This window comes from Hymenobacter sp. M1-2 (genome assembly GCF_057808495.1).
The window spans coordinates 227,542-285,212 of the sequence record NZ_JBTYZO010000001.1; the positions used below are offsets into that span (position 1 = coordinate 227,542).

General features: G+C 59.9%; 40 protein-coding genes and 1 riboswitch (2 of these 41 only partly in view). Of the genes, 12 read left to right on the plus strand and 28 right to left on the minus strand.

The annotated features are described in order from the left end of the window. Positions 1-3,177, minus strand: partial view of a hybrid sensor histidine kinase/response regulator transcription factor gene (locus ACYSMN_RS01015; RefSeq protein ID WP_488921967.1) — the 5' portion only. 756 nt of this gene lie to the left of the window's left edge; 3,177 of the gene's 3,933 nt are visible here — the first part of the coding sequence; its start codon is at positions 3,175-3,177; the stop codon falls past the left edge of the window. 404 nt (positions 3,178-3,581) lie between these two features. Then, a riboswitch (Fluoride riboswitch) is annotated at positions 3,582-3,656 on the plus strand. A gap of 54 nt (positions 3,657-3,710) precedes the next feature. Between ACYSMN_RS01015 and ACYSMN_RS01020 the strand changes: the two genes are divergently transcribed. Further along, positions 3,711-5,048 carry a chloride channel protein gene (locus ACYSMN_RS01020; protein ID WP_488921968.1) on the plus strand — a complete coding sequence of 446 codons (1,338 nt, stop codon included), beginning with the start codon at positions 3,711-3,713 and terminating at the stop codon, positions 5,046-5,048. Between the two features lie 334 nt (positions 5,049-5,382). On the opposite strand, the gene ACYSMN_RS01025 is transcribed toward ACYSMN_RS01020, so the two are convergent. The 8 genes from ACYSMN_RS01025 to ACYSMN_RS01060 form a co-directional block, all read right to left on the minus strand. Further along, a complete protein-coding gene (locus tag ACYSMN_RS01025; protein WP_488921969.1) occupies positions 5,383-6,822 on the minus strand; it encodes a TolC family protein in 1,440 nt (479 codons plus the stop codon). Continuing rightward, positions 6,815-10,006, minus strand: coding sequence for an efflux RND transporter permease subunit (locus ACYSMN_RS01030; protein ID WP_488921970.1), 3,192 nt, complete (start codon positions 10,004-10,006; stop codon positions 6,815-6,817). The genes ACYSMN_RS01025 and ACYSMN_RS01030 overlap by 8 nt, the downstream gene beginning before the upstream one ends. Positions 10,007-10,033: 27 nt before the next feature. After that, entirely contained in the window at positions 10,034-11,122 is a 1,089-nt protein-coding gene (locus ACYSMN_RS01035) for an efflux RND transporter periplasmic adaptor subunit (protein ID WP_488921971.1), read from the minus strand. Between the two features lie 352 nt (positions 11,123-11,474). After that, a complete protein-coding gene (locus ACYSMN_RS01040; RefSeq protein ID WP_488921972.1) occupies positions 11,475-14,636 on the minus strand; it encodes an efflux RND transporter permease subunit in 3,162 nt (1,053 codons plus the stop codon). A 114-nt stretch (positions 14,637-14,750) separates the two neighbouring features. Further along, positions 14,751-15,806 carry an efflux RND transporter periplasmic adaptor subunit gene (locus ACYSMN_RS01045; RefSeq protein WP_488921973.1) on the minus strand — a complete coding sequence of 352 codons (1,056 nt, stop codon included), beginning with the start codon at positions 15,804-15,806 and terminating at the stop codon, positions 14,751-14,753. A gap of 73 nt (positions 15,807-15,879) precedes the next feature. Then, positions 15,880-17,175, minus strand: a complete 1,296-nt coding sequence (locus ACYSMN_RS01050) for a TolC family protein (protein ID WP_488921974.1) — start codon at positions 17,173-17,175, stop codon at positions 15,880-15,882. A gap of 189 nt (positions 17,176-17,364) precedes the next feature. Beyond that, the gene (locus ACYSMN_RS01055) at positions 17,365-18,714 is read right to left on the minus strand and encodes a sensor histidine kinase (RefSeq protein ID WP_488921975.1); all 1,350 of its coding nucleotides are present in this window, start codon (positions 18,712-18,714) and stop codon (positions 17,365-17,367) included. 102 nt (positions 18,715-18,816) lie between these two features. Next, complete coding sequence (locus ACYSMN_RS01060; protein ID WP_488921976.1) at positions 18,817-19,494, minus strand: response regulator; 678 nt, start codon at positions 19,492-19,494, stop codon at positions 18,817-18,819. A gap of 586 nt (positions 19,495-20,080) precedes the next feature. On the opposite strand from ACYSMN_RS01060, the gene ACYSMN_RS01065 reads away from it, so the two are divergent. Continuing rightward, positions 20,081-22,573, plus strand: coding sequence for a TonB-dependent receptor (locus ACYSMN_RS01065; RefSeq protein WP_488921977.1), 2,493 nt, complete (start codon positions 20,081-20,083; stop codon positions 22,571-22,573). Positions 22,574-22,646: 73 nt separating this feature from the next. On the opposite strand, the gene ACYSMN_RS01070 is transcribed toward ACYSMN_RS01065, so the two are convergent. Continuing rightward, on the minus strand, positions 22,647-23,024 hold the full coding sequence (locus tag ACYSMN_RS01070; protein WP_488921978.1) for a LytR/AlgR family response regulator transcription factor: 378 nt from the start codon (positions 23,022-23,024) through the stop codon (positions 22,647-22,649). Positions 23,025-23,570: 546 nt separating this feature from the next. On the opposite strand from ACYSMN_RS01070, the gene ACYSMN_RS01075 reads away from it, so the two are divergent. The 3 genes from ACYSMN_RS01075 (at position 23,571) to ACYSMN_RS01085 (ending at position 28,752) form a co-directional block, all read left to right on the plus strand. Continuing rightward, complete coding sequence (locus ACYSMN_RS01075) at positions 23,571-24,473, plus strand: ABC transporter ATP-binding protein (protein ID WP_488921979.1); 903 nt, start codon at positions 23,571-23,573, stop codon at positions 24,471-24,473. A 189-nt stretch (positions 24,474-24,662) separates the two neighbouring features. Further along, positions 24,663-28,385 (plus strand): ABC transporter permease/M1 family aminopeptidase, encoded by a 3,723-nt coding sequence (locus ACYSMN_RS01080; protein ID WP_488921980.1) that lies wholly within the window; start codon positions 24,663-24,665, stop codon positions 28,383-28,385. Between the two features lie 100 nt (positions 28,386-28,485). Then, positions 28,486-28,752: a hypothetical protein gene (locus ACYSMN_RS01085; RefSeq protein ID WP_488921981.1), complete on the plus strand. Its 267-nt coding sequence runs from the start codon at positions 28,486-28,488 to the stop codon at positions 28,750-28,752. A 160-nt stretch (positions 28,753-28,912) separates the two neighbouring features. Here ACYSMN_RS01085 and ACYSMN_RS01090 read toward each other — a convergent pair whose 3' ends face one another. Further along, a complete protein-coding gene (locus ACYSMN_RS01090) occupies positions 28,913-29,545 on the minus strand; it encodes a hypothetical protein (protein ID WP_488921982.1) in 633 nt (210 codons plus the stop codon). Between the two features lie 81 nt (positions 29,546-29,626). Further along, entirely contained in the window at positions 29,627-30,235 is a 609-nt protein-coding gene (locus tag ACYSMN_RS01095) for a Crp/Fnr family transcriptional regulator (RefSeq protein ID WP_488921983.1), read from the minus strand. A 224-nt stretch (positions 30,236-30,459) separates the two neighbouring features. On the opposite strand from ACYSMN_RS01095, the gene ACYSMN_RS01100 reads away from it, so the two are divergent. Beyond that, complete coding sequence (locus ACYSMN_RS01100; RefSeq protein WP_488921984.1) at positions 30,460-31,083, plus strand: hypothetical protein; 624 nt, start codon at positions 30,460-30,462, stop codon at positions 31,081-31,083. Positions 31,084-31,509: 426 nt separating this feature from the next. On the opposite strand, the gene ACYSMN_RS01105 is transcribed toward ACYSMN_RS01100, so the two are convergent. The 10 genes from ACYSMN_RS01105 to ACYSMN_RS01150 form a co-directional block, all read right to left on the minus strand. Continuing rightward, positions 31,510-33,108: a Na+/H+ antiporter gene (locus ACYSMN_RS01105; protein WP_488921985.1), complete on the minus strand. Its 1,599-nt coding sequence runs from the start codon at positions 33,106-33,108 to the stop codon at positions 31,510-31,512. A 269-nt stretch (positions 33,109-33,377) separates the two neighbouring features. After that, entirely contained in the window at positions 33,378-34,007 is a 630-nt protein-coding gene (locus ACYSMN_RS01110) for a hypothetical protein (protein ID WP_488921986.1), read from the minus strand. Between the two features lie 2 nt (positions 34,008-34,009). After that, positions 34,010-34,294, minus strand: coding sequence for an acyl carrier protein (locus ACYSMN_RS01115; protein WP_488921987.1), 285 nt, complete (start codon positions 34,292-34,294; stop codon positions 34,010-34,012). Between the two features lie 54 nt (positions 34,295-34,348). Further along, positions 34,349-34,675 (minus strand): DMT family transporter, encoded by a 327-nt coding sequence (locus tag ACYSMN_RS01120; protein ID WP_488921988.1) that lies wholly within the window; start codon positions 34,673-34,675, stop codon positions 34,349-34,351. A gap of 90 nt (positions 34,676-34,765) precedes the next feature. Next, complete coding sequence (locus tag ACYSMN_RS01125) at positions 34,766-36,019, minus strand: adenylate/guanylate cyclase domain-containing protein (protein ID WP_488921989.1); 1,254 nt, start codon at positions 36,017-36,019, stop codon at positions 34,766-34,768. Between the two features lie 26 nt (positions 36,020-36,045). Further along, on the minus strand, positions 36,046-36,723 hold the full coding sequence (locus ACYSMN_RS01130; protein ID WP_488921990.1) for a hypothetical protein: 678 nt from the start codon (positions 36,721-36,723) through the stop codon (positions 36,046-36,048). 37 nt (positions 36,724-36,760) lie between these two features. After that, positions 36,761-37,171 carry a DUF2147 domain-containing protein gene (locus ACYSMN_RS01135; RefSeq protein WP_488921991.1) on the minus strand — a complete coding sequence of 137 codons (411 nt, stop codon included), beginning with the start codon at positions 37,169-37,171 and terminating at the stop codon, positions 36,761-36,763. A 45-nt stretch (positions 37,172-37,216) separates the two neighbouring features. Then, positions 37,217-37,603, minus strand: a complete 387-nt coding sequence (locus ACYSMN_RS01140) for a DUF2147 domain-containing protein (protein ID WP_488921992.1) — start codon at positions 37,601-37,603, stop codon at positions 37,217-37,219. Then, on the minus strand, positions 37,600-42,078 hold the full coding sequence (locus tag ACYSMN_RS01145; protein ID WP_488921993.1) for an efflux RND transporter permease subunit: 4,479 nt from the start codon (positions 42,076-42,078) through the stop codon (positions 37,600-37,602). Before ACYSMN_RS01145 ends, ACYSMN_RS01140 begins: the two co-directional genes overlap by 4 nt. Before the next feature lie 258 nt (positions 42,079-42,336). Beyond that, the gene (locus ACYSMN_RS01150; protein WP_488921994.1) at positions 42,337-43,392 is read right to left on the minus strand and encodes an efflux RND transporter periplasmic adaptor subunit; all 1,056 of its coding nucleotides are present in this window, start codon (positions 43,390-43,392) and stop codon (positions 42,337-42,339) included. 938 nt (positions 43,393-44,330) lie between these two features. Here ACYSMN_RS01150 and ACYSMN_RS01155 point away from each other — a divergent pair. The 4 genes from ACYSMN_RS01155 to tssD all read left to right on the plus strand — a co-directional run bounded on the left by ACYSMN_RS01155 (position 44,331) and on the right by tssD (position 49,421). Beyond that, positions 44,331-45,263 carry a carboxypeptidase-like regulatory domain-containing protein gene (locus tag ACYSMN_RS01155; RefSeq protein ID WP_488921995.1) on the plus strand — a complete coding sequence of 311 codons (933 nt, stop codon included), beginning with the start codon at positions 44,331-44,333 and terminating at the stop codon, positions 45,261-45,263. Positions 45,264-45,410: 147 nt separating this feature from the next. Continuing rightward, positions 45,411-46,910 (plus strand): GmrSD restriction endonuclease domain-containing protein, encoded by a 1,500-nt coding sequence (locus ACYSMN_RS01160; RefSeq protein WP_488921996.1) that lies wholly within the window; start codon positions 45,411-45,413, stop codon positions 46,908-46,910. Positions 46,911-47,211: 301 nt separating this feature from the next. Then, entirely contained in the window at positions 47,212-48,069 is an 858-nt protein-coding gene (locus tag ACYSMN_RS01165) for a DUF5694 domain-containing protein (protein ID WP_488921997.1), read from the plus strand. Between the two features lie 212 nt (positions 48,070-48,281). Then, complete coding sequence (gene tssD / locus ACYSMN_RS01170) at positions 48,282-49,421, plus strand: type VI secretion system tube protein TssD (RefSeq protein WP_488921998.1); 1,140 nt, start codon at positions 48,282-48,284, stop codon at positions 49,419-49,421. Between the two features lie 606 nt (positions 49,422-50,027). Here the strand turns inward: tssD and ACYSMN_RS01175 are convergent. From ACYSMN_RS01175 to ACYSMN_RS01185, 3 genes are all read right to left on the minus strand, one after another. Next, a complete protein-coding gene (locus ACYSMN_RS01175; protein WP_488921999.1) occupies positions 50,028-50,783 on the minus strand; it encodes an SDR family oxidoreductase in 756 nt (251 codons plus the stop codon). Between the two features lie 107 nt (positions 50,784-50,890). Continuing rightward, positions 50,891-51,808 carry a helix-turn-helix domain-containing protein gene (locus ACYSMN_RS01180; protein ID WP_488922000.1) on the minus strand — a complete coding sequence of 306 codons (918 nt, stop codon included), beginning with the start codon at positions 51,806-51,808 and terminating at the stop codon, positions 50,891-50,893. Positions 51,809-51,987: 179 nt separating this feature from the next. Further along, the gene (locus ACYSMN_RS01185; RefSeq protein ID WP_488922001.1) at positions 51,988-52,665 is read right to left on the minus strand and encodes a dienelactone hydrolase family protein; all 678 of its coding nucleotides are present in this window, start codon (positions 52,663-52,665) and stop codon (positions 51,988-51,990) included. Positions 52,666-53,469: 804 nt separating this feature from the next. Between ACYSMN_RS01185 and ACYSMN_RS01190 the strand changes: the two genes are divergently transcribed. Together ACYSMN_RS01190 and ACYSMN_RS01195 are read left to right on the plus strand one after the other, a co-directional pair. Continuing rightward, complete coding sequence (locus tag ACYSMN_RS01190) at positions 53,470-55,263, plus strand: hypothetical protein (protein ID WP_488922002.1); 1,794 nt, start codon at positions 53,470-53,472, stop codon at positions 55,261-55,263. Positions 55,264-55,347: 84 nt separating this feature from the next. After that, positions 55,348-55,551 carry a hypothetical protein gene (locus ACYSMN_RS01195; RefSeq protein ID WP_488922003.1) on the plus strand — a complete coding sequence of 68 codons (204 nt, stop codon included), beginning with the start codon at positions 55,348-55,350 and terminating at the stop codon, positions 55,549-55,551. Positions 55,552-55,629: 78 nt separating this feature from the next. On the opposite strand, the gene ACYSMN_RS01200 is transcribed toward ACYSMN_RS01195, so the two are convergent. The 3 genes in view from ACYSMN_RS01200 to ACYSMN_RS01210 are tightly spaced (at most 43 nt apart) and all read right to left on the minus strand, a layout consistent with a single transcriptional unit that may run on beyond the window. Next, a complete protein-coding gene (locus ACYSMN_RS01200; protein WP_488922004.1) occupies positions 55,630-56,376 on the minus strand; it encodes a LytR/AlgR family response regulator transcription factor in 747 nt (248 codons plus the stop codon). A 16-nt stretch (positions 56,377-56,392) separates the two neighbouring features. Further along, a complete protein-coding gene (locus ACYSMN_RS01205) occupies positions 56,393-57,442 on the minus strand; it encodes a sensor histidine kinase (protein WP_488922005.1) in 1,050 nt (349 codons plus the stop codon). Positions 57,443-57,485: 43 nt separating this feature from the next. Continuing rightward, positions 57,486-57,671, minus strand: the 3' portion of a protein-coding gene (locus ACYSMN_RS01210) for a hypothetical protein (protein WP_488922006.1). Its footprint extends 435 nt past the window's final position; 186 of the gene's 621 nt are visible here — the last part of the coding sequence; its start codon lies beyond the right edge, outside the window; its stop codon occupies positions 57,486-57,488.

The following is a 57,671-nucleotide window of genomic DNA, read 5'->3' on the forward strand; positions in this document are numbered from 1 at the left end:
GCGCACATCGGCATTGTCTTCTATCACCAGCACCACATCGGCATCAGCAGCAAAATCGTCGGTTCCGGCTGGTTCCAGCTGTCCGTCCTCGACAGCCACCCGCTGCTCTCCAAAGGGCCAAGCGGCGGGCAGGCTGGCCGGGTTAGCTGCTTCGGTTGTTTCCGTGATGGGGCGCTGGGGTAGCTGCACCGTGAAGGTTGTGCCCACACCCAGCTGGCTGCTTACCCGTACCTGGCCGCCGTGCAGCTCCGTCAGTTCTTTCACCAGGGCCAGGCCAATACCCGTCCCCGACCGGGCGCCGCTGGCTTCGGAGGGAGTAGCTTGGTAGAATCGGTCGAAGAGGTGGGCCAGATGGGTCGGCGCGATGCCAATTCCGGTGTCGCGCACGGTCAGCTCCACGTAGGGCAGTTCCACGGGTGAGTTGCTTTGGGTGATTTCCAGCGTCACGGAACCTTGCGGGGGCGTGAAACGAAGCGCGTTGGCAAGCAGATTGGTTAGAATTTCCTCTAGCTTACCGGCATCAAATACCAGCATCAGCCGTGGCATTTCGGCTTCCAACCGCAGGTCAATGTGCTGCGTTTCGGCCAGCGCCGCAAACGATTCCAGCACTTGACGGGCAAAGCTTACGACGTCTCCCGGACTAGCTTGCAGCCGGAGCGCGCCAGCTTCGAGCTTGCTCAACTCCAGTAACTGGTTGATGAGCCGCAGCAGCTTGCGGGCATTGCGCAGCACCAACTGGCCTTGCTGCCGCACGTGCGTGTCGGTGGGGGTGGTGGCAAGCTGCTCGGCCGGCCCTAGAATGAGGGTGAGCGGCGTGCGAAACTCGTGGCTGATGTTGGTGAAAAAATTGGTCTTGACCTGGTCCAGCGCCTGTAAGTGTTCCAGGGCCAGGCGCTCTAGCTTCAGGTCGCTCTTGAGCCGCTCGCGGGCCTGCGTGTAGGCGCGTACACCGTAGAGCACGGCCGCAAAGGCCCCCGCGTAGAGCAAGTAAGCCCACCACGTGCGCCACCAGGGCGGCCGAATGGCGAAGGCAAACGTGGTCGGCTCCGCGTTCCAAAAGCCATCGTTGTTAGCTGCTTTCACCTGGAAGCTGTAGTCGCCGGGGGGCAGGTTGGTATAGGTGGCCGACGTAGCCGCCAGTGGGCCGGTCCACTGCCGGTCGAAACCAGCCAGGCGGTACCGGTAGCGCACTTTACCAGGGTTGGTCAGGCTCACGCCCACAAAGTCGAAGGTGAGCTGGTTGAGGTCGTGGGGCAGGGTGAGGCCGGGGCTGGCCACGGTGTCGCGCATGAACACCTGCAAGCCGGTGAGGTGGGTGCGGGGCGCGGCGGTGTTGGACTGGGCCTGTTCCGGGTTGTAGCGCATCAGGCCCCCGACGGTGCCCACCCACAGTCGGCCGCCCTGGTCGAGCAGCACGGCATTCTGATTGGTTTCCTGACCCAGAAAGCCTTCTTCTTTGCCGTAGCTCACGGCCCGTTTAGTACGCGGGTCGAAGCAGTCGACGCCAAGGTTGGTGCCCACCCAAACCCGCCCTTGCTGGTCGCACTGCACGAAATAGGGGTTGTTGGACTGCAAGCCGGTTTCGAGGCCGAAGCCGTGCAGGCGGCGGCCGTCGTAGCGGAGCAGTCCGTCGTTGCCGATGCTGCCGAGCCAGAGGTTGCCCTGGGCATCTTCGGTGATGGAGCTGATATTGAGCCGCCCTTTCCCATCGCTGCCCACCCGCCGGAATTGGTCGTGGTCGGAGTCCACCTGAATTAGTCCGTTGGTATCGGTGCCGAGCCAAAGACTACCCATGTGGTCCTTGAATACCTTCCAGACCCGCGCCGAGCCTACTCCAGTGCCCAACCCGTAGAACTTGGTAGCGCCGGTGGCCGGGTCCAGGATGCCCACGCCCGCGTCCAGGGTGCCCAGCCAGAGGCGGCCGTGCCGGTCTTCGTTGATGTGGACCACCCGCTGGGTGGCCAGTTCGGCATTGCGGGGCTTGTGCCAGCGGCTGGTGGCGGGGTCGTAGGCTAGCACTCCTTCGCCGAGAGTACCGACCCAGAGCGTGCCGCGACTGTCCTTGAACAGCGAGTGAACGAAGGTGTCGGGGTGGGAGCCGGGCAGGGGCAGGCGGCGGAAGCGCTGGCCGGTGGCAGCTCCGGGCCGGAATTCGGCCAGACCCGTGCGAGTGCCCACCCAGTAACGGCCGGGAGCCACTTCCAAAATACTGTACACTTCGGGGTTGACGAGGCCGTCGGCGGTGGAAAACTGCGTGAATCGCTCGTCGGCCAGGTGCTGGGCCAAGCCCCCGTTATGCGCGAGCCAGAGGTTGCCCTCCCGGTCTTCCAGCACGTCGTTGATGCCGTCGATGAGGGTGGGGGTGGCACTGGCGGCAAAGCAAGTGAGGGTGGAATCGAGGCGGCTTACTCCACCCACGGTCACAACCCATACCCGCCCGCGCCGATCCTTGTGCACGGCCCGCACCCGATTGTCGCAGAGGCCGTCGGCGGTGGTATAGCGGCGCAGCTGCCACGGCTGGCCTTGTCCGCCCGAGAGTCGCAGCAAGCCTTGGTTGGTAGCGCACCAGTACCGGCCCTGGCCGCCGTCGGCTATCTTGCAAACGGGCTGCCGGCTGAGGGCGGCGGGCAGGCTGGGAATCGGCAGCGCGCGGTTATTGGCCGCATCAATAGCCACGAGGCCCACCGAGGTAGCGGCCCAGTACGTGCCATTGGGCCCGCGCAGCAGCTGATTGACAGAGTCCGAAGGCAGACCCTGCTGGCGGGTGATGCGAATTATACGGCGCTGCGGACCCTGCCCGGTTACCCGGAAAAGGCCCGAGCCATCGGTGGCCACCCACAGCGTCTGCGAGCCATCAGGGACGATCTGGCGCACCTGGCCGCTGGCCGTAAGCCCCGGTAGCCGTTGCGCCCGGCCATTCCGGTAGTATGACACGCCCGCGTAGCGGTGCCCAAGCCACAGCGTGCCATCGGGGCTTTCGGCTACGGCGGTTACGTGGTTGTCCGGGAGGCCGTGGCGGGAATCGAGGGTGGTGAATTTCCGACCATCAAACCAGCACACGCCGCTTTGGGTGCCGGCCCAGAGTTGGCCTCGTTGGTCTTGGCACAAACCGTACAAGGTGCTTTGGGGCAGGCCATCAGCGAGGGTATAATGCCGCAGAGCCAGCGTTTGGGCCATGCCTGGCAGCCAAACTGTCAACAGCAGTAACAGTGAGCAAGCCGCTTTCATAGCTCGAGCAGGAAAATACCACATCATCGACCCATGCATACCGTTGACATCAAAGTAGATACAAGGCAAAATAAGGTAAATCCTGGGATTATAAGGTGACAGGTTTGGGGGTGACAGGTGAGGCGGTTATTATTGCGGCCTCACGACCCTTCGTATCTGCCGCTCCTTCGCCCAGGGTTTTAACCCTGAGCCACGAAGGCAAAGGCGCTACGGATGAAGTAATGAGTTTCAGGTAAACGTCCCTGCTTTTATCCATAAGATTCCCAGGACTATATACCTGTCACCTACTCCCCTAATCACCTACTCACCTAATTACCCAAGCACCTCTTATGAGGCAAAGGGCCTATATTCGCCGCTAGTTCGGTGATGGGGTGCCACCATGAACCGCCAGAGCCTAGCGGCTTTGTGCTGATGACTCCTGGGTTTGCCACGGCCTCGCGTTGGTGAGGCGTGGTATGGTATCGGCTTTTACCCTGTTGCTCGTGGCTCCTCGTCCTTCTCGTTTCTTGCGGCCCCTGCTGGCCCTCAAACAAGCGCCGCAGCTGTTGTTTCTGGTCCGCTGGCTGCTGATTTGCGCCGTGGTGGCGGGGCTGGCTGGTTCGGCGTCGGCCTTCTTCCTTGTCGCGCTTGACTGGGTTACTGCCTGGCGAGAAATGCACCCTTGGATAATCTGGCTGCTGCCAGTGAGCGGCTTCGTGGTGGGGGGCAGCTACCATTACCTGGGGCAAAGCGTAGTGAAAGGCAGCAACCTCATCCTCGACGAGATTCACAATCCGCGCCAAGTCATTCCGTTGCGCATGGCCCCGCTGGTGCTGTTTGGCACCTTGGCCACGCACTTATTTGGCGGCTCGGCTGGCCGCGAAGGCACCGCCGTACAAATGGGCGGCGCCCTCGCCGACCAACTCACCCGCCTGCTCGGCCTGCGCCCCCGCGACCGAAAAATCCTGCTCATCGCCGGCATTAGCGCCGGTTTCGCCTCCGTGTTCGGGACGCCGCTGGCCGGGGCCGTTTTCGGGCTCGAAGTGTTCCTGCTAGGCTCCATCCGCTACGACGCCATCTTGCCCAGCTTCCTGGCCGCCATCGGCGCCGACCTCGTGACGCGAGCCTGGGGCGTGGGCCATACGGACTACCCACTGCTCGACGTGCCGCCCATTACGCCCGGTACGCTGCTGCTCACGCTGGGCTGCGGCATTCTGTTTGGACTTACCGCCCGCGGCTTCGTCGGCCTCACACACGGTATCACGCGGCTGTTTCAGGGCATTGCCTATCCGCCGCTGCGCCCGGTGGTAGGCGGCGCGCTGGTGGCGCTGGCCGTGGCGGCGCTAGGTACCACCAAGTACATTGGGCTGGGTATTCCGACCATCGTGGCCGCGTTTGAGGCGCCGCTGCCGCCCCAGGATTTTCTGTTGAAGCTCTTGCTAACGGCCCTCACGCTGGGCTGCGGCTTCAAGGGCGGCGAAGTGACGCCGCTGTTCTTTATTGGCGCAACGCTGGGCTCGGCTTTGGCGTTGGTGCTGCCATTGCCGGTGGCGTTGCTGGCAGCGCTGGGCTTCGTGGCCGTGTTTGCCGGAGCGGCCAATACGCCGCTGGCCTGCACCCTGATGGGGCTGGAACTGTTCGGGACGCCAGCTGGCGGATATTTAGCGCTGGCCTGCGTGGCGGCCTACCTGTTCTCGGGCCATACCGGCATCTACTCCGCTCAGGTTGTCGGGCGGGCCAAACACCTGCGCTTCGGCCGGGAGCAGGGCCAGCCACTCGGCAACATCCCAGCGCACCGCCAAACCCGGCCAACAGCAACAGGCCCGGAGAGCCGCGACTGAAACGTCACGGGCTTCCGAACCTGGTTAGATTACTAGAGCGGTTTCGAAGTCAGTGTACGGCGGAAGAGGTAGGGGCTGGTGCCGCCTCGGCGTATCCTCCTTCCTCAACTGCTCTAACTAGGTACGGCGCGGACTGATTCCGCCGCTGTGTACACGCATGCCGAAACTGCTCTAAGATGTACTTGCAGACCCCACCCCCGTCCCCTCCCCTCCGGGAGAGGGGTGCGTTCTGAATAAACAACGACAGCGTTGCGGACGTCTGGCACCCCTCTCCCGGAGGGGAGGGGACGGGGGTGGGGTTAAACGACGGCGCTTCTTACTACCTACTACCAACTTACTTCCAGCCACCTCCCAATGCCCGGTACACGTTGACCGTGGCATTCATTTGCTGCATCTTGGTTTCGATCAGGTCAAACTTCGATTCGAGGGCGTCGCGCTGGGTGAACAGCACTTCCGTGTAGTCGGCTCGGGCGGAGCGGAAGAGGCTGTTCGAAATCGTGTTGGACTGATTAAGCGCCTGCACGGCTTTGGCTTTCTCTTCGTAGCTTTTTTGCAGGTTGCCGATGCTGGCCAGCTGGTTGGCTACCTCCACGTACGCGTTTAGAACGGTCCGCTCGTACTGATAAATCGCCTGGGTTTGCACGGCATTGGCCGTGCCGTACACCGCTTTGATGCCGTTACGGTTAACCAAAGGAGCAACCAAGTCACCCGCCAACGAATACATCATGGATTCGGGCGTCGAGAGCAACATACCGGGCTTGAACGCCTCAAAACCCGCGGTGCCCGTGATGCGCAACGCCGGGTAGAAGTTGGCCCGCGCCACTTTCACGTCCAGCTTAGCTGCCGCCAAATTCTGTTCGGCCTGCCGGATATCCGGCCGGTTCAGCAGCAACTGCGAGGGCACTCCCGCCTGAATGGAAGTAGGTACTAAGTCGTTGAACGAGGCGTCGTCGCGGACGATGGGGCGGGGGTAGCGGCCGACCAGGAAGTTAATCCGGTTTTCGGTTTCCGTGATGCGCTGCTGAATGTTGAATTGCAGGCTGCGGGTGTTGTGCACCTGCGCCTCGAAGCGTTGCACCGCCAGCTCCGTCACCCGGGCCGATTCTTTCTGGAGCTTCACCAGTTCCAGCGCGTTGGTTTGCAGCTCGATGTTCTGCTTGGTAAGGGCCAGTTGGTTGTCGAGAGCCAGCAATTCGTAGTACGAGTTGGCAATCTCGGCAATGAGGTTCGTCACCGTGAAATTCCGGCCTTCCACGCTGGCCAGGTAGCGCATGGCCGCCGCGTTTCGGGCATTGCGCAGCTTGTGCCAGATGTCCACTTCCCAGCTGGCGAAGGCGCCTAGCTGGTAGTTGGCCAGCGGGTCGGGCGTTGGCTTGTCGGGCTTGATATTGATGGCTTCCTCCGTAGCGCCCCGGAGCGTATACCGGCCTGGGCGCTCCGCCTCGGCCTTGGCCCCCAGACCCACGAAGGGTAGATACTCGCCTTTTCGGATTTGCACTTCGTTGCGGGCAATCTGGATTTCCTGCAACGCGATGTTCAGCTCCTGGTTGTTGCGCAGCGCGGTATCAATGAGGGCCGTCAGGTTGGGGTCGGTGAAGAACTGCTTCCACTGCGTGCGGGCCGTGCTGGCCGTATCCTGGGCGGTGGCGCTGGTATAGCTGGCCGGAACACTGCGGTTCACTTTTCTCTCCACCAACTGCGGCGTTTTACAAGCCCCAACCGCTAAGGCCAGGCAGGCGGCGCTAAAACCTTGGTAGATGCGTCTCTTAAGCATAAGGCTCCGTTTCTTCAATTAGTACCCGCGGCTCAACGCCCTCGGTTACCGGGTATTCGTTTTCGTCCCGAATCAACTTGCGGCCTGCTGCCAATGTCCCGAAGATGTAGTACAAGCCGGGAATGATGATGACCCCGAAAATGGTACCGAACAGCATCCCGCCCAGGGCCGAAGTGCCAATAGTGCGGTTGCCAATAGCCCCGGCCCCCGTGGCCAGCACCAGCGGAATCAGACCCGCGATGAAGGCGAAGGAAGTCATCAGGATGGGGCGGAAACGGGCCTTGGACCCTTCAATGGCCGCTTCCAGCACCGACATGCCTTGCTCGTGCTTCTGCACGGCAAATTCCACAATCAATACGGCATTCTTACCAAGCAAGCCCACCAGCATCACCAGCCCTACTTGGGCGTAAATGTCGTTGGCCAGGCCCAGCAGTTTGAGCAGCAAAAACGACCCGAACACGCCCGTCGGCAGCGACAGTATCACCACCAGCGGGAGCAGGAAGCTCTCGTACTGCGCGGCGAGCACCAGGTACACGAACACCAGCACGATGGCGAAGATGACCACGGCTTCGTTGCCGCGCGACACCTCGTCTTTCGACAGGCCGCCCCAATCAATATCGTAGCCCCGGGGGAGGGTTTTGCTGGCTACTTCTTGCACTGCTTTGAGGGCTTCGCCGCTGCTGTAGCCCTCGGCCGGACCCCCGCGAATGGAGCCGGTGGTATACATGTTGTAGCGGTTAATCTCGTTGGCGCCCTGGGTCTTCACGATGCGCATGAAGGCCGAAAAAGGCACCATCTCGTCGCGGTTGTTTTTCACGTACAGCTGCATGATGTCCTGCGGCAGCTTGCGGTACTCCGGCGAAGCCTGCACGAACACCTTGAAGAAGCGCTGGTACTTGATAAAGCCCAGCTCGTAGGTACTACCCACCAGAATCGAGAGCGTGTTCATGGCGTTGCCGATGCTCACGCCTTTCTGCATCGCCCGCTGGTTGTCGATCTGCAACTCGTACTGCGGATACTTCGCGCTGTAGAAGGTAAACAGGCCCGTTAGCTCCTTGCGCTTTCTGAGTTGGGCCATGAAGTCCTCGTTCACCTTTTCGAGGGCCTTGTAGTCGCCGGTGTTGGTTTTATCCAGCAGTTGCAGCTGGAAGCCGCCCGCCGCGCCGTAGCCGGGTACTGCCGGTGGCTCGAAAAACTCGATGGTGGCTCCCGGAATTTCGTGCGCCTTTTTCTCCAGTTCTTCAATGATTTCCGTGACGGACTGCTTGCGCTCCGACCACGGTTTGAGGTTAATCAGGCAAGTACCGGCGTTGGAACCCCGGCCTTCCGTGAGTACCTCATAGCCCGCGATGGTCGAAATGTTTTCGATGCCGGGCACTCCCTTCGATAGCTGCTGCAAACGCCGGGCAATGTCGTTGGTGCGCTCCAGGGTGGAGCCAGGCGGCGTCTGCACGATGGCGTAAATCAAGCCCTGGTCTTCGCTCGGAATAAAGCCGGAAGGCAGCTTAGAGCTGATGCCGAATATGCCCAGACTGAACGCCAGGAACATTCCAAACGTGACCAGCCGCCGGTTTACGATGAGCTCCAATAGGCCCGTATAGCGGCCCGTAAGCCGCTCGAAGCCCCGGTTGAACCAGTCGAGGAACCGGTTGATGGGCGTTTTCTTGCGGGGCTGTCCGTGCGTGTTTTTCAGCAGCATGGCGCACAGCACCGGCGTCAGCGTCAGGGCCACGACCCCGGAAATCACGATGGACGAGGCCATCGTAATGGAGAACTGCCGGTAGAAAATGCCGACCGGGCCGCTCATGAAGGCCACCGGAATAAATACGGCCGTCATCAGGATGGTGATGGCGATAATAGCTCCGCCAATCTCGCCCACCACTTTTCGCACCGCGTTGTACGGCGACAGGTGTTCTTCCTCCATTTTCACGTGCACGGCTTCCACCACCACAATGGCGTTGTCGACCACGATACCAATCGAGAGTACCAGTGCAAACAGCGTAATCATGTTGATAGTCAGCCCAAACGCCTGCATGGCCACGAAGGCCCCGATGAGCGATACCGGTACGGCCAGGATGGGAATCAGGGTTGAGCGCCAGTCGCCGAGGAAGATGAACACCACCAGCGCCACCAGAATAAAGGCGTCCCGGAGCGTGTGAATCACGTTTTCGGTGGATGCATCCAGGAAGTTGGAAACGTCATAGCTGATTTTATAGTCCATGCCCGGCGGCATGGTCTTCTTCAGCTCGTCGAGCTTGGATTTTACGCTGGCAATAACGTCGCTGGCGTTGCTGCCGTAGGTTTGCTTGAGCACGATGGCCGCCGACGGGTAGTCGTCGAGGTTGGAGTAGATGTCGTAATACTCGCTGCCCAGCTCCACGTTGGCTACGTCTTTGAGGCGCAGCACTTCGCCGTTCGGGTTAGCCCGGACAATGACGTTTTTGTACTGCTCCACGTCGTTGAAGCGGCCCTGGTAGGTTAGCACGTATTCCAACGCTTCGGCTCGCTTGCCGTCGCTGCGGCCGATACGACCCGGCGAGCCAATAACGCTCTGGTCGTTGAGGGCTTCCATTACTTCGTCGGCCGAAACGTTGTAGGCGCGCATCCGGTCGGGCTTCAACCACACCCGCATGGCGTACTGCCGGCTCCCCAGAATGCTGGCCTGCCCGATGCCGTTGATGCGCTGGATTTCGGGCAGCATGTTCACGCCGGCGAAGTTGAAGAGGAACTTCATGTCGGTGTTCTTGTCCTTGCTGTACAAGTTCACGTACATGAGCATGTTGGGCACGATGCGGTTCACGATAACCCCTTCGCGCTGCACAATCACCGGTAAGCGGTTCAGCACCTGGGCAATCCGGGTATTCACGTTCACGACGGCCTGGTCGGGATTGGTGCCGAGGTTGAACACCACCTGGATGTTGGCTTCCCCGGCGCTGGTGGCGTCGGAGGTCATGTATTTCATGCCTGGCACCCCGTTCACGGCCTGTTCCAGCGGAATCAGCACCGATTCGGTGAGCACCTTGGCGCTGGCCCCCGGATAAGACGCCCGCACGATAACCATGGGCGGCGAAATCTCCGGGAACTGGGAGATGGGCAGCGTCTTGATGGCAATGAAGCCCATGAACATGATTACCACCGAAATAACGATGGCAAACACGGGTCGACGAATGAATTTAGCAAACATATGTCTTGCTGTTGTGGCGTGCCGACTCTACTCGGAGTACACCTTGAGGTGAGGAATTACCGTTTTCGGATCTTCGTAGGTGTAGCTTATCTTATCACCATCCTTCACCTTGCGCAGCCCTTCCAGCAAAATCTTGTCGGTGCCCGACAAGCCCTGCTGAATGGCGTACAGGTCCGGCATTTCGGCCCCAATGGTGATTTCCCGCTGGTGCACCACGCTGTTTTTGTCTACCACGTACACGTATTTTTTCTCCAGGACTTCGAACGTGGCCTTTTGCGGGATGATGAGGGCTTTTTTGAGCGGCACGGTCATGAGAATGTTGCCGGTTTCGCCGTTGCGCAACAGCCCTTTGGGGTTGGGAAAAGTGGCCCGGAAGGGAATGTTGCCGGTTTCGTTGTTGAAGTCGGCCTCAATGGTTTGCACCACGCCCGGATACTGAAACACCTCGTTGTTGGCCATCAGCAGCTTCACGTTCTGCGCGTCGCTGGATGGGGCGTGGGTTTTGTAAGACAGGTACTCGGCTTCCGGCACGTTGAAATACACCCACATTTTGCTGTTGTCCGACAGCGTCGTCAGCAAATCACCCTCATCGACCAAGCTGCCCAACCGGCCCTGGAAATGGTCCATGATGCCATCGAACGGCGCCTTAATGGCCGTAAACGCCAGGTGCGTCTGGGCCAGGGCTACCTCCGCGTTGGCCTTGTCATATTTGGCTTGGGCCAGGGCCAACTCGCTCTTGGATACTACGTTGTTGTCGGCTAGCTTTTTGGTGTTCTGGTATTCCAGCCCCACGAACTTGGCTTCGGCCTGCGATTTTTGCAGTTCGGCCTGATAGATCAGGGGCATGATCTGAAACATGAGCTGGCCCTTCTTCACCGACTGCCCTTCGTCGACGTAAATCTTTTGCAGATAGCCTTTCTCTAGTGCCCGGAGCTCAATGTGCTGTATGGAATGGATCTGGGCCACGTATTCTTTGGTAACCGTGGTGTCCTTCTTCAGAGGGCTGGTAACCAGAAGCTTGATTTGCTCTTCCTTTGCCTCTTGTTTGTGCGTGCAGCTCGTACCGCAGTACAAGACACCGACGCTCATGAGCATGAGCAGGGACCTTCTTTTCATAAGAACTGTGCTGGTGATCCTAGGAGATGTTGTGTAAGAGAAGTGCGCGGGATGGGGTGCGTTAAGCGCCGGCATCAAGCACTGTAGCTGGCTGTTTTTCTGAGGGTTGGCCCGTTGATCGTGCGCAAACGGTAGGGGCGAAGCCTAGAGAAATACCAGCGTTGCAGTGCTTGTAATGGCTGCAGGAGCGACACAAAACACTCACCTGCACATGAAGACGGTATGAAGCAAGCAGCCCAACCATTCAAAAATTCTTTTTTGTTGAACGAGGCTCACCTGGCGTAGAAAACCGCGCAGAAAAATAGCAGAAGCACTGTTTGCAGGCGGGCTCCCGACCACGCTCCAATACCAATCAGGCCGTTACCAGCTGCGGCTTTTCGGTGTAGATTTCGCCGGGTTCGGCGTGGTCGTCCTGGTGCAGGCTGCGGTAGGCCCGCTCGAAAATCAGCGGGAAGATGAACAGCGTCAGTACCGTGCCGGTAATCAGGCCGCCGATAACTACAATGGCCAGCGGCTTCGACGTTTCGGAGCCGATGCCGGTGCTGATGGCGGCCGGCATCAGGCCGATGGTAGCCATTAGGGCCGTCATCACCACCGGCCGCACGCGGGTTTTCACGCCGTCGAAGATGCTCTCATCGAGGCTCATTTTCCTTAATAGGTTCTGCTTGAAAACCGAGATGAGAATCACCCCGTTCTGAATGCAGATACCAAAGAGCGCAATGAAGCCGATACCGGCTGAAATCGAGAAGTTGGTGTGCGTGATGAGCAGCGAGGCAATGCCGCCGATGATGGCGAAAGGCACGTTCAGCAGCACCAGCCCAGCGTCTTTGAGGTTGCCGAACAGAATGAACAAAATGAAGAAAATCAGCCCCAGCGAAATAGGCACCACCTGGGTGAGGCGCTGGGTAGCGCGGCGCTGATTCTCGAAGTCGCCGGTCCACTTCATGGAGTAGCCCTTGGGCAGCTGCACCCGTTGCCGCACTTTCTTCTGCGCCTCTTCGATGGTGGAACCCATGTCGCGGCCGCGGATGCTGAACTTCACGGCCGAGAAGCGCTTGTTGTCGTCGCGGTAGATGAGCGAAGGGCCGGTGACGGGCACGATGCGCGAGATTTCCGATATCGGAATCATCTTGCCCGCCTGCGTAGGCACCATCAGCTGGCCGATCTGGGCTGGTGTCTGGCGATACTGCGCCTCGTAGCGCACCCGCACCGGAAACTTCCGCTCGCCTTCGTAGAGCTGGGTGGCCTGCTTGCCGCCCACGGCCATTTCCAGCACCGCGTTGGCGTCGGCCTTGCTCACGCCGTAGCTGGCCATCAGCTGCTCGTTCAGCTCCACGTGCAATTCGGGCTGGCCGATGTTGTGCAGCAGGCCCAGGTCGTCGATGCCCTTCACCTCCTTCAGCACGTTGTACACCTCGCTGGCCTTGCCCTCCATCAGCCCCAAATCGGTGCCGTAAATCTTCACCGCAATGGAGCCCTTTACGCCCGAGGCAGCTTCCTCCACGTTGTCCATGATGGGCTGCGAGAAGTTGAACACCACGCCGGGGAAGCGAGCCAGCTGGCCTTTCATGTTCTCGATGAGCGCCTCGCGGTAAGCGGCGTGCTTCATTTTGTCCTGCACTTCCTTGGTGTGCTTGATCTGCACCAGAAACTCGTTGTTATAAAAGCCTGTGGGGTCGGTGCCGTCGTTGGGGCGGCCGGTCTGGCTCACCACGTCCGACACTTCGGGGTAGGCCAGAAACACCCGGCGCATCTCGTTGCAAAGCTTGTTCGACTCGTCCAGGCCGATGCTCAGCGGCAGCTGCGCCCGCACGTAAATGGAACCCTCGTTCAGCTCGGGCAAGAATTCCGAACCCAGGAACTTGAAGGCGCCCAGACCAAGGGCTACGGCGGCCGTGGCAACAAGCAAACTCAGGGTCTTACGACTGTACGTGAGGCGAAAGAAGCGCGCCGCCCCGCGGTTGATAGCGCGCACGAAAAAGTTGTCTTTCTCCCGCACGTTCTGGTTGAGCAGCATGGAAGCCAGCACCGGCACCAGCGTGAGCGTGAAGACGAGCGCGCCAAGCAGGGCGAAGCCCAGCGTCCAGGCCAGCGGCGAGAACATCTTGCCTTCCACTTTTTCGAACGAGAAAATTGGCAGCAGGGCGGTGATGATGATGGCCTTGGAGAAGAAAATAGCCTTGCCCATGTCGCGGCCCGTTTTCTTGATCAGGCCCAGCTTGGCCAGGTGGTTGAACCGCTCCATGCCCACCTTGTGCGCCTTGTGGTCCAGGGCCACAAAGAGCCCTTCCACCATCACCACGGCCCCGTCGATGATGATGCCGAAGTCGATGGCGCCCATCGAAAGCAAGTTGGCCGACATGCCCTTCAGGCGCAAACAGATGAAGGCAAACAGCAGCGCCAGCGGGATAATCACCGACACAATAATGGTGGTGCGCCAATCGGCCATGAACAGGAACACAATCACGGTCACGAGCACGATGCCTTCGAGCAGGTTGTGAATCACGGTTTCGGTGGAGAAGTCGATGAGTTGCTGCCGGTCGTAGAAGGTCCTGATCTGCACGTTGTGGGGCAGAATCTTCTCGTTCAGCTCGTGCACTTTCTCTTGCAGGCGGGCAATTACCTCCGAGGGGTTTTCGCCTTTGCGCATCACCACAATGCCTTCCACTTTGTCGTCTTCGAGCCCGCGGCCCACCTTGCCCAGGCGCGGCAAGGCCGATTCCTGCACGACGGCCACGTTCTTGATCAGAATCGGGGCGCCGTTGATGTTCTTGATGACGGTGTTGTTGATGTCGCCGATGTCGTTCAAGAGCCCAATGCCGCGCACCACGAAATTCTGCTGGCCGGCATTGATGACGTCGCCGCCCACGTTGATGTTGGAGCGCTGAATGGCCTCGTACACGTCGAGCGGAGTGATGCCGAAGGTTTGCAGCTTGGTGGGGTCCACGCTGATTTCGTAGCCCTTCACCTCGCCGCCGAAGCTGTTCACGTCGGCCACACCGGGCACGGCCTTCAGGTTGCGCTCAATCACCCAGTCCTGAATGGTTTTCAGCTCGCGCGCCGTTTTGCCTTTGCCATCCAGAGTGTAGCGGTAGATTTCGCCGGTGGGGCCGTAGGGTGGCTGCACCTCGGGGTTGATTTGGTCGGGCAAATCCACGCCGGCCAGTAGATTATTCACCTGTTGGCGGGCGAAAAAATCCTCCACGCCGTCGTCGAAAATCACCTTCACCACCGACAGGCCGAAGAGCGACGTGCTGCGCACCGAAGTCTTCTTCTGCACCGGGTTCAGCGCAATTTCGATGGGCGCCGTTACAAACTTCTCAATCTCCTCGGCCGAACGGCCCGGCCACTGCGTGATGATGGTGATTTCCGTGTTCGTAACGTCCGGAAAGGCCTCGATGGGAGTGTTGCGGTAGCTTACCACCCCGGCCACGATGACCACCACGGTCATCAGAAACACGAAGCCACGGTTTTTGAGCGAAAAGGCGATGATGCCTTGGATGAACTTGTTCATTTTCAATGAATCAATGAGGAATGAACAATGAGCAATTGGCGGACAATGAAGGCAATAGCCAACCGGAGCAAGGTCTTTGAGACCTTGCTCATTGTCAATTGATCATTGACTAATCTAGTCGTTCAGCTGGTTGTACAAGAGCAGCTGGTTTTTAGCGATAATTACGTCGCCGGACCGCACGCCCGACTCCACGTAGCTCACGTCGCCGACGGTCTTGAGCACGTTTACCTCGCGGGTATCCACGTGCTGCCGGTCGCGGTACACCATCAGGAAGTTGCGGTCTTTGTCGAAGATGACGGCCTTGGCGGGCACGGCCAGCAGTTGGCGGTTTTCCGTGTTGGACACCTTGATCTGAGCGTACATCTGCGGCTTGAGCAGGAAGTCGGGGTTCTTCAGCCGCACTCGCACTTTCATCACCTTGGCATCGGGGTCGAGCACGTTGAACACTTTGTCGATGCGACCCTGGAAGTGTTTATCGGGGTAGGCGAGGGTGGTCACGTCGGCGGCGTAGCCTTCTTTCACCTTCGAGATGTCCGACTCGAACACGTTGGCCATAATCCACACATCGTCCAGGTTGGCAATAGTGAAAAAATGGTCCACGTTGTCGTTGGTGTACTGCATGCTCTCGGTCACGTTCTTCTCCGTGATAAAACCCGAAATAGGCGCCCGCACGGCGTATTTACCGTCGGCCGTCACGCCGTACACGCCCAGCTGCTTACGCGACTTGCCCACGTTGCTCTGCGCTTTTTGCAGCTCTTTGCGAGCCAGCACCACGTCGCGCTCCGAGGCCAGCCCGGCCTGAAATTGATCTTCGGCTACGGCCAGGTTCTTGCGGGCAATATCGAGGTCGGTGCCGGCGGTGCTGCTCTGGTTCTGGAGGTCGGCAATCTCACCAGACCGCACGATGGCCAGCACCTGGCCCTTCTGCACGTAGTCGCCGAGTTCTACGCGCAGGTCTTCCACCACGCCGCCCACTAGCGGAAACACCTTAGCCGTCCGGTCGCCGTTGCTGGCAATCTGGCCGGAGAGAGTCAATTCGTCGCGTACGGGCTCCTCTCGCACGGTATCGAGCTTGATTTCGCGCATCATGGTGTCGGAGAGCGAGAAGCCAGCCTCGGCTTTGGGCGGAGTGGCGTCGGATTGGGTGCAGCCGCTGAAGCCGGCGAGCATGCTCACAAGGATCACAGAAGAAAGCAAAGAAGCAAAGCGGTTCATAGTCAGACGGAGAGTTGAAAGAAGCGGATTATTGGGCCGGCGCGAGCACCGGGCGGCCCACGGCGTAGTTGAGCTGCTCGTAAGCACGGATGCGGTTGTTGGTGCGCTGATTGCGCTGCAACAGGTTCTCCTTATAGGATTCGTAGAAGTCCAGAAACTCCACGATAGTGATGTTGCGGCGGGCATAGCTCTGCTCGATGCCGTCGATGAGCCGGTCGAAGTCGGCGGCGCCGCGGTCGGAGCCCTCGGCCAGCTGTTCGGCTTGGCGGGCCAGTTCATACGCCTGGTGCACATCGGTGCGCACTTGCAATTGCTGCTGCTGCACTTGCAGTTTGCCCCCCTCGGCCTGGGCGCGGGCCGTGCGGATGTTGCCTTGGTTGCGGTTGAAGATGGGCACGGCCACACCCAGCGTTACGGCGTTGTAGTTCGGGATGTAGGAGCCGGCGCGGTCGTACACGTAGCCCACCGCCAAGTCGGGCGTGGCCAGGGCGCGCTGTAGGCGCAGGTTTTCCTGCTGCTGCTGGGCCAGGGCCTGGCGGGCGCGTACATCGGCGCGGTAGGTCTGGGCCGAGTCGGCCAAGGTAGCCTCGGCGGGGGCTTGGCCGAGCGTTAGGGCCCGGATGGCCGCCACCGATACCTGCGGTTGGTAATACGCAGTGGCGTTGTCGGCGCGCAGCAGCACGTGCAAGTCGCTCTGATCCTGCGCAATGTCGATGAGCAGGTTTTGCCGCTCCGTTTGCAGATCAAACAGGAAAGCCTTGAGGCGCACCACATCTTTCAGGGCCACGTTGCCCTTGTTGAACTGGCTTTCGTAGAGGCCGATAGTGTGCTGAAACTCCGTAATCTGCCGGTCATAGACCCGCAACGACTGCTGCTTGAAGTACAAGTCGTAGTAGGTGGTGCGCAGCTGGAAGCGGAGCGTGCGGAGCAGGTCCTGGAAGTTGTACTGCTCGGCCAGCGCGCCTTGCTGCGCTACTTTAGTGGCCGCTTTGCGCCGGCCTGCCAGGGCAAACAGCTGCTGCACCTGCACTATGCTCTGCCCGGTCTTGCTGACGTCGAAGCTTTTGCGCGTCTGGGGGTTGTACGTGTTCTGCTCCACCGAAATGGTGGGATTGTCCCAGAGGCGGGCCTGCACTATCTGCGCCTCCGCGGCCGATACGCTGTACCGCTGAGCAAGCAGGTCGAGGTTGCCGCTGAGGAACTGGTTCTCGGCTTGGGGCAGGGTAAGACTTAGGGTATCGGCCGGCGCGGCGGCGTGGGCAGTGGCCGCCGTCAGCAGGAGGCTGGCGGCCAGGAACAAGAAGCGGAGAGGAGCGAAGCGCATGTGTCTGAATGATTGACCATGCAAGAGTACGCCCCCCGTATTAGGACTGAATTAGAGGAGGATTAGAAACGGATTAGAGACGATACTTTTATGAAAAATGCGCCTCTATCCGCTAAAAAAGCCCTTTTTTCAAAGCGAGAGGTTGCAAAAAAATGACGCCTTCTACCATCGAGCAATGGCCATCACGGTTTAGAACACCACTTCCACCACTGTTCCCTCGCCTAAGCGGGAGGTAATCAGCAGCTGGCCGCCGTGCAGCTCCACGATGCGGCGGGCCAGGGGCAGTCCTACGCCGTGGCCGCTCACGTGGCGGGCATTATTGGCCCGGAAGAAGGGCTGAAAAATCTGCGGCAGCGCCTTTTCTTCGATGCCAATCCCGTGGTCCTGCACTTGAATTCGGCTGTGCCCCTCCTGGTAATCGAAGCGCACCGATACCGCCTGCTCCGAGTACTTCAGCGCGTTGTCGAGTAGGTTGGTGAGGGCATGGCTGAGCAGGCGGCGGCTACCCCGGATTTCGAGGTGGTCTTGCTCGGCCGGCAGCTCGCCCAGCGTGATGTGCACGCGCTGGCGTTGGTCGGGCGCTACGGCTTCCCGCGCTTCCCACAGCAGCTCATCCAGCCGGATATCGTCGGCTTCGAGGGCGGCCGGGTCAGTTTGGCTGAGTTCGAGCAGGTTGTTGATGAGCAATTTGAGTTGTTGCAGCTCGTGCAAGACTGACGCCACGGCTTGCTGGTAACTCGCCACGTCCCGCTCGCGCGTCAGCAGCACTTGCAACTCGCCAATGGTGGCCGTGAGCGGGGTGCGCAGCTCGTGAGAAGCATTGCTGACGAAGGTGCGTTGGGCCTCAAACCCATCGGCCAGGCGCTCCAGCATTCGGTTGAAAGTGCCGGCCAACCGCGTAATCTCGTCTTGCTCGGGGCTCTTTCCTGCATCCACGCGCAGGTGCAAATCCTGCGTCGTGATGCGGTCCACTTGGTCGTTGACGGCGGCAATGGGCGCCAGCGCCCGGCCCGCGAAGATGCGGCCCGCCACGTAAATCACCACCAGGCTGCCCACGAAGATGCTCGTTAGAATGGTGGCTAAGTACTCCAGCCGGGCCTGGCCGGCGCGGTTCTCTGCCGCCGCTACTATGATGTATTCGCCCTGGTTGTCGCGGTAAAAAAGGCCTACGGCCTGGCGGGGACCAATATCGAAGAAAACTTCATTTTCGGCGACAATGCGGGCCAGCATCCGGTCGGAAATCCCGATGCGCCGGTCTTGCTCAATGAAGCGAGGCTGCCGCTGGGCATCATAAATTTGAAGCACTTCACCGGCGAGCCGATGCAGGTAGCGCCGCTGAAATTCCCGAAAAGCAGCGTTCCGCAGCTCGTCCTGCTCCAAAAACACGTAGCCCGTCACCTCGGCCCGGTCGCGCAGGCGCTGATGAAACTCCTCGTGGGTGTAGTCGGCTTGCAGAATGTAGACCACCGACATAGCCGCCAGCAGCAGCACGGCCACCAGCCCCAGAAACAGCCACGTCAGCCGGTTACGAATGGTCACGGAATGAGTTGGTTTAGCGCGTGAAAATGCTGGGCAAGGTGCCCTGCGTAGATGAGAGTTCGGTGAACTGCGGACGGCACCGGCCAGCGGCCCACGCGCGGCTTATTCTTCCGTGCGCAACACGTAGCCCATGCCCACCACCGTATGAATGAGCTTGGGCGTAAAGCCTTTATCGATCTTGTTGCGGAGGTAGTTTACGTATACATCCACCACGTTGGAGCCCGCGTCGAAAGACTCTTCCCACACGTCGCCCGCAATTTCGGCGCGGCTAAGGACGCGGCCGGGCTGGCGCATAAAAAGCTCCAGCAGGCCAAACTCCCGGGCCGTGAGCTTGATGGGTAGCCCAGCTCGGGTTACAGTTTTGGCGGCGGTATTCAGGGTAAGGTCGGCGAGCGTGAGGACGGCGCTTTTCACCTGCTGTGTCCGGCGGCGCGTGAGGGCGCGTACCCGCGCCAGCAGCTCCGAAAAATCGAAGGGTTTGAGCAAGTAATCGTCGGCGCCGCCTTCGAAGCCGTGCAGCTTATCCTGCGTGGCGCCTAGGGCCGTGAGCATGAGCACCGGCGTTTCCTGGTCTTGGGCCCGCAGCGCCTGGAGCACCTCCAGGCCGCTGGCGTAGGGCAGAATTACGTCCAAGATGATGAGGTCGTAGGAGTGGGCGAGGGCCAGCTGCCGACCAAAGCGCCCATCGTAGGCCACGCTTACGTCGAAGCCTTCTTCTTCCAGGCCCTGCCGGATGAAAGCAGACACTTTGGGCTCGTCTTCTACCAGCAGAATTTTCATGGGTGCGGCAAACTCTGGCTGCGGCTAGGGGACTCAGTGCCACGAGCAGTAACCGGAATAAGCGCAAGGTAGGCAGGTTTCCGCTTGCCACTCAAGCAAGGCGGAGCGTTGAAACCCGCGCCGCGCACCGTGCGAAGCGAAATTGGTACTACATCAGCATGATGCGTGATAACTCGCCCGCGGCGCGTGCCCCAAGCTGGCGGCGCCATCAAGTACGCGCTGGCGCAATTCTCCAGCAAGGGCGGCGTCAGCTACCGGCACTGGCTCACCACAATCTTGTTTTGCTTCGTGCTGAGGTACTTTCAAAAAATAATGAGAGGGCCTGTAACGAATCGGCGGATGCGCGGTACCCGACACCAAACGAAACGCGTGGCGAAGTCCCGAATCATACAATAAGATGGCCCAGATCATGAATTGGGGCGCGGCAGCAAATTCTGGCTGCCAATTTTGGGCGGTGGTTCGGCGGTTCCGATGGACTTGGGGCGCTCTGTTTCCGACATGTTAAACTTCCCCTTTTTTCAGCGGGCAAGGCAACTTCCTCGCCATAGCAGTCATCCTTCACCCAAACAGCTCTATTCTTAATTTGATGCATACTTACCGTCTTCTCGGCCTGTTGCTAGTGCTTTGCGCCTCGTTTCGGCCCGCTGCTCACGCCCAAACCCCGGCCGCGCCGGCCCCGCCCACCGGCACTGGTTCGCTGACTGGCGTGGTGCTCGATTCTTTGAAGAAAGAGCCCGTGCCGTACGCGACGGTGGTACTGCTGCCCCCAACCGGCAGCGACAAGCCAATAACCGGCGTAGCGGCCGACGACAACGGTCGTTTCGCCCTGACCAAACTGGCGGCCGGCCCAGCCCGCTTGCGGGTGAGCTACATCGGTTACGGCACCCAAACGCGCGCCGTAACCATCACGAGCGGCCCGACGGATGTGGGTGCTTTCCGGCTGCCGGTGGCCGGCACCGCTTTGGGTGAGGCGGTGGTAGTGGGCACCAAGCCGGTGGTAGAAGTGCGCCCCGACCGTATCGTATACAACGCCGAGCAGGACGTGACCAACGCCGGCGGCACCGCGGCCGACGTGCTGCGCAAGGCCCCGCTACTGGCCGTGGACGGCGACGGCAACGTGAAGATGCGCGGCTCGGGCAATTTCAAGGTGCTGGTGAACAACAAACCCTCGCCCACCCTGGCCCAGAACCTGGCCGAGGCGCTGAAAGGCATTCCGGCCGAGCAAATCAAGTCCGTGGAAATTATTACCACGCCGCCAGCCAAGTACGACGGCGAAGGCACGGCGGGCATCATCAACATCGTGCTGAAAAAAGGCGTGAACCAGGGCCTGAACGGCCGGGTGGGCGTGTCGGGTGGCAACCGCAACTCGAACGTCAATAGTGCCCTCAACTTCAAGCAGGGCAAGCTGGGCTTCACGTCGTCGGGGGGGACGGGAGGGTGGTACGGGCCGAGCGAGTTCATGCGCACGCGCTTCAACAAGCAGGACGGCTCGACGCTGAGCCAGCGCGGCGAAGGCAACTACGGCGGCCGGTGGTACTACCTGAATATAGGCCTCGACTACGACCTAAGCGAGCACCAGAGTTTGTCGTTGGCGGGCTCGACGAACCCGTATCACGGCCGCAACTATAATGACCTGCTCAACACGTTGGAAGGGGCCGATGGGACAACCAATCAGCTTTTTACCCGTGCCACCACCACCCAATTCGGCGGTTTCAACGGCGAACTGACGGGCACCTACACCAAGACCTTTGCCCAGCCCCGGCGCGAGTGGAGCGTGGTAGGCCAGTACGCCCGCAACGACGGCACGTTCGGCTATGATTTCGACCAGTACAACGATTCCTACGAGAACCTCGCCACCAGCCAGGCCGATTACCGGGAGCAAAGCCGGGGCCGCACGCCCGGCTCCGAAACCACCTTTCAAACCGACCTAGTGCAGCCTTTTGGTGAAAAGCAAACCCTCGAAACCGGCGTGAAGGCCATCTGGCGGCGCACTGGCTCGGTAGCCGACGTGGACAGCCTAGTGCTGGGCCAGCCCGATTTCGCGCGGGCGCTCCGCCGCTCCACCAATTTCAACTACGACCAGGACGTGCAGGCGGCGTACGCCACGTATTCGTTTGCGGCCAGCAAAAAGCTGAATTTCAGCGTGGGCAGCCGCCTGGAGCGCACCGCCCTCACGGCCGATTTCCGCACCACCGAAACCGGATTCAGCCGCAACTACATGTCGCTGCTGCCCAACGGTAACGCGCAGCACGCTTTCAGTGAAAACAACAGCCTGCGCCTGGCCTACAGCCGCCGCATCACTCGGCCCTACATCGACTACCTCAACCCCTTCATCGACCGTAGCGACCCGCAGAATATCAGCTTCGGCAACCCCGACCTCAACCCTGAACTCACGGATTCTTACGAGCTGAGCTTCAACACCAACGGCAAGGCGGGCTCGCTCAACATTTCGGGCTCCGTGCGGCGCACCAACAACGCCATCGAGTCCATCCGGGTGCTGGCTACCGACGCTGGTATTTTGGAAACTGCCCCGGGCGTGACGGCCCAGACTTACGCTAACGTGGCAGCCAACTCCTTCTACGAGCTGAATTTTTACACCTCGGCCAAGCCCGTAACGGGCTGGGACATCAGCGGCGGGCCCAACGTGCAATATGTTGTGCGCCGCAGCTCGGCGCTAGGTATTGAGCGGCGGGGCTTCACGGCCGGGCTGAATTTCAACACCTCGTACAAACTGCCCAAGAAATACACGCTGCAAGGGTTTCTCTACAGCTCGCTGCCCACCCCGGAACTGCAAGGCCGCGGCGCCGCCAACCTGTATTACCAGATGGGCGCCAAGAAAACCATCCTCAACGACAAGGCCGACATCGTCCTGAATTTCGGCTCGCCATTCAACAATTTCTGGCGCTACCGCACCACTACCGACACGCCGTTCTTCCGCGAAACCAGCGAAAACCGATCCTTTCAGCGTTCCTTTCGCGTCAGCTTCGTTTACCGTTTCGGGCAGGAGCAGCAGGGCAAGCAGCGCAAGTCCATCCAGAACGACGACAAAAAGGGCGGCGGTAGCAAGCAGGGCGGGTAGGGGCGGCAAACCAAAGGCTCGATATTGTTGCCTGTTGGTTTCGGCAAGGGCTTTTCTTCCGCGCTGAGCTTGGCTAACGCAGGTACAGGCGACGCAAAACGTCTTGCCGATAAGTGTTGCCCACCGGTACCTCGTGGCAGCCTATTCGCAGGCAGTTGCCAATCAGCTGCTCCACGCAGGCGGTGTTTACGAGGTAAGATTTGTGCGTGCGCAAAAACTGAGCAGCCGGTAGTTCACTTTCCAGGTGCTTCATGGTGTTGGCTGTGAGCAGCACGCGGCCCGAAGCTAAGTGCCACTTCACGTAGTTGCCGTAGCCCTCCACAAACAGCAGATCCGCGAAACGTACGCGCTCAGTGCCCGCATCCGTCTTGAGAAAGATGAAATCAACTGCTGTTTTGGGGCCTGTATGAGAGCAAAGACGAGTTGGGCCGCCCCATTGGAAAACAAGCAACCCGCGCCCGACGAAAAGTGCTGCACACGAAACTGGCTCGGCAGCAAGCTTCAGCCAAAAGACACTTGCAAACCGGTATCCAGCCTGATTCCGCCCACCAGGTACGCAGCATTTGGGGCGGAGTGGTGCAATGGACAGAGAAGAAACCTGCCCTAAAGCCCTAGCGGCCTGCTTTGCATTCGTTCCCTCCGCAGGTTTTTCATAGTTGGTTGCAACCAAGGTACCAGGGGCGCTTTCGGTGTGGGCGTTGATGTCCCTGTTACGGAGTGGGCTAGTACTTGGGTTTGCAGTAAGCCCACAAATAGGTACTACCAAACGTGTCAGTGAAGCAGGCCTGCTGTTGCTCCGCAGGTTCTTACCTGATTACGAAAGCGCAAGACGCCAAGCAACTGCCTCGCATAGAGCTGCATCTATAGTGGCGGTTGCGCAATAAACCGGGCCGCTAGTGTAATGCCCCCTGCCTTGTGGCTATTCATGCCTTGGCTGTCGCACTGTCTGGCCTCACCATATCCTTCCTCATCACGTCATACTTCACTCCGCAAGCGCATGGCTCTCAGCATTACCAACCTCTCCAAAACGTACCCCAACGGTACGCAGGCCCTCAAAAACGTGAGCCTGGACATTCCCACGGGTATGTTTGGCCTGCTCGGACCCAACGGCGCGGGCAAAAGCAGTCTGATGCGCACCATCGCCACCTTGCAGGACGCCGATACGGGCTCCATCCGGCTCGATGATATCGATGTGCTGCGCGAGAAGGAGGCTGTGCGGCGGGTGCTGGGCTACTTGCCGCAGGAATTTGGGGTGTACCCGAGCGTGAGCGCCGAAGAACTGCTCGACCATTTCGCCACGCTCAAAGGCATTGCCAACGGCAAGGAGCGCAAGGAAATGGTGGCGGCCTTGTTGCACCAAACCAACCTCTACGAAGTGCGCAAAAAGCACGTGGGTGGCTACTCGGGCGGGATGAAACAACGTTTCGGCATTGCGCAGGCCCTGCTCGGCAACCCCCGCCTCATCATCGTGGACGAGCCCACGGCCGGCCTCGACCCGGCCGAGCGGAACCGCTTTCACAACTTGCTGAGCGAGATTGGCGAAAATCTGGTGGTCATCCTCAGCACCCACATTGTGTCCGACGTGTCGGACCTGTGCCGCCATATGGCCATCATCAACAAGGGCGAAGTGCTGCTCACCGGCGACCCGCTCACGGTGATGAACAACCTGCGCGGCAAAATCTGGCGCAAAATCATTGAGAAAGCCGAACTGCCGGCTCTGCAAGCCAGCCAGCAAGTCATCAGCTCGCGCCTGTTCGCGGGTAAAACGGTAGTCCACGTCCTAGCCGATTCTGCGCCCGACAGCGGCTTCGAAGCCGTGAACCCCGACCTGGAAGACGTCTACTTTTCGGAAATCAAGAACTACGAATTGAGAAGTAAAAGTGGGTCGGTGCTGGCCTAACGCTGCCGGAAGTGGTGCTAGGTCCTGCTGACACAAGAAGCCTCTTGCCGGCGCGATAGCCAGGATGCTGTATCAGCACCATCGCGCTAGTACAAGATGCTGCGCTTCCGCAAAACAGCCCAGAGCCTCTAGTGTCACGCACAACGACCAATTCTTCATTCCTAATTCAACATTCTTAATTCCCAGAAGATGTTTCTCCCCATTCTTCTTTTCGAGCTGAAGTACCGCCTCAAGCGGCCCGCCACTTGGATCTACTTTTTCCTGCTGCTGCTCATGAGCCTTTTGCTCGTGATGGCGGCCGGTGGAGCCTTTGGTACGGGCGTAAACATTGCGCTCGGCGGCGACGGGCAGACGGTGAAAATCAATGCCCCGTACTCCCTCAACATCATCACTGCGGTTCTGAGCGTATTCGGCATCATCATCGCCTCGTCACTGATGGGCAACCCCGTGTACCGCGACTTTGAGTACCGCACGCACTCGTTGTTCTACACCACGCCGCTGAGCAAAATTGGCTACCTGGGCGGGCGTTTTCTCGGCTCGTACCTGGTGGCGGTGCTTGTGTTCAGCGGCATTGGCATAGGCGCGGCGCTGGCCGGCGTAATCCCCCGGGTGGAGGCTGACCGGTTTCTGGCGGTGGCACCGGCCGGCACTTACGTGTGGCCTTACGTGGTGCTGGTACTGCCCAACCTGCTGTTCATGGGCACCATCTTCTTCACGATGGCCACGCTCACGCGCAACATCCTGAGCACCTACATCGGGGCTGTACTGCTGCTGGTGGCTTATCTGATATCTACGGCTTATCTCAACGACCTCAAAAACGAGCACCTCGTGGCGGCCCTCGACGCTTTCGGGCTGGCAGCTGTCGAATTTACGACCCGCTACTGGACGCCCGCCGAGAAAAATAGCCTGCTGCTGCCGCTCTCCAGCTACGTGCTCCTGAACCGGGCCGTTTGGATGGGCCTTGCGCTGGTACTGCTGGCCGTGTGCTACGTGCGGTTCCGGTTTTCTGCTTTCGCCTCCGAGAAGCCCGACAAGAAAACCCGCCGTGCGGCTGCCGACGAAGCAGCGGCCGACGTGGCCAGCCCCCTAGCTGGGCTGGGCGCCCGCCTCGGCGGGGCCCTGGGCGTAGGGCCGGGAGCAAGCCTAACGGCGGCCATGCCTGGTGGCCTGCGGCTGCCGCGCGTTACGCAGGTGTTTTCGGGGGGCATGAGTCTGCGCCAGTGGTGGAGCCTCACCAAGCTGGAGTTTCGGGGCATCGTTCGCAACCGCTACTTCGTGGCCATTGCCGGGGCGGGCGTCATTTTCCTGCTAGCTAACGCCTCGCAAGTAGGCAAAACCTTCGATACGCCCACTTACCCCGTCACGAACGAACTGCTCGTGGTTGTCACGGGCACGTTCTTCCTGTTCTTCCTGGCTATCATTATCTTCTACAGCGGCGAGCTGGTGTGGCGCGAGCGGCAAGCCGGCGTGGCCCAGATTGCCGATGCCGTGCCCGTGCCGAGCTGGGTGCCGTTTATGAGCAAGCTGGCCGCGCTAGCACTGGTGCAAGTGGTGCTGCTGGTGATAGTGATGCTCTGCGGACTGCTCATCCAAACTTTCAAAGGCTACTTCAACTACGAAATCGGCCTTTACTTGCAGGCGCTTTTCCTGTACCAACTGCCGTTTTTGCTGCTGATGTGCGTGCTGGCTATGCTCACGCAGGTGGTGGTGAACAACAAGTACCTAGGCTTCTTCGTGATGGTAGCCTACTATATCTTCAACATCTTCCGGGGGCAGATGGGCCTTACGCACCGTCTCTTTGGCTATGCTGGCAGTTCCAGCCCCGGTACCTACTCGGCCATGAACGGCTACGGCCATTTCCTGCCCGCTTTCTGGTGGACCAAGCTGCTCTGGGCCGGTGTGGCCATTCTGATGGTGCTGGCCGCCAATCTGCTGTGGGTGCGCGGTACCGATGCCACGGGCCGCCTGCGGGAAGCCCGCCGCCGCTGGAGTTCCGGCAGCACCGCCGCGCTGGCGTTGGGCCTGGTTATTAGTCTGGGGGCCGGAGGTTTCATCTTCTACAACACCAACGTCCTCAACGAGTACCGTACGCCCAAGGATCAGGAGAAGCAGCAGGTAGCCTACGAAAAGCAGTACCGCCGCCTCAAAGACGTGGCTCAGCCGCGCATCACGGCCGTAGACCTGAACACCGATATCTACCCCAGCACACGAGCAGTGCGGTTCCGGGGCCAGTTTACGCTCGTCAATAAGCACCAGCGCCCCTTGGACACGGTGATTGTGAACTTGCCCGTCGAGCAGCACCCGCGGGTGCGCGCCCTGGCCCTGGGTGCCCCCGGCCAGGCCACACTGGCCCTGAACGACACGGTTTTCGGCGTGCGCCTGTACCGCCTGGCCCAGCCGCTGGCGCCCGGCGACTCGCTGCTACTCACCCTCGACCTGTTTTACCAGGAGCGCGGCTTCCCCAACTCAGACTCCAACACCGACCTCGTTTACAACGGTACATTCCTCAACAACGGCTACCTGCCGGGTCTCGGCTACCGTGAAAATGTTGAGCTGTCCGACGACCAGGACCGCAAGAATTATGGCCTCAAGCCCAAGCCGCGCATGGCCAACGTCAACGATCTGAAGGCCCGCCAGAACACTTACATCAGCGACGACGCCGACTGGATTCGGTTCCGCACCACCGTTAGCACCGAGGCCGACCAGACGGCTATTGCGCCGGGCTACCTACAGAAGGAGTGGGTGAAGAACGGCCGCCGCTACTTCACCTACGTGATGGACCGGCCCATGCTCAACTTCTACACCTTCCTCTCGGCCCGCTACAAAACCTACAGCGAGAATTGGGTCGATTCGGTGGGCGGGCGCACCATTCCTATCACCATCTACTACCACCCCGGCCACGAGTACAACCTCAAGCGCATGGCCGAGGGCGCCAAGGCTTCGCTGAGCTACTGCTCGCGCAATTTCTCGCCCTACCAGCATCGGCAGCTGCGCATTCTGGAGTTTCCGAAGTACCAGCAGTTTGCCCAGAGCTTTGCTAATACGGTGCCTTTTTCCGAGGCCATCGGCTTCGTGGCCGACGTGGACGACAAAGACCCCGAGGACCTGAACTACCCATATTATGTATCGGCGCACGAGGTGGCGCACCAGTGGTGGGCGCACCAGGTGATTGGGGGCAAGGTGCAAGGCAGCACCCTCATGGTGGAGAGCATGGCCGAATACTCCGCGCTCATGGTACTCAGCCACCACAACGGCCCCACCACCATGCAGCGCTTCCTCAAGTTCGACATGAACCGTTACCTCTCGGGTCGAGCTTTCGAAAAGAAGAAGGAAGTACCGCTGGCCTTGGTTGAAAACCAGCAGTACATCCACTACCGCAAAGGCTCGGTGGTGATGTACGCGCTGCAAGACTACCTGGGTGAGGCCCGCCTGAACGCGGCGCTGAAACAGTACGTAGCCGCCGTTGCCTTCCAGGAGCCGCCCTATACGCACTCGCCCGAGTTTGTGAGCTACATCCGCCGCGCCGCCCCCGATTCGCTCCAACCCTTTGTCACCGACTTGTTTGAGCGCATCACTCTATTCGACAACCGCGTGACGACGGCCACCAGCAAAAAGCTGCCCGACGGCCGGTACCAAGTCGATTTCACGGTGAAGAGCGCCAAGTTCTACGCCGACAGCCTCGGCAACCAACGCCCCGCCGACCAAACCCGCGACGCGCTGCCGGTGGCCATCTTCCCCGAACTCGGCAAAGACAAAAAACCCGTGCCGCCGTTGGTACTGGAGAAGCGCCGCCTGCGCGCCGGCGACAACAGATTCAGCTTCGTGGTGAGCAAAAAACCCGCTTCCGTGGCCATCGACCCCTACCACCTCATCATCGACCGTCAACTCGACGACAACACCAAGGACTTATAGTCTTTGGGCTGGTAACTTTCATAGAAGTACCAAAGCGCCCCGGCCTGCAAAGCTGGGGCGCTTTTAATACATTTCTGGAAGGAGTAAAAAATAAAATAAAGTGATGAAGAAAAAATCAATACGCACATTGGAATTTCCAACTGTCGAGAAGGCAGTAAAGGAATTAGGATATACTATTCGTAAAGGAAAACTGCCAACTGGTAGAGGAGAATCTGTTTGGTGCCTGTTGGATGAAGTAGGTGAAGCGGTGCTGTACGAGAACATTGAAAAAGGGAAAGAACCCTTCAAACTGGTACAGTTAATAGTTGAGTGGTATGCTAAGGGGACGTCAGAACAAGAGTTTAAATTGGTAGGAGTAGCCAGGTGAAAGGCAGCCGGACTGCTATAATGCGCCGAATGCACCTGCGAACCCCTAGCAATAGCTTGTCCGGGATATGCGGGAAGAAAAGGCTGCGACCAAGTGCCGTGGCGCACACCAGCGCCTGGCAGGTGCAGGCTCCCAGGCTCCAATAGAAGTTGAACAGCTTTCAGAACGTGACGATGACGTTCACGCCCAGCTGGCCGCTGCGGAAGGTTACGTCGCCCACTTCATCGACGGTGCCGGTGCGGGAGGCGGTTTCAAACTCGGTTTCCAGGCTCACGCTGTACTTTTTGAGGAGCCAGGAGTAGCCCAGGCCCGCCATCAGCGAGGTGCCGATGGCATATTGGTGGCGGTAGGAGTCGGTGTCTTCCTGGAGGCGCTTGGTGGTGAGCTGGCCGAAACCCACGCTGCCACGGCCATAGAGGCCTTTATTGAACTGCTTGCTCAGGCCGTAGTACTTGGCGGCCAGGGCCACATTGTAGTAATTGAAAATGTAGTCGTCGCCGAAGTCGCCTTCCTGGGGGGCACCGAATGAGCCGGAAATGCGGGAGCCTACGCCCAGGCCCCGCCACTTCTCGGGCGCCACGTAGAAACCCACTAAGATGTTGTTGCCGGTGCCGGGCTTGGCGCTGCCGCCCAGGGCCTGCGTGAGCTTGGCGCGCGTGTTGCCGAAGTACAGGGTTTTGTTGATGCCCAGGCCTACTTCGCCGTAGATGGGTAGTTTCCGAGTCTGAGTCTGAGCGTGTGCGGTGGAGCTTAGGGTTAGGGCCAGAACGGCGGGTACGCAGAGGTTTTTCATCACGAATCGGAAGCCGGATTGGTGTGGAGAAGCTTCGAGACAAAGGTGCCCCGGTCCGGCGGCCGAAATCGTTGATTTGGGTTAAGAAAGCCGCCGGTTGTTGTACAGGCGTTTGCGGATGCGGCTCAGGCTTTCGGGCTTGAGGCCCAGGTGCGAGGCAATGTAGTGCTGGGGCACGCGCTCTACCACCTTGGGCCGCTCGGCTACTAGGCGCAGGTACCGTTCCTCGGGCGTGAGGTTGAGCAGCGCGTCGTTGCGAGTGCGCAGGCCGCGAAAAGCCTGCTCGGCCATGAGCCGCCCAAACCGCTCAAATACCGGCCGTTCCTCATACAGGCGGTAGAGCGCCGCGTGGGGCAGCAGCCACACGCGGCTCGGCTCCAGGGCCTGCACGTTTTGCGTCGAGGGCCGCTGGTCGAGGAAACTCTCGTAGTCGGCGTACCAGCCGTGCTCGAAAAAGAACTGGCCGGTGTGCTCCTCGCCATTGACGTTGTAGAAGTAGCGCAGGCAGCCGCTTTCGATGTAGGCCACGTGCCGGCAGATGTCGCCCTCGCGCAGCAGCAGCTCTTTTTTGCGCAGTTCCAGTGGTTGCAAAGCTGCGGCAAAGGCTTGGTAGTCGTCTTCCGTGAGCGGAATCAGCTTGCGGAGCTGCGCGTGCAGGGCTTCGTGCGGAGGCCGGCCGGTGGGGTTCATGGACAATGGGCAATGAGTAGTTATCAATGAGCAATGAACAATTTCCTAAAGGTCTTCGCCCGCTAATTGTTCATCGACAATTGCTCATTGCGCCGCAGAGTAGCAGGCCGGGCCGGGTTTCGGCCGGCTCCGGCTTTCTTAACTCAGATCAACGATTCTGGGCGGAGGGAGGGCTGACCTTTGACATGTTCAAACGGCACATCAACCCTTCCCTTTTCACAACCATGAAAAAGCTCATTACCGCCGCCACCCTTTGCCTCGCCGCCACCGCCGCTTACGCTCAAACGGAGAGCAAGCCGCGGAAGGAACTGCCGTATGGCAACACGTTCACGCTAGGCGCCAAGCTGGTGCAGCCCATTCTGCTGGGCGGCTTCAACATCAACGGCGTGTACTACGCCAAAAACCGGCTCACGCTGGAATACTCGCACGGTGGCCTCCTGAAGTATCCGAGCAGCTTCAGGGACAGCGAGCAGAAGGCGCAGGGCGCTACCATTAAAGTACCGTGGACCACGGGATTTGGCGTGGGCTACCGCCTGGCTCCCACCCTCGACGTACGCATGGAGTTCAAAGCCCACCGCTACAACGTGACTTTCGATGATACCAACGCGAAGGCTAAGTATACGTCTTATACGGTGGGCCCCGGCGTCTACTATCGTCGCTACCTGGGCAAGAAAACGGGCTTCAACGTGGAGGTATCCACCCGCTACTGGTACGATGTGGCTACCTCGCTCAAGGATGATAAATTCACCTTTACCGATAATAACGACGTGACTAAAACTCACGAGGCCGTGAAGGCAGGCCTGAGTTATAATCTGGGCATCGGCTATACCTTCGGACGGAGTAAATAGAATGAGTGAATGAGTGAATGAATCTTCCTGAACGCCTAAGCTGGCAATTGTTCATTGTTCATTGCCATACGTGCCGGTTTGCCCAGCGAATAAGCGGGCGGACTGGCACGTATTGGATGAGCCGCAGCGCGGCGGCATGTCGGTAGCAGCAAGCACGCTATTAAGAACAAAGCCCCGGCGGGGCGACACCTACGTTTGGTGCCGCCCCGCCGGGGCTCTCCATATATGCTGTCAGCAACAACCACCGATATGTCGCCGCGCTGCGGCTTACGCTGGTTGCTGACTAGTTTCTCCTATGAGTTTTGCAATGCTTCGTTCTGCTCAATTTTTTGGCGAGCTGAATGACTGGCGTAAGTTGATTTTCAATGAAGAATGAGGAATTAAGACAACCCAGTATCGGGAGGTCGGCGTAGCCATTCTTCATTCCTAATTATTCTTGTCCAGCGCCAGGCGGGCTTCTTCTAGGTCCAGTTCGTTTTCGATTTTGCGGAGCACTTCTTCGCTGGTTTTTGACTCGCGCCGCAGCTGATCCAACATATCCCGCTCGAAGCGGATAACGGCTTCCTGCAGCTGCTGGAATTGGGTGAGCGGCTTTTCGTCGAGGCGGCTGGCCTGGATGCCGGCGGCGCGGTTTTGCAGGCGGTGCAGCCGCAGCTCGTAGCGCGTTTTCATGCGGTTTAGAACTTCCTCGGGCGCTTGGCTGGCGGCGGTAGGGCTGGTTAGGTAGGTGGCAGTTCGGGTGGCCAGGAGCATGCGTAGCTCCTGTTCCTCCCGCTCGGCCTCGCCATCGGCCTCAATGCCGAGCCACCGAATAAGGAACGGCAGACTGAGACCCTGCAACACGAGCGTAGCGAAAATGACGATGAAGGTGATCAGCAAAATAAGGTTGCGCTGCGGGAAAGCCGCGCCCGAAGGCAGCGTGAGAGGCAACGCCAAAGCCGCCGCCAACGACACCACGCCCCGCATGCCGGTCCAGGCCACCAGTGTAGTAAGAGCCAGCGGGGGGCGGGTTTCGCGCGTGCGGATGGAGCGGCTCAGCCAGCGCGGCAAGTAGGTGCCGGGGTACACCCACAGCAGGCGCCCCACAATTACGGCCAGGCTGATGAGCCCACCGTAGCCCAGCAAGGTCCAGAGCGAAGCTGGCCCGATGCCTTGCAGAATGGCTGGTAGCTGCAAGCCGATAAGAATGAACACCACGCCATTGAGCAGAAACACCACGGTATTCCAGACGGCATACGTTTGGAGCCGGCTGGCGTGCGTGAAAATCTGGGCGGAGTGCCGGCTCAGGAACAGTCCCGTCGTGACGACGGCCAGCACGCCCGACACGTGCGCCTCTTCGGCCAGTAAGTAGGCCACGTAGGGCGTCAGGAACGTGAGGCTGGTATCGACCACCACGTTGTGGGGAGAAATCCGGTGAATCCAGTACAGCAGCCAGCCCAGCAGCCAGCCAATGACGATGCCCGCGCCGGCCACCCACAGCAACTGTCCGCCCGCCTGCCAGAGCACGAACTGTCCCGTCAGCACAGCCGCCACGGCGTAGCGGTAGGCAATGAGGCCGGTAGCGTCGTTTACCAGGCTCTCGCCTTCCAACACGGTAGTTACGCGCTTGGGCACGGGCAGACCTTTGGTGGCGGCAGCGGCGGCTACGGCATCGGGCGGCGATACAATGGCCCCGAGCACGAAAGCAGTGGCCCAGTCGAAACCCGGCAGGAAATAATGGGCCACCACCGCCACCAGCGTCGTGGAAAACAACACGCAACCCAGCGCCAACAAGCCAATGGGCCGGCGTGCCGCCTTGAAATCGGGCCAGGAAGTTTGCCAGGCGGCGGAGTAGAGTAGGGGCGGCAGAAACACGAAAAACACCAGGTCGGGCTCCAACTGCACGTGGGGTAAGCCGGGTATCAGGCCCAGGCCACTGCCCGCCAAGACCAGCAAAATAGGGTAAGGAATCTTCACCCGGTCGGCTACTTCGGCCAGCGCCGTGATGACGACCAGGATGGCAATAATGAGTTCAATCTCCCGCATAAGCCAAGTATAGTCGATTTATACCAACCCCTGCAAGTGCAGGCGCTTGGCTCAAACAGAACTATCACTCGGCCAGCGAGGCGGAATCGTAAATTTAATGCGCGGTCCGCTCGAAAATGCCAGCCACACGCAGGCTCGTTTGAACTGTCCGTAGCGGGTGCCATAACGTCTGGTGAGTGGGGTGACGCCCATGCGGAGGGCCAACATTGGAATGCGGCCATGCTGGAAAGTCAGGAGAAAAGCTCGCTTCGACGGAAAGTGAGACAAGACTATTCCCGCGAAAATAAATAAGCGGTGCGCGCTGGCCGCGAGGCTAGCGGCTGGTCCAACACCACTTCTACCGTGGTTGCGGGCCGCGGTTCGGAGCGCTTAGGCGCCACCCGGCCGGGCAGCACCCTAACTGGCTTCGTAGCAAATTGGACGGTTACGAGGCTGCCCGGCCGGAAACATGCAGCACGCGGTGCTTGCGCCAGTTGCACGCACAGCCGCGCATTATCAATGAGGTAGACCAGGGGCGCCCCCGCCCGCACCAATTGCCCATTGCCGACAACCAGCCGGGCCACCGTGCCCGTCACGGGAGACTCCACGAACACCGGCAGCCACGATTGTGGGCGAGCAGGGTCCTGGCCTAATAGCTTGCACAACAATTGCCCCTTCACTACCCGCTGGCCCGGCCGGCAGTACAGGTGCTCCACGGCCCCGTTTGCGGCGGCCGGCACCATTATCGGCGAGCAAGCCGTAACGCTACCAGGGTGAGGCACGGCCGGGGCAGTTGGGCGGTTGGACCGGGCAGTAGCGCCGGAGGAAAATTGTTTCGCGGTGGGCAGGGGCGAGCAGCTGCTTAGCCATAGCCCCAGCAGTAGGTTGCCGGTGGTTATCCAGCCCCAAAACGGCTGCATGGCTACTGCCTAGCCGCTTGGTGCGCCTGGCGCTGGGCAGCCAGGCGGCGCAGGCCCAGGTGCCGACTCACGCAGCTTGCCAGCCCGCGCAACGTTTCAACCCGCCGCCATTCCTGGTCGTCAATATCGAGGTGAAAAATCTGCTCAATGTCGCAGTATAGCTCGTTGCGCTCTACGGGGTTGAGGTCGAGCTGGGCCAGGCGGGCCTGGGGCCGCACGGCGTGGTGGGGCAGCATGAGCTGCCGGGTCAGGATGCGGGCAATGCGGTGGTAGATGGCATTGTTCATGAGAGGGAATTGGGAGTTGGGCACGTTTGCGGGCTAGGGCCGCCCAGCCGGGACTTAGTGAGCCGCGTCGAAGAGGCGTAGGCCCACCACGCCCGCAATGATGAACAGCAGGGACACCACTTTGCCCACACTTATTTCTTCGCCGAAGAACAGCACGCCGGCCACGGCAATGAGAGCGGTGCCGGCCCCGGCCCAGATGGCGTAGGTCTGGCCTACTTCCAGGTGCTTGATGGCCTGGGTGAGGCAGGCAAAGCAGGCGGCGTAGCACAAGCCCATGCCGACGGCGTACAGGGGTTTGGTGAAGCCTACGGACAGCTTCATGCACATGGTACCCGCCACTTCCAGCAGGATAGACAGACTCAGTAGGATCCAGTGTGTCATAGAGCAAAGAGGTGAAAGCTGGGTTTTGGGTGAGGTAGTGGATGCCTTTCGCCGTTGACGGAACTGCTGACAAAAGCGTAAATGGCTCGTTTAAATAGACCTGCTGATGCTGAAAGCCGGCTGCACGTCGACGAGCCGTACCGGGTGCTGCTTGCCGCGCAACGCTATCTGGCCCTGCGTGGTCATCCGAAATCCTTCTAGCGGACCGAGGCGCTGTTGCAAGTCTTCGGAGATGAGGAAGCGGCTGTGCAGGGCGTTGCAGGTGGCCTGAATGCGGGCCGTGGTGTTGAGCACGTCGCCGTGGTAGACGATGTCGCGCTTGACGTCGCCGACCTGGGTGGTCATGACCCGGCCGAGGTGGGCGCCGGCCTTGAACTCGGGCACCACGCCGTAGCGGCGCAGGTAGTAGAGCCGACGGCGCCGCAGCGCGGCGGTCAGCGTGAAGAAGCAGTGCAGGCAGCGGGCCTGGTCGATGCCTGCCGCCGTGGGCCAGGTCACCACGGCCTCGTCGCCGACATACTGGTAAATCTCGCCGCGGGCCGCCACGACGGCCGCGTTGAGGTCGTAGAAAAAGTCGCTGATGAGGCGGCTGTAGCGCCGCTCGCCGAGGCGTTCGGCCAGGACGGTGGAGTCCTTCACATCCAGAAACAGAAACACGCGGTGCTCGGGCACGGGCTGGTGGTAGCGGCCCAGCAGCACACCCGCCAGCACCCGCGGCCCCACTATCAGGCTTATTTGGTGCAGGGTGGTGGTGCCTATCAGGGCCAGGGTATAGACGAGCAGCATTTGGGTGAAGGCCCAGCTACCCGGCACGAACGGGTCCCAGGAGTCGATTTCCGGCGCCGCCGACCAGAGCAAGGGCAACTCCGACAACATAGGCCCCAGGGTCTGCGCCAGCTCCACGAAGCCCGCCAGGGCCACCAGGTGCAGGGCCAAGCTCACGGCTATGGCCAGTGGCAGCCGCACCCGCGCTAGAAAGCGCGGAAAGAGCCGCACTTCCAGCACTCCAATCAACATGCCCACCGGCAGGCCCAGCAGCACAATGGCAATAAACTGAATGAAGTCGGGGCCGCGCAGCAGCAGGGCCAGCACTTGCAAGAATGTGGTGAAAACGGCGGCAATGGCCAGCTCAGCGCGGAGGTGGTAGCGCTGCAACGGCGCCTGCCAGGCCTGGCGCAACTGCCGCCAGCCGGTGCGCAGTGTCTTTTTCAGACCATTGAGGGTGCTGCGTTGGTTGCCCGCCCGGCGGTGCCGAGCCAGGCTCCGGGCGTGAGCGAGCCGGTGCCGGGTGGGCCGGGGGGCCGGGCGCGGCGGCAGATGGCGTCGGTTCGCGGGCGTTTTCATGGCGGGTAGCTGCAGGCAAGAAGAGCTTAGATGGGAAGTTTCACGCCGAGTAGGGGCGTGAAAAACAGGAAGCGTTGGCCGTTCAGGCGGGCATCGGGCAGGGCCAGCAGCGAGCCTTCCACGTAGGGCGTCAGCTTGCTGCGCTTGAGGTCGTATTCCAGGCCGCCGCCGGTGTGCAGCACGTAGGTGAAATTGCTCCCGCGGCCAGCCGTCACGCTTTGGCCGTTCTGCTGGCTTTTGAACTTCGACGAGGACAGGTAAGCAGCGCCCCCACCCACATACACGAACGGCGAGAAGCGCCCCAGCTGCGGGCGCAGGCCGATATCGGCGAACAGCGAGTTAATGGAGCCGTTGATGTCCAGCTCGTTCTGGGTGCCGGCGAAGTCTACCTGGTCGCGGAAGTTGTACTGGGCCACGTCCAGCGTCATGCGCACCCACAGCGGGTGCGCCTTCTCGAAGGCGTAGTCGAAGGTGGTGGCGAAGTCGAAGCCGTTTCTCGCGTTGCCCCGGAACTTGCCCACCGGAAAGCTAGGACCCACTCCGAAGCCGGTGCCAATCTCTGACTTGGGTTTCTGGGCCAGCGTCGGGCCGGCGCCGAGCAGCAAGGCCAGCAGCAGTAGATGAACTTGCTTGAACGGCCGCGCCGGGCGGCTTGCAGGATCTTCAGCGGCTGAAACTGCGCGATGAAAGGAGAGAAGCAACATAGGATGACCAGGCTAGAGGAGGAAAGCGGCAGAACCGCTACGGGCGCGCTTTTGTGGTGGGCGTGGCTACGGCGGACACGCGGGTGAAAACCTCAGTGTGGGCCGTTACGCCCATCACGGTTACTTTTAGCTGCAGGCGGTTGGCATCGAGGGGGTGCAGGGTGGCTTTGTAGACCTTACCCGATTCGGGGTCCAGCACCTCGCCTTCCAGCCCGTCCTTGTTGGGCTGCATGTTCCGAAACAGCACTTCGTTGAGCTCCATACCTTCTTTGCGAGCCGCGGCCGGGTCCCGGAAGCCCACGTAGCGCCCGGTATACACGTCGTCCTGGCGGGTGATTTCCACGCGATTTTTCTGCTCGGTATCGGTCCAGACGCCGAGCACGGCCGCGGGGTTGAAGGAGAAAACAAAGCTGCACAGCAGCGCGGAGGTCAAGAGCAAGGCTTTCATAAGTACAGTAAGAAAAAGGTGAAAAGGAGATGGCAGAAGCGGGTACTACAGGGCCGGGTCCGGGACGCGGGTCCAGATTTCGTCGTAGGTGGGCAGGCCGTGCCACTCCACGCGCAGGTGCAGGTGGGCGGCGTCGCGCAGGAGCAGCGTGGCCCGGTGGGCCCGCCCGGTTTCGGGGTCGTAGACCCACCCGCGCAGGTGGCCGTTGGGGCGAGCGGCGGCGTAGAGCACCAGCTGCTGGAGCCGGAAGCCGCGGCTGTGGGCGTTGGCGGGCCAGCGAAACCAGGTCAGCCGCCCCAGGAAAGCACCGCCCTCCCGGCAGATTTCCACTTTGCTTTCGCGCTGGGGCCGCAGCCAGACGCCCTCCACCACTTCCGGCGCGGGGCGGCCCAGACCCAGCAGCCCCAGGCAAACCATCAGCAGCCAGCTCATTGCCCGGTGGCCAACTCCACGTCGGCGAGGGCGGCGTGGTAGTCGTAGAGGGCCTGGAGGCGGTTGCCCTGGGCCTGCGTCAGTTCCTCCTCGGCGTCGGCGAGGTCGGTCCACTTGGCCACGCCTTTCTGCCAGCGGCTGCGCACGAGCTGGTAGCTGCGGGTGGCGGCGCGCACGGTCAGGTCCTGGGCGGCCAGCTGCTCGCGGGCGTCGCGGAGGGCGGCGGCGGCGGTGCGGGCCTCGCCGGCTACCTGGGTGGCCAGGGCCCGGCGCTGCTGCTCGGCTTGCAGCGCCGCCACCCGGGCCTGCTCGGTGCGCAGGCGGTTGACGGGGTTGAACAGGGGCACGTTCAGCTGCACGCCGGCGTAGGTGGTGCGGGGCCAGTTGTACTCCCGGAACCGGAAGTCCTGGGCCTGGGAGTTGGTGCTCAGCTGCCCGAAAACAGCCAGGCTCGGCAGGCCGCGGGTGCGTTCCAGCGTAACCTGCTGCTGGTTCAGGCGCATGGTCAGCTCGGCTTGCTGCAGCTCGGAGCGGTGCGTTAGAGCCTGCTCTACGGCGGCGGCTTCGGTGGCTTCTTCGGCCAGAACGGTGGGCGCCGTGAGCGAGTCGGTGAGGGTGGGTAGGGTGCCGGGTGGCAAGTCGAGGCGGGTGGCCAGGTCGGCTTTGAGGGCGCGGGCCGAGCGTTCGAGGCGGCTGATGGTGGGGCGGATGTTGGCCACCCGCACGAAAGCCCGGAGCGTGTCGGCGTCGATGGCGAGGCCCTGGCGGTGCTGGCCCCGGGCTTCGCGCAGGTGCTGCTGGGCGTGGGCCAGGCTCTGGCGCGCCACCCGTTGCTGGCCCTCCGTGAGCACAATGCGCAGGTAGAGGCGCTTCACGTCGGCTACTTGCTGGGCGGTGGTGCCGCGCAGGGCTTGCTCGCGGAGCTGCAATTCGGTGCCGGCCAGTTGGCGCCCGGCCCGCAGGTCGGGCTGAATGAGGGGCAGGTTGGCGTTGAGGGCCGCGCTGTAGGCGTTTTTGGCCGAGGCTTCCACGGCCTGAAAGCGGGTAGTGGAGAAGCCCACTTGGCCCGTGACCGGGTCGGGTACGAACTCGGGGAAGAAGAACACTGGCGGCTTGAAGTTGCGGGTGTACTGGCCCACGGCGTTGAGGGTGGGCAGGCTGGCGCGGGCCGCGGCGGTGCGGCCGAGCTGGGCCCGTTGCACCTCCAGGCGGGCCACTTCCACCGAGGCATTCTGCTCGCGGGTGCGCCCCACGGCGTCTTGCAGACTCAGGCGCACCTCGGCTTGCGGGGCGGCGGGCGTGGGTTGGGCCGGCGCGACACTGGCGCTCAGCAGCGCCAACACGAGCACCGTGGCTGCGGCGGGGGCAGTGCTGCCGCCTCGGCGTGCGGCCAGCCAGGCGCTCAACCGCTCCTGCATGCTGGCAAAGCTCAGGTACACGGCCGGCACTACCACCAGCGTCAGGACCATGGAGCTGCTCAGGCCGCCAACGAGGGTCCAGGCGAGGCCGGTTTTCAGCTCGGCGCCGGGGGCGGTGCTCAGGGCAATGGGCAACATACCGAGCACCATGGCCAGCGTGGTCATGAGGATGGGGCGGAGGCGAGTGGTGCCGGCTTCGAGCAGGGCTTCGAGCAAGGACTGGCCTTCGTCGCGGTTCTGGTTGGCGCGGTCCACGAGCAGGATGGCGTTTTTAGCCACCAGGCCCAGCATCATAATCAGGCCCAGAATGGAGAAGATGTTGAGCGACTTGCTGGTGATGGCCAGGGCAAACAGCGCGCCCACCAAGGCCACCGGAATCGAGAACAGCACCACGAAGGGGTAGAGCCAGGAGTTGTAGAGGGCCACCATCACGAGGTACATCAGCAGAATGGCCGCCCCGAACGCCACGCCCAGGGCCCCGAACGAGTCGCCTTGCAGCTCCAGGTCGCCGGCGTAGGTGAGGCGCACGCTGGGCGGGAGGTTGAGCTTGGCCACGGCGTTTTGCAAGTCCTGGCCGATATCGCCGGTGGGGCGGCCCACGGTCTGGGCAAACACGGTCACGGCGTTGTCGCGGTCCTTGCGTTCGAGCACGGCGCGGGCGAAGGTGTTGGTGACGGCGGCCAGCTGGTGCAGCTCCAGCAGCTGGCCCTGGGCGTTGATGAGGGGCACGTGGGCCAGCTGGTCGGTGCGGGCGCGGTCAGCCTGCTCGAACTGCACGCGCAGGGTGGTGGAGAGGTCGCCGCGCTGCACTTTCAGGTCGTCGAAGCCGGTGAGGGCGGTGCGCACGGTGGCGCCCACTTCCTGGGTGTTGAGGCCGAAGCGGGCCACCTTTTCGCGGTCGAGGTTGATTTCCACTTCGGGGCGGCGGCTCTGGCCCGACATCCGCACGTCGGCGGTGCCGGCAATGCCGCGCAGGGCTGCCAGGACACGGCCGGCCTGGGTTTCCACTTCTTCGCGGTCGGAGCCGCTCACGATGACCTGCACTGGGGCGGCATCGCCAGAGCCGAGGATGCCGATGGGCGACACGCGGGCGGTGGTGCCGGGGAATTTGGCAATCAGTCTCTTGACTTCGGCGGCCAGCTCGGGCAGGTTCTGGGTGCGCTGGTCGCGGGGCACGAACGTGACATTGAGCTCGGCGGTGTTGGTGGAGGAGAGGCCCACCAGGCCGTCGGGGTTGGCGCCCACGTTGGTGAACACCCGGGCCACTTCCTTGCGCTTACGCAGGGCGGTTTCGATCTGCTTGGTGACGCGGTCGGTTTCTTCGAGGGTGCTGCCTTCCGGCAGCTGCATCACCACGGTTACCTCGCCTTTGTCGGTGGGGGCGATGAACTCGGCACCTACCAGGCCCATGACGGGCAGCGCCAGGGCGGCGGCAAAGAGCACCACGATGGAGACGTAGGTGGTTTTGCGGTGGTGCAGGCTCCACTCCAGAATGCTCCGGTAGCGGGCCGAGAGGGCTTCGTAGCCGCGCTCTACCCAGCGGCCGAAGCGGCCCATGAGCGAAGGATCGTTCAGATCTTCGAGCTTGCCGAAGCGCGAGGCTATCATGGGCATGAGGGTGAACGAGACCAGCAGGCTAAACAGCGTGGAGACGACGACCACCAGCGAAAACTGCCGCAGCAAGTCGCCCACCAGGCCAGTAGCCAGCGAGAGGGGCACGAACACCACCACGTCGACGAGCGTTACGGCAATGGCCGCGAAGCCAATGGTGGCCCGGCCTTTGAGGGCGGCTTCGCGTCTTTCGAGGCCGTGTTCGAGCTGGTGGTAGATGCTTTCGAGCACCACGATGGAGTCGTCGACCAGGATGCCCACCACCAGCGAGAGGGCCAGCAGGGTGAGCAGGTTCAGAGTGAAATCCATCAGCAGCATCACCCCGAACGTGGAGAGCAGCGAAGCCGGAATGGCCACCATCACGATCATGGAGCTGCGCAGCGAGTGCAGGAACACGAACATCACGAGGGCCACCAGCAGCACGGCCAGGCCCAGGTCTTCGTACACGGCGTGGGAGGCGGCCAGGGTGAACTCGGAGCCGTCCTGGGCAACGGCGAATCGGAGGGCGTCGGCCTGGTTTTCCTGCTCGATCTGGGTTAGCTCGGCCCGCACCGTTTCACTCACTTCCACGTTGTTGGCGGCCGACTGCTTGGAGACGAGTATGCCCACGGCGGCTCGCTGGTTGAAGCGGTTGAGGTTTTCGAGGCGCTTGCGGCCCAGGGCCAGGGTGGCTACTTCCCGGAGCTTGATCTGGCGGCCGTTGGGCGTGACCTGCACCACGAGGTCGCGCAGGCCGGCCAGGTCGTCGCTCTTGCCCACCACGCGCACCGCAAACCGGGCGTCTTCATCGTCGAGGGTGCCGGCGGGGACGTTGAGGTTGGCGGCGCTGAGGGCAGCCACTACCTGCTGCACCGGCACGCCGAGGGCGCGCAGGCGGCGGGCGTCGAGGTTGACGTGCACTTCGGTTTCGGTGAGGCCGATGAAGGTGATCTGGCCCACGCCCGGCAGCTGGGCCAGGCGCGGCCGGATGCGGGTGCGGAGCAAGTCACCGAGGGCTTCGGGCGAGAGGCGGCTGGACACGGCCAGGCGCAGCACGGGCAAATCGGAGAGGGAATACTTGCTCAGGCTGGGGGACTTGGTGCCGGCCGGCAGCGTGGATACCATTTCGTTGATGCGGCGCTGGCAGTCTTGCAGGGCCAGGTCGGCGTCGGTGCCGGCGCGGAATTCCACCGTCACGACCGACACGTTTTCCAGGGACTGGGAGGTGATGCGCTTCACCTGGCTGGCGGCGGCCACGGCATCTTCCACGGGCTTGGTAACGGAGGTTTCCAGCTCCTGGGGCGAGGCGCCGGGCCAGGGCGTGGACACGGTTACGAAGGGCGTGCCGATGTTGGGTAGCAGCTCGTAGCGGAGCTGGGTGTAGGCGAAGATGCCGCCCAGCCCCAGCACCAGAAAGAGCACGATGACCAGGATGGGGCGGTTGATGGAGAGTTGGGTCAGGTTCATGGGATGTGGGGGCCTCACCCCCTAGCCCCCTCTCCTTCAGAGAGGGGGGACTAGCTTTAGATTTAGTTTCTAGCTCCCCTCCTTGGAAAGGAGGGGTGGCCGAAGGCCGGGGTGGTTGACCGGAGCGTTGTTTCGTCGGGGCGAGTTCTAGCTCTAGTCTTAAAAAGTTGTTCAACGATTGTCAACCACCCCGGCCTTCGGCCACCCCTCCTCATCTGAGGAGGGGAGCTAGTATGTAGCCTTAGCTCTAGTTGGGGTTTAGAGCTTGGGTATTTGCACGGTTTGGCCGTCGCGGAGGGTGTTGGTGCCGCTGATGACTACTTGCTCGCCGGCTTCTAGGCCGCTTTGGACGGCTACCTGGGGGCCGAAGCTGGCGCCTAGGCGGACGGGGCGTTGCTGCACGCGCTGGCCTTGGAGCACGAACACGGCGGGCTCGCGCTGCTGGGTCAGGAGAGCGGTGCGGGGGACGGTGAGCTGGGTGGTGGAGTCGGTGGTGAGGCGCACGCGGGCGGTGAGGCCGACGCGCAGGGGCGTGGCGCGGCGGGTGTTGGGCACGCGCAGCTCCACCGGGAACCGGCCGCCTTCGCCGCCTTTGAGGCCGATGTGGTGGACGGTGCCGGTGAAGGAGGCATTGGGGTAGGCTTCGAACTGCACGGGCAGGCGGCGGCCGGGCTGCCATTCGTGCAGCTCGGCTTCGGGCACTTGCAGCACCACTTTCACGGCGGCTACGTCGGTGAGGGTGAGCAGGGCGGTGCCGGGCGCGATGAACATGCCGGGCTCAATGGTTTTCTCGCTGATCTGGCCCGAGATGGGGGCGCGCACCACGGCGTCGCGGACTTGCTTTTGCAGGCTGAACACCTGCACGGCGGCGTTGCGGGCTTGGAGGCGGGCGGCTTCCACGTCGGCGCGGGGGGCGTTGTTTTCGGCCAGCAGCTGCTCCTGGCGCTGGAGGTCGAGCTGGGCTTTGCGCAGGGTGGCCTGGGCGGCGAGCAGGGAGGCGCGGAGCTGAGCGGCATCGACGCGGAGCAGGGGCTGGCCGGCGCGCACGGTGCCATGGAGCTGCACCAGCACCTGCTGCACGATGCCCTGGGTGGTGGCCGTCATCTGCACTTCGCGCAGGGGCTGGGTCTGGCCCAGGTACTCGGTGGTGGGGGCCAGGGTGCGGGGGCGCACGGCGGCTACGGCCACCGTGGTGGGCAGGGGAGCCTGGAGGCGGGCGGTTTGCGCGGCCTGCTGTTCCTGCCGGCTCAGCAGCCAGTAAAACACACCAGCCAATACGAGCACCCCCACGAGGGCTACTTTCCAGAACTTCATAACGGGAGCTTTGCAACAGTGATAAGACAGGTCAAAACTCCGGTTAGCGGGCTACAAACGGAGGCGGAAAGTGGCGGAAGTGTCGAAAGTGGGGGCTGAAGTGTGGGGAGGGTAGGTGATTGGGTGAGTAGGTGGGGGGGGTGTTCTGGTGGGGCCTCACCCCCCGGCCCCCTCTCCTAGGGGAGAGGGGGAGCCTGACGATAATTGGTGTATGGGTAGGTAGGCAGGTAGGTAAGTGGAGGTATATACTGAAGCCGTTTAGGAAGTCAAAAGGACGTCATGCTTGGTCATGCTCGATCTGGCGTCCGCATGTCGAAGCATCTCTGCCGCTTTGTTTGGGGGGGTCTCGAAGCGGTAGAGATGCTTCGACAGGCCCAGCATGACATGCTAGTGAATGTTGGGGGCTTCTTAAACAGCTTTAACTGACTTGGGGGTTGTGGTGGGGGGGGATATCAGGGGCGGGGGGATATTGGGTGAGCTTGGCGGGGGGATGTGGGGGTGGGGATTTTGGATATACCGGGTAGCGTTTAGGAAGCGTTCCGACGGGTTTAGGAACCGATCCGACGCATCTAGGAAGCGTTCCGACGGGTTTAGGAAGCAATCCGACGCATTTAGGAAGCGTTTCGGAGGGTTTAGGAGGCGTTCGGGGAGGTATAGGAGGCGGTTCGGGAGGGGCAGGAAACAGTTCGAGGGGGCTAGGAGAGGATCGGGAGGAGGTAGGAGGGACCTGGGAGGGGGTAGGAGGCGGTGCGGGGGGTATAGAACCCGACGCGGGGGCGTTGGGCGGGGCTCGGGGGGCGAAACAGGTGTTTTTAGGGGATGAAAACGAGGGGCGTTTTTGGATTAATCCTTTATTGAGTCGGTGTTATTGGAAGTTTAATCTCAACCGCTACATTTAGCCGGGCGCATAAGCGTCAGTCATTTGACACGTGTGAAGCATGGCTAATTTACCAATGGCGCAGGGTGACCTGTATCTTATGCTGCCGCTGGCGTGGCAGCAGTATCAACAACTTCAGCCGCGTTTCGGGGCGTACAAGCGCAGCTACACGCCGGAACTGGCGACCGAGGCGCTGGCGCAGCTGGAGGCGGCGCAGCAATTGCCCGACGTGCAGGCGCGGGGGTCGGTTTCGGAGCGGACCCGGGGCGAGCTGGCGACGCAGCTCAAGGAGTTTCTGGCGGCGTGGCAGCTGCTGGACGGCTACATTGAGGAGGCCTACCCCGGCGCGGCCTACGAGACCATGCGCGACGCGGCGGGCTACAAGCAGTTCGGGGACGCACTGCGGGAGGACTGGGCGGCCACGGAGCGCCTGATAGCGGCGACGCTGAGCTTCGTGCGGGAACACGCCACGGAGCTACAAACGAAGGGGGAGATGCCGGAGACTTTCGCGGCGGAGCTGGCGGAGGAAGCGGCCGACGTGCGGGCGCTGCTGCGGCAGTTCGTGGCGCAGAAGGGGGAGGCGCAGGGCGGGTCTTTGGCGGCGCAGGCGAAGCTGGTGGCCCTGTATGAGGGGTACCAGAAGCTGAACCGGGACGCGCAGCGCATTTTCCGCAAGGAGCCGGAGCTGGCCCGGCGGTTTCAGACGGAGTACTTGCTGAGCTTGGTGCGGGGCACGGGGCAGGCCGGGGCGCGCGGCACCATCAGCACCGCCGACGGGCAGCCGGTGGCGGGCGTGCTGGTGCAGGCCACGGGCCGGGATGGTTTCGCGGTGACGGATGAGGCGGGGCGCTACCTGCTGCCGCTGCCGGCCGGCACCTACACGCTGGTGCTCAGCGGCACGGGCATCGCGCGGCAGGAGCTAACGGGCGTGGCGATTGAGGCCGGGGTGAAGAAGCGCTTGGATGCGCAGGTGACGCGGATAGCGGTGGGGTAGTGTCTGGAAAGCAAACCGCCCGCCACTTGGAGTGGTGGGCGGTTTTTTTGTGGGAAAAGATGGAACAAGGCGGTTGATAAAAGGCAAAACCCTTTTGGATAAACTGTTTTATTTCTATTTTTCACCGAACCTTACAGACTTAATGCGATGAAGATGACATTTGGGCGCCGAGCCCTAGACAAACTCTACAAACGCCGTGATAGATACGAAATTCCTGATTGGCAGAGGACTGAGGTATGGGATAAAAATAAAAAACAGAAATTAATTGATACCATATTAAGAGGGTGGAAATTGCCGAAGTTTTATTTGTTGAAAACTGGCAAGGACGAATATGAAGTAGTCGATGGTCAACAAAGGTTAAGCGCGATTTTTGAGTTTTTTGATAATGAGCTTTCATTAACAGCTGAATCAGCTAAAGAATTTGGTGGGAAAACCTATAAAGAGCTTCCTCTAACTGCGTCTGATGAATTTGATGATTATGAGATTGAATTTGACGAGATTGAGCAAGCAACCGAAGATGATCTGCGAGAATTTTTTCAACGTCTTCAAGAGGGTTTGCCTCTTACTAGTAGCGAAAAGCTCAACGCTGTACCCAGTAAGCTAAGAGACTTTGTTAAAAAGTTATCTTCGCATACATTTTTTAAAAGGAAAGTTGCAGTCGCAGATACTCGATATGCTCATTTTGATATAGTTTCAAAAGTCGCATGTTTAGAGCTTGAAGGAATAGACACGGGGCTTAGGTACGATGATGTACATAGTATTTTTATTGCAAATAACAGCTTCTCATCATCTTCCTCTGGAGGGCAAAGGCTAACAGCGACTTTTGACTATTTAGATCGAGTTTTTCTGGAAAAAAGTTCATTATTAAAAAATAGAACAATAGTGCAGTCTTTTGCAACTTTCGTTGCAAGGTTAGTAAATTATGGAAAAGCGTCTGGTCATGAAGCTGATGTGAAAAAGTTCTTCGAACAATTTATGAATGAACTGTCGACTCAAATAGAGCTTGGTCAAGAAGCCACAGATATAGATTATGTTCGTTTTCAAAGATCTGTAAGCGCAAACGTAAGAACAGGGCCAGCTATAAGACAGCAAGTACTATTCAGAAAGATGTTCCAACTAGCACCAAACTTATTGAAACTTTTAGATAAAACTGTTATATCGCAGAGTGGAATTGCTGCAAGAATAGAGGAGTTGGGTGAATCTATATTCGATATTATTGGAAAAATAAATTCTGAATACTCAGCAACATATGGCGAAGACTTATTTAAATCTACTAATAAAACTACAAGGTCATTTCTTAAGATAAGAAAACAGATCATGAATTTGCTTGACTACAAAGATTATATAGATAACCTTTATTTTATCTTTCGTGAAAGTATGGGGAATCGTCTTGAGGGATTTCTTCCTCAATCTTTTATGGATGTAAATGCATTAAGAACGGATTTACGACATGACATTGATCATGGTGATAAAAGTAAGGTTCGCTCTAAGCGTAAAAAGATAGGAGCCACTTTTAGCAAATATAGTGGTGGCGTTTCTCCTGAGGCTCTTTCTCCTGAGTTATTCCCAATAACACAGTTGCAAATTCTTGCAGCCTTAGAGAAAGATTTAGTATTACTAAGAATACCTGAACCTCAAGCAACATAGAGAGAAATTTCATAACAAATCCACAGCGGCCGAAGCTATTAGAGCTTCGGCCGCTGTGGGTTCGGTGGCTTGGGATAAGCGGGGAAGGAAAAGCAGCTGAAGCTTCGGGAGAGTCCTTCGTTGCTTTTGGGGGAGAGAAGGGGAGTGGTTGGCAGGGTTAGAAAGTTGTGCCGCCAAGCTGCATGATTTGGTCGATTCGCAATAGCTTTGGTGGTGGCTCCGCTGTCACTCGCTGGGGCGTAAACTGCCGTGGCTTGAGACAGGAGCCATGTTCTTTCCATTTTCTAGCCTGCTTAAGTTCATGAAGAAAGCTTTATTGTTGCTGTGGTTCTCGTTGGTGGTAGTCGGCGGTTTCGCCCAAACCAAGCCGAAACAAGTCGAGATGCTGCTCTTGGGCACGTTTCATTTCAACAACCCGGGACTCGACGTAGCTCAGGTGAAGACCTTGGATGTGACGACGGCGCCGGTGCAGGCGGAGCTGGAGAAGATTACCGACAAGATCAAAGAGTTTGGCCCGGACAAAATCTTCGTGGAATGGGAGGCAGACGATCAGAAAGGCTTGGATGAGCTTTACGCTGCCTACCTCAGCGGCCAGTACAACGCCTTCATCAAGGCCAAGAATCCTAAGCCCTCATTGCGGGCTTTTTACGAGCAGAACGAAATTTTTCAATTGGCCTTTCAAGCCGGAAAAAAGGCCAAGCTGCCGAGGATTCACGCCATCGATTACCGGAAAACCAATTTCGCGTTTGATAGTGTGCAGAAGGCCATGCGGAACGCCCGGCAGGACGCGTTGATGAAAATCATTCAGGACTACACCAAAGCCTACGAGGTCAGCCAGAACAAAAAGATCGAAACGTATTCGCTCACGCAGCTTTTGCTGGATCACAACAGCAAGGAAAGCGTGGCCTTCAGCAACAAGTTTTACATCGGCCTGCTAAACCAAGCCGGCAAGCCGAACGACTTTACGGGGGCCTTCGTGGTATCGGAGTGGTACCGGCGTAATCTGTACATGTACTCCATCATCCAAAAAGCCTTGGAGCCAACCGACGACAAAATCATGGTACTCGTGGGCTCCAGCCACGCGGCTTTGATGCGGGAGCTAATGGCTTCCGACGATGCCTTCCGCGTGAAGGAACTGAAAGAGGTGCTGAAAAAGTAACGACAGCTGTTGCCGGGGTATTGGTAGACGGTAGCCACGAGAAGCGGCCGAGGCTCTGGTAGCTTCGGCCGCTGTGGTTTTGGTGGCTTGGGGTGGTATTGCACCTGTTGGCGCTTCGAGTACCGCGTAGCTGCGGTTGGGGCTAGTGGAATGGGGGAGATAATTGGCTATACTTGCTGCCGTAGTATTTCTATCATTTCATCTCTTTACACATGGCGTTTGAGGCATATCTACACCTGGAGGGGCGTGAGTACGAGACAGCCGGCGTGGACTGGCAGATCAACCAGCCCATCACGGCCAAGGGTCGTCCGGCGGGCAAGGTGACCAAGGGGCCCATTTGGGTGGACCTGTGGGTAACCGGCACCTTCGATGACATTCTGGCCTGGGCCCTGAACTCGCACAAGCAGCTCTCGGGCCGCGTCTACTGGACCGACCCAGCCACGGGTGCTCCCGCGGGGCATCTGTGGTTTACGGATGCTTTTTGCGTCAGCCACGGCGAGTCGTTCGACAGCAGAGGCACCACCCACGAGGCCAGCACCAAGCTGAAGCTGTGTATCTCGCCCATAGACATGGGGACTGGCGTGGGAGGGGGCGGGGAGTACGTACCACCAGCGGCGCGGGAGCATCAACAAGCAAAGCCGCCAGTATCAACAGGAGTCAAGCCCATTGGTAATCAAGCACTGGAAATTATCAAACTAGGCCTGTCGCCCGCCGAAGCCAAGTATGTTAAGCTGGACGCTAATGGCATCATCGACAAGCAGTTGCTGCATAAGGGCGCTGCGGCGCTGGCTCCGGTAGGCGGCAACTACCAAGCATTGATGACAATTACGGATTCAGGAAAAACGGTGGAGGTGATCCTTAGCAATACATTCAAGACGCAAAGCAGCGGCGGGAAGGCAATTAGTATGGGGGATATGCGATATGAGAGTGAACGGGAAGGGATTTGGAGGGCAGATAAGAAGAAATGGCTAGCTGGAGGAAATACCTACGCCCAGTTTCTACAGAAATACCCTTTCCTTAGCGACGAAAAAACGGTATCCGGTTGGTCAGGTGTCACTTTAGTTCCAGATGTTCCAGGCGGGTATGGTAAAGCAATAGGGCCGAACATGCAAGTCGTGCTAAATACATCCTATCCTTCTGTTCCTTCCGGTTTGATGCGAAAAAAAATGGCCTCTTCGTTGGCCCACGAAATGTATGGCCATGTTTGTTTCAAAGTTCAGGGAAAGCGCTGGGAGCATGGGCAAAATATGGGTCCCGACTCGTCAACATCCGACTATAATACGGCATTACAAAAGCAAATTGATGCTCGTACTCAAGAAGCCGAACGTAATGTGGACAAGCATACTCATTAGCCTAGGGTTACTGCTAGCGGGCGCGTGTGGTACTCCCTCCGCCCAGCAAAAGCATTCTTGTCCGAGCACTGAGGACACACAAGGCCGTGTGGTCGAGATTGTCTGTTTTGATGCTCGCGATAGTCTGGTCAGCCGCACGTACGTGGATACGATGGGCCGCCAGATGCTTTTGCCAGTTCGTCTCACACAGCCCGCGCAGTTTGGAAAGGGAGAGGCCAACTTGAGACAATACCTCAAGTTGCCCGGTCCCTGGCCCCAGGGCATCGTCGCGACTGGCCGGGTCTTTTTGACGCTTCTGATTGGGGCAGACGGTCGTGTTCATGAGGCACGCGTGATAGCCGACCCGGACAAGGTGTGGCCTACGTTGCCCGCCATAGCCCGCCGCCATCTGCTAACGATGCCACGCTGGCAGTCCGCGCGAGCGGGGGGTAAGCCGGTGCCCAGCATCCGCTCCGTGGTGGTCTATTTCACTTCCTAGATATAGGGCTGCGAGTCTTCAACAGAGCAGAAGCGGAGGACGAGCCAAAGACAAGTAAAAGCGGCCGCAGCTCTCGTAGCTCCGGCCGCTGTGGGTTCGGTGGCTTGGGGGGGGGCAGTAGTGGATAGCTACGCCATACCGCCATTAACGCGTACGGTTTGAGCAGTGATCCACTGTGCGGCGGGGGAGGCCAGGAAAGCCAGCACCGGCACCACGTCATTAACTTCGCCTAGGCGGCCAGCCACGCTTAGGTGCTTGAGAAAGTCAATGGACTGCTCGCTCTCGACGGGGTAGAAAAACGAAGTGTTCAGCGGACCCGGCGCCACAGAATTAACCGTCACTCCACGGGCCCCAACTTCCTTGGCCAGCATCTTAGTGAACTGCTCGGCGGCAGCTTTGGCCCCGGCATACACTGAGTATAACCCGGTAGTGACAGAGGTGAGCGTAGTGCTGATGTTGATAATGCGGCCGTTGTCGGCTACTTCGCGGGCCGCTTCCTGGAGCACGAAGAAAGCCGCTTTGGTGTGCACGTTAAACATGAGGTCGAACTCTTCCTCCGTGACTTCCGTCATCGGCTTTTTCACCATCACGCCGGCCGTGTTCAGCACAATGTCGAGGTGGCCCCAGGCCGCTTTTGCGTCGCGGAAGAACTGCTTTACTTGCGCGGGCTGGGTGAGGTCCGCTTGCAGGGCTAGGGCTTCGGGCCCCAGCGCCCGGATAGCGGCCACGGTTTCCTCTGCCTTCGTGCGGCTGGCATCGGCGTGATAGTGCACCACGATGCAGGCGCCGCGGCTAGCTAGCTCAAGGGCTGTTTGGCGGCCCATGTTGTTGGAAGCGCCCGTTATGAGGGCTACTTTGCCGGTCAGGTCTTCTCCGTTGTTCATAGGAAAAAGCGGTTAGTGAAACGTCCTAGTTGACTGATTCAAAGGTCGTTTCGCCCGCCCTCGCTGAACAGGTGCATTGAACGGAAAAAATGGTAAATCTGGCAGAATTAGCCGGTTACTAGGGCCTGGCTCCGGTAAGCTTTGGGCGTTTGGCCGGCGTACTTCTTGAAGTACTTGGTGAAGTTGGTAGCCTCCTGAAAGCCCAGACGGTAGGCTATTTCATTGATGGGCAAATCGGTATTGCGCAGCAGTGTCTGGGCCTCGGCTAGTACGCGCTCGGTCAGCCACTGGCCCACGGTGCGTCCGGTTTGCTGCTTTACGGTGGCGCAGAGATGCTTGGGGTGCAGATGCAACTGGTCGGCCAGTGCTTGGGCGTCGGGTAGGTGCTTGCGGCGGCCAGTTAGCACGGCCCGAAATTGCTCGTCCAGGGCCAGGCGGAAGCGGTTCACGATTTCACCCGGCCGGTCGTGGGGGCGCACGTAGAACTGCGAATCGCTGAGTAGTTCCTTGATGTAGAGCAGCAAGCCCAATAGGTGGTTGCCCAGGATGTCGTATTTCAGGGTAGAAGCGCCCGTATACTCCCGCTGCATAAGCTGGCAGAGGTCGGATAAGCGCTGCGTCATGGCCGGGGTCAGGTGCAGCGGAGGGGTGGAGGGCGCCATCAGGAAGGAAAAGTCCCGCCCCACATCCCCGCGGTAATGTTGGGAGAGGAAATTATGTGAGGCTGTCAGGATGAAGCCCTGCCAGGGCGCGGAAATTTCAAACGCTTTGAGGTGGCCGGGGTTGGTGAAATAGAATACCGGGGGAGCCAGCTCAAATTCTCGCTGGTCGACCCAATACCGCCCGCCTCCGCCCGTAATAAAGAGAAAGGCGAAGTAGTTGGCTCGGAACGGCGGTGACTTCATCGGGCCGGGGCCGTGCAGACCATCAAGGCAGTGGATGGTCATTTCGGTGGTCTGCGCCACTTCCACGCCAATGGAGCGGTAGAAGTCGGAAACGGTAGGGTATACGACTGGCTCGGGCATAATCAGAAGATCAGGAGAGGCGTTGTTTGCTCAACTTACATACCAGCTTGCCGCAAAGTAGTTGTGAGGTTGAAAATCGGCTTTAAACGCCTGTAGTGCCCGTTTTTGGATGTAGTAAGTCCCATATTTCGGGTGCCATACATGTACTTATGCCTTCTCGTCGTAGTTGCTATAATAGCTTATCGTTTGGCGGGTATGGTTCGCAGGAAAGCGGATAGGCGGTCTACGGTGTCATCAAACTGGGCCGGATTAGTGAAGAAAGCATTGTGCCCGCTGCCTTCGTAATACTTGACCTCTACCGCTTTGTTGGCTTTGCGCAGAGCCGCTTCGAATTGACGGGCCTTTTCGATAGTGGTTAGCGAAGAACCAGCATCGGCGGGGCTGTCGGCGATGCCGTGCAGGAGCAGAATTGGAACGTTCACCGCCGCAGCCCGTTGGATGACTTCCGGCGGGAAGCCACCGGAGTTGAGAATGGCGGCTTGCGCCTTCCCCGGGTGCGTAACCACGTAGTCCAAGGCCGCTCCGGTACCTAGTGAATGGCCAAACAGAGCTACCTGGCCGGGCCGCACGTTGGGCAAGGTATTGACGCGGCGAACCAACGAATCGATGTTTTGGCGGGCCAGACGGAAACGTTCTAAACTCGGTATATCCAGGAAAGGAGGGGCATCGGGGTAGTCGATAGGGGTGATAAACTGGACGCCGGCTCCTCGCCGGCCGGCAAACCAGCAAGCGGCAACACCCACGACGCCCTTCTCTGCCATGCGCTGGGCCAACCGCACATACTCCTGCGCAAATCCATGCGTGCCATGCAGGATAATAAGCGCCGGAAAAGGCCCCTTGCCTTTCGGGACTGCCACGGCCGCGTGTAGGATGCCCCCATCGACGGCCAGCCGTATCCATTGGACAGAATCGGCTTTGATTGCCGCTGCGAAATGATTTGGGGGAGCAGTGGATGAGAAATTAGCCTTTGGGTCAGTAGCTGGGCGCGTTGGGTTAGACTCGGTGCTTTGCGGAGAGGCCTTATGACGCGGCTTCCATCCGGCCTGGAAAACCATAACTACCGATAGGAGGAGGGCTGCTTTTTTCATCTGCTGGTTCTTTTCGTTAAGAGCAAGTTGAGGAAGTAAGCAGTGAATTAACTGCCTGATAAGCAAGGTGAAGGTGACAATGTACAGCCAGGCTTAAACACTATTTAGCCTTAAATCATTAGCACCAGCTCACTGCTCCTATCAGGTACAGATGGTGGAAGCTCCCATAGCTTCCACCACCTGTACCTGACCTTGAGCCTTATGCAGTATTTCAGATATTATAGCTGAGGTGACGCAGCGGCTATTTGGCCGTTGAGGCTGCGAGTCTTCTCAGGTAAGTAACACCAATTTCGAGTGCGAGCGGTAAGCTAAAACTCAATCGTTGGTGAAGTGCAGCGGTAAGTTTGTTGGAAATGTATAATTTGCGCCAGCTTCGGCTACTAATAAAGTGCAATTGGGTTCCGTCGCGCTTTGCAAAGCGGAGGAAGAGTTTATCTGTAGTTAGGTATCAGAGTAGCTAGGAGTGCCGGCACGTGCGTGCCGCCTTTCGTTCTTCCACCTCACACCAATTGACCATTGCCGCTACTTTTCCTCTCCCTTCCGCTAATCCGCCGCGTTAGCTACTGGTTTTGCGTGTTGGTACTCGCCCTGAGCGTGGCGCTGCCCGCGCAAGCCACCACCTATTATGTAGCGCCCACCGGATCGGACACGGGCAACGGGCTCACGGCGGCCACGGCTTGGCGCACCTTGGCCCACGCCTGCGACCAAGTGCCGGCCGGCAACCACACCATTCAACTGGCCGCCGGAACGTACCCCGAAACGCGGCCCAGCAGTCCCAAGAACGGCGTAACCATTGCGGGCGCGGGGGCCAGCGGCAGCGGGGCCACCGTCGTCACGAATGCTGCGTCGTTTGTGGCTACGCACTCCGTGTGCGGCCCGCAGCACTACTCCGCCGAAGGCTGGCAGGATTACCTCATCCACATCTGGAACAAGCGAAAAGTGACCGTGCGCGACCTGCAAGTGCGCTCCACCAGCCGCACGCAGCTGCTTAACGGCGGCTTCTACATCCGCGACGCCAACGACGTAGAGCTGCGCAACCTGGTCGTCCGTGATTTTCGCTGGGTGGGTCTGTTTCTGGTCTTGTCCGATTCTATCAATTTTCACCACAGCCTGGTAGAAAACGCCAGCCTCGTCAACGACTGCAACATGTGGAGCGGAGGCCTGCGCTCGTGCTTCTTGAGCAACTCCGAGCTGCACCACCTCAATATCGTTTCCAACGTCAATGATGCTTACGGCTACAAGGCTGCCGGCCATGAGAACGTGAAGATCTACGACAACGTGTTCGACGTGAAGGGCGAGTTTGCTATCGAGTCGGCGTTTGAGAATGAAGCGGGGGTGAACATCTACCGCAACCGTTTCAACCGCTGCTTGTCCCTGCCTAAACCTGCCCAGGGCGAAGACCCGAACGTCAAAGGCTTCACCTACAGTTTCTGGGTGCACGACAATTACATGACCGATTCGTACGGCATCGAAGGGCCCCGCAACCACCTGCGCGTCAGCCACAACTTCTTCGACGTGCAGAAACCGGGCGGGCGCATCTACACCCAGCACGGCGGCAGCACGGTCGGCCCGATCTGGATTGAGCACAACGTGGTGCGCAACAGCAGCTTAGGGCTAGTGTACGCCCGCGGGCAGCTGGAGAATATGCACATCACCAACAATACCGTGTTGGCTACCGCCGCCGGGGGCTGGATGATAGACGTGTGGGATGGCGCCGGCATGAAGGATTGGAAGGTGAGCAACAACGTCTTTATCGGCAACGCCGACCCGGCCGTAAGTCTGCCCGCCGCCGACCGCCGCACGGGCGTCAATACCTACGAAGGCCCGGATAACACCAAGTTTGTATACCGCAACAATTTGGCAATCAACTGCAAAAACACCGCTGGGCTCAGCGTGGGAACCAACTTCCTGGACCAGGCGCCAGGCTTGCGCTTGAGCGGCGCATTGCCCGGCCCTTATGTTCTGCCAGCCGTTGCGGGTCCGGAAGCCGGCGAGTACTACCGGCCGAGCAGCGCCACTAGCTACGTCGTGAACCGGGGCGTAGACGTGGGCCTGCCCTTCCTAGGCAGCGCCCCCGACCTCGGCGCCTACGAATGGACTGCGACGGTGATGGCCGTGAACTTACCAGCCAACGTGGCCGGTGCTTTGTACCCCAATCCCGCCCGCCAGGAAGCTTTCGTACGTAGCCGGGAAGACCTGGCCGCTGCTGTCCTCACAGACAATTTGAGCAGAAGCTGCGGCCACGTGGTGCGCCTCAACGCCCGCGAGTATCGCCTGGAAATAGGGGAATTGCCCGCGGGCTTGTATCTGGTCCGCACCCGGACGGTTTCGGGCGCAACGCAACGTTATAAGCTGGTCGTTGACTAAAAAACACGCTAAGTTGCCGGCTGATGCTAAGCGTAAAGCATTCTGTTAGCTTTGATTATATGAGAAGCGTGGGGCTTGCAATCGGTGCTGTTTATCTACTCTGCCACCGACGAGTGGATGCCGGTAGACATGGGCCGCCGCTTCCACCACAACTGCGCCGTGCCCGCCGAGCTGTGGGTGTTGCCCGAAGGTCGCCACGCGCAGCTGATGAAGTCGCCACACAAAGCTGCTTACGAGGCCAAGATTTTGGCCTACTTCGACGAAGCGGTGGCGAGTCCGCGTGCGTGAGGACTGGCGGACGCAAGCTAAGGATGCGGAGCGCATAACTTCGCTGCGGGTAGGGCCAACAGCAGGCGCGTAAAGTTCTCACTGGTTCAGCCATTGCTTAAACGCCGGTGCCGTAAGCCGGCTCACGTACACTTCGCCCGCATCGGGCTGAAGCTGAATCTTAAGCTTGCCATCGAAGTGCTTGTAGACTTTCTGGATGGCGCTGAGCCGAGCAACGCACTGGCGATTAAGGCGGAAAAAATAGGTGGGGTCGAGCGTGGATTCCAACTGCTCCAGCGTCTCGTCGATGGCGAAGCGGGTGCCGTCGTTCCGAACCAGAAAGGTAGACTTGTGTTCGAGGCAGAAATAGGCCGCCTCATCGGTGGCAATGCTTAGCAATTCGTCGCGGTGATGCACCAAGAAGCGGCTACGAAAGCTGCGCGGTTGTTGCCAGGTTTCGAGTAATGCCAGTAGGGCGCCCGGCGCCGGGGCGTGCTGCTGCCGAAACCGCACCAACGACTCACGCAAAGCTTGCTCATCAATGGGCTTGAGCAGGTAGTCGAAGCCATTATACTTGAAAGCTTGCAGGGCGTATTCGTCGTAGGCCGTGGTGAAGATGATGGGCACGGGCTGCGGCAGTAGGCCTAGAATCTCAAAGCTCAAGCCATCGGTAAGCTGAATGTCGCTTAGAACGAGAGTGGGGGCTGGATTGGCCTGCACCCATTCGCGCCCTTTTCGCACCGACGGCAGTAGGCCCATCACCCGCGCCTCGGGCGCGAGGCTCAGCAGTAGGCGTTTGAGACGCTCAGCAGCGGGAATCTCGTCTTCGATGATCAAAACATTCATAGCGCAAATCAACAGCTTAACTCGGCAGCAAGGGCACGCTCACCCGAAACAACGTCTCGGTACGCATAATGAGCACGCGTTGCCCCGTTGCCGTTTCGTAGCGCCGGCTGATATTGAGCAATCCAACTCCCTCGGAGGCCACGGTGTGGGCATGAGGCTGACGGTTGTTTTCGACTACCAGCTGCTCGCCTTCGGTGTAAATGTGAATGCGCAGCGGCTCATCGACATCAATGCGGTTATGTTTCACGGCATTTTCGAGCAGTAACTGCAATACCATGGGCAGCACGTGCCGGTACCGATGCGCCTCGGGTACTTCCACCCTCACTTGCAAGCCATCGGCGTACCGGATCTGTAGCAAATACAGATAGGCCGCTGCCAGGTCTAGCTCGTCGCGCAGGCGCACTTTGGTAGCGTGGCGGTGCTGGAGCACGTAGCGGTACACCGTGGACAGGCGCTGCACGTAAGTTACGGCCCGCGGCGGGTTGTCTTCGATGACAGCCGTGAGCGTGTTGAGGGTATTGAAGAGAAAATGCGGGTCGAGCTGCTGCTGTAAGGTGCGTAGTTGGGCCTGCGTGGCCTGGGCCTCGGCCTGTTCTTTGGCCACGGTTTCGGTGCGCCAACTGCTGAAAAAGGACGCTCCAATGTATACCGCTGACAGCAGCACGGCCGTGAAAAAGCCAATGAGCAGCAGCGGCAGCAGGTCAGTAACCTTAACGGGGGGCTCATCGGCCGGCAGCACGAAGCGGATGAACAGCAACGCAAACGACAGGGCAAAGACCTCCGCGAATAAGGTTTGCAGGCCGGTCTGGAGCAGCACCCGCCGTAGTGGATGGCGCGTCCAGGATAAATGACGGTTCAGGAGTCGCGAAAGCCAAATACCAGATTCAAAAATCAGCAAGGAAAACAGAATGCCGAACGTCAGCGCCGGCCAGGTCTGCTCATCTTGCCAGAGGTTTTCGGTGCCGTATTCGGGCGCGGCGGGGTATAGAATCAGCAGCGAGACAAAAAACAGCAGACCCACCGTGGGAATACCAATGAGCCGAAACCAGCGCAGAAAACGATTCACGAGGCAGTAGGGGAGGTGGGGCGAAAAGTAACCAGAACCAGCGTTACTTTTTGAAAAAGTCGGCCGGGAAAGTGCGTACGCCTAGCAGCACTGGTACAAACTGTACTTGGCTGTTCTTAAGGGAGGTGTTATAGGCACTCTCCAGATATAAAGTCAGCATGGGGTTGATTCTGAAATCTAGTCCTCCACCTACATTGACCATGGCTACCGTTTCGCTACGGCTCGTCAC

Excerpts from the sequence above, each read along its gene's own strand:
- ACYSMN_RS01080 (WP_488921980.1), top strand. The coding sequence starts at position 24,663 with ATGTTTCTCCCCATTCTTCTTTTCGAGCTGAAGTACCGCCTCAAGCGG.
- ACYSMN_RS01025 (WP_488921969.1), bottom strand. The coding sequence starts at position 6,822 with ATGCTTAAGAGACGCATCTACCAAGGTTTTAGCGCCGCCTGCCTGGCC.
- ACYSMN_RS01155 (WP_488921995.1), top strand. The coding sequence starts at position 44,331 with ATGGCTAATTTACCAATGGCGCAGGGTGACCTGTATCTTATGCTGCCG.
- ACYSMN_RS01145 (WP_488921993.1), bottom strand. The coding sequence starts at position 42,078 with ATGAACCTGACCCAACTCTCCATCAACCGCCCCATCCTGGTCATCGTG.
- ACYSMN_RS01090 (WP_488921982.1), bottom strand. The coding sequence starts at position 29,545 with ATGAAAAACCTCTGCGTACCCGCCGTTCTGGCCCTAACCCTAAGCTCC.
- ACYSMN_RS01030 (WP_488921970.1), bottom strand. The coding sequence starts at position 10,006 with ATGTTTGCTAAATTCATTCGTCGACCCGTGTTTGCCATCGTTATTTCG.
- ACYSMN_RS01120 (WP_488921988.1), bottom strand. The coding sequence starts at position 34,675 with ATGACACACTGGATCCTACTGAGTCTGTCTATCCTGCTGGAAGTGGCG.
- ACYSMN_RS01125 (WP_488921989.1), bottom strand. The coding sequence starts at position 36,019 with ATGAAAACGCCCGCGAACCGACGCCATCTGCCGCCGCGCCCGGCCCCC.
- ACYSMN_RS01165 (WP_488921997.1), top strand. The coding sequence starts at position 47,212 with ATGAAGAAAGCTTTATTGTTGCTGTGGTTCTCGTTGGTGGTAGTCGGC.
- ACYSMN_RS01110 (WP_488921986.1), bottom strand. The coding sequence starts at position 34,007 with ATGCAGCCGTTTTGGGGCTGGATAACCACCGGCAACCTACTGCTGGGG.
- ACYSMN_RS01095 (WP_488921983.1), bottom strand. The coding sequence starts at position 30,235 with ATGAACCCCACCGGCCGGCCTCCGCACGAAGCCCTGCACGCGCAGCTC.
- ACYSMN_RS01180 (WP_488922000.1), bottom strand. The coding sequence starts at position 51,808 with ATGCCCGAGCCAGTCGTATACCCTACCGTTTCCGACTTCTACCGCTCC.
- ACYSMN_RS01140 (WP_488921992.1), bottom strand. The coding sequence starts at position 37,603 with ATGAGCTGGCTGCTGATGGTTTGCCTGGGGCTGCTGGGTCTGGGCCGC.
- ACYSMN_RS01160 (WP_488921996.1), top strand. The coding sequence starts at position 45,411 with ATGAAGATGACATTTGGGCGCCGAGCCCTAGACAAACTCTACAAACGC.
- ACYSMN_RS01035 (WP_488921971.1), bottom strand. The coding sequence starts at position 11,122 with ATGAAAAGAAGGTCCCTGCTCATGCTCATGAGCGTCGGTGTCTTGTAC.
- tssD (WP_488921998.1), top strand. The coding sequence starts at position 48,282 with ATGGCGTTTGAGGCATATCTACACCTGGAGGGGCGTGAGTACGAGACA.
- ACYSMN_RS01150 (WP_488921994.1), bottom strand. The coding sequence starts at position 43,392 with ATGAAGTTCTGGAAAGTAGCCCTCGTGGGGGTGCTCGTATTGGCTGGT.
- ACYSMN_RS01060 (WP_488921976.1), bottom strand. The coding sequence starts at position 19,494 with ATGAAAATTCTGCTGGTAGAAGACGAGCCCAAAGTGTCTGCTTTCATC.
- ACYSMN_RS01115 (WP_488921987.1), bottom strand. The coding sequence starts at position 34,294 with ATGAACAATGCCATCTACCACCGCATTGCCCGCATCCTGACCCGGCAG.
- ACYSMN_RS01040 (WP_488921972.1), bottom strand. The coding sequence starts at position 14,636 with ATGAACAAGTTCATCCAAGGCATCATCGCCTTTTCGCTCAAAAACCGT.
- ACYSMN_RS01135 (WP_488921991.1), bottom strand. The coding sequence starts at position 37,171 with ATGAAAGCCTTGCTCTTGACCTCCGCGCTGCTGTGCAGCTTTGTTTTC.
- ACYSMN_RS01100 (WP_488921984.1), top strand. The coding sequence starts at position 30,460 with ATGAAAAAGCTCATTACCGCCGCCACCCTTTGCCTCGCCGCCACCGCC.
- ACYSMN_RS01200 (WP_488922004.1), bottom strand. The coding sequence starts at position 56,376 with ATGAATGTTTTGATCATCGAAGACGAGATTCCCGCTGCTGAGCGTCTC.
- ACYSMN_RS01065 (WP_488921977.1), top strand. The coding sequence starts at position 20,081 with ATGCATACTTACCGTCTTCTCGGCCTGTTGCTAGTGCTTTGCGCCTCG.
- ACYSMN_RS01130 (WP_488921990.1), bottom strand. The coding sequence starts at position 36,723 with ATGTTGCTTCTCTCCTTTCATCGCGCAGTTTCAGCCGCTGAAGATCCT.
- ACYSMN_RS01175 (WP_488921999.1), bottom strand. The coding sequence starts at position 50,783 with ATGAACAACGGAGAAGACCTGACCGGCAAAGTAGCCCTCATAACGGGC.
- ACYSMN_RS01075 (WP_488921979.1), top strand. The coding sequence starts at position 23,571 with ATGGCTCTCAGCATTACCAACCTCTCCAAAACGTACCCCAACGGTACG.
- ACYSMN_RS01050 (WP_488921974.1), bottom strand. The coding sequence starts at position 17,175 with ATGCGCTTCGCTCCTCTCCGCTTCTTGTTCCTGGCCGCCAGCCTCCTG.
- ACYSMN_RS01105 (WP_488921985.1), bottom strand. The coding sequence starts at position 33,108 with ATGCGGGAGATTGAACTCATTATTGCCATCCTGGTCGTCATCACGGCG.
- ACYSMN_RS01045 (WP_488921973.1), bottom strand. The coding sequence starts at position 15,806 with ATGCTCGCCGGCTTCAGCGGCTGCACCCAATCCGACGCCACTCCGCCC.